Source organism: Arthrobacter sp. KNU40, from assembly GCF_051515115.1.
GTDB lineage: Bacteria > Actinomycetota > Actinomycetes > Actinomycetales > Micrococcaceae > Arthrobacter.
On sequence record NZ_CP195850.1, the window covers coordinates 505,133 to 561,225 of the forward strand.

The following is a 56,093-nucleotide window of genomic DNA, read 5'->3' on the forward strand; positions in this document are numbered from 1 at the left end:
ATCGTGAGCGCGGCGAAGAGGGCGGGCATGCTCGCCCTCTTCGCCAGCTTCCTTGCTGGGTGGGCCATAAAATCTCCGGGTCTGTGAGGACTACTCGACCGCCGATGGCTCTGCGACGAGCCTCTGCACACGGCGTTGTTGAGCAGGCGGGGGAGCTTGTGGTGGAGTCAAGGACTTTTGATTAAACGCTTAATCACGGCAAGAGTAACTGATGGTGATCCGTTGATCAAGCGTTTAAGCGGATTGTTCTAATTGGCCACGCGGGCGGCGAGGCGGCTCACGAGAGCGCGTCGGACCCGCTGGGCTGGCTGCTCGACGGCCACGCAACTCAGGAAACCGAGTGGCCAGGCCGCAACGAGAGCGAGTGCAGCAAAGCCGAGCACGGGAACGTGTGCCGGTGTGTGGGCGGCTGCGAGGAGTTGCTGGATTGGCCACCCGTAGATGTAGATCCCGTAGGAGATGTCATATCGTGACCCGATGGCGGACGCGCTGCCGATTGAACCGATCGACAGGACGAGGTAGGCAAACGGCAGTGGGGCGAGGGCTGTGCCGTAGCCCGTGGCGAGGGCGCCCAAGACGGCCAGTACGGCGAGAAGGCTTGGCACCGCACCGATGAGGACCCGGTGCCTCTGGGTGGCAAGGAGGGACCCTGCCATGAAGATTGCGAGCAGCGGGAGGGCGAATTCGGTGCGGTTCGGCCCCAAGCTGCCGGCGAGGAGCTTTCCGAAGACTGCTCCGGTGGATGCGGCAAAGAGCAGGAAAATTGCGGTGGCCGTGCCTCGCCTGCTCCCTGGAAGCCTGCGGAGCAGGAACACGACGATGGCGATGATGACGTAGCACAGCCCCTCCCAGGTGAGAGTCCATAGGGGGCCGTTCCAGTCGAAGCGGTCGTTGTTGCCCCAGAGGGACGTCCCAATGGCGGGCGTGTCCATAACGCCGACGCTGAGCGCCAGGGCGGCGCCGAGGAAGGCCAAAGCTCCGCGCAGATCGTAAGTTCCGTGGGTCAGGAGGGCGCCAAGCGGTGCTGCCACGAAGGCAACAGCAAGCGCGGCGACCACGAGGGCCGGATAGATGCGGGCGAGCCGGGCTGCGGCGTACTCCAGCACAGTGTCCGAGCGTTCGGCGCTGACGGTGATGAGATAGCCGGAGATGGCGAAGAAGCCCATGACGCCTGCCGTGCCGAGCTTGATCCCGTAAAGCGAAGGTTCCGGGCCGTAGCCGCCCAGCCACCAGGAGTGCGAGACGATCACGGCTGCTGCGAATACCAGGCGAAGGGCGTTCAGTGAGTTTCGTCCGGAGCCCAGGGCGTTACCGAGGGTGCGGGCGCCAAGTATGGACAGGCTTGGACGGTCCCCGGCTGACGTTGGGATCTTCATGGGCTGGTCATCTCTTTTCGGGCCCCGGGGGCTTTCGGTGACCTTCTTGAGTGTGACCCGGCTAACATTCTTTCTGAAGCTACACGAGTAGATCTGAGGAGGTCAAGCGTCTCCTTTCTCAACCAACCAGCCGCACCTCGCCATTGCCGAGCCGACCAGCTGGAAAGAGACGGCCGCGGCGGTAGCCGCCGGGCTCGGCAGCGCCGACCTCGAGCGGCCTGACGATGACGCGACCGTGGAGCGGCCGTAACTGTGGCCGCGGCCAAGAAGGGCGAACTCGGCGTCATCGAGCGGGGTTGCGCGACTTACGAGCGCTGGCAGCACAAGCCGACGGCGAAGGGCACCGCCCGCATCTGGTTCTACCTTAACGAGCGCACGGTCTTTTCAGCCGAAGCTCACCCGCGTCCAGCCACCCTCAATCAGCCCGTCGATAGTGCAAGGCGACCGCGCCGTTGCTAAGCGGCTCCGCCGAGATCAGGTCGAGACATCGGGTGCTAGGCAGCCCGCCTTGGTACAGCGTGGGACCGTGGCCGGCAATCCTGGGATGGACAAGGAACTTGTACTCGTCGATCAGATTCAGTTGGTCCAACCCTGTGGCAAGTTTGCCGCTGCCGACGAGCACCCCGCCGGGAGTCGCATCCTTGAGATCCTGCACCGCCGTCCGCAGGTCGCCCACGACGTGGTGGCTGTTGGTCCACGGAAAGTCACTTCGCGTCGACGACACAATGTACTTCGGCTTGGCCTCCAGCTTGAGCGCCCACTCGCGCATCGCGGGCGGCGCGTCCTCGTCGCCGCGGGCGACCGCTGGCCAGTAGCTCTCCATCATCTCGTAGGTGGTGCGGCCCCAGAGCATTGCGCCCCCCTCGTCCATAAGGCGGGTGAAGTAGGCGTGCGTCTCGTCGTCGGCGATGCCTTCCCGATGGTCGACGCAACCATCCAGGGTGACGTTGATACTGAACGTTAGGAGGCCCATACGACGATGCTAGGCCGCCACTTACCGACGCCTCAACTATCGCCGCCTTGCCACGGAGGCTATTCCGCCGGAATCGCCAGTGTCCTCTGGAGGTAGTCATTGTCTCCTCTGACGCCCTGAGATACACGAAAGCGATCAGCTCCCTGCTCGACGCGCTGCGGCAGCTTGGTCGGCGAAGCCCGCACCACCACGCCCCGAGAATGCAGAAAACCCCCGGTTTCCCGGGGGTTTTCATTGGCGGTGACGGTGGGATTTGAACCCACGTTGGCTTTTACACCAAACAACATTTCGAGTGTTGCACCTTCGGCCGCTCGGACACGTCACCAACTGAAATAGGGTACCGGAGTGAAGGCCTGTTCCCCAAAACGGCCGGTCGGTGCCCACTTAGTAAGTAGCCTTCGCTTCCCCAATCGCAGCCGCAGGACTAGATTCGCAAGCACGATGACTCTTCCACAAAACGCACCCCAGAACACGCACCCCCAATCGGCCCTGGCCTACTGGACGGTGGGCCCCTGCCAAGGTGAGCTCCGCAGCGAGGAACTTCCGGCCCTGGGCCAGGGCGAGGCGATGGTCCGAGCTTTGTACTCGGGAATCAGCCGGGGAACAGAGCTCGTGGTCCATGAAGCGCACGTCCCGCCTCGGGTTGCGAAGAAGATGCGGGCACCCCATCAAACCGGGGATTTTCCGGCGCCGGTCAAGTTTGGCTACCTGTCGGTTGGCGTCGTTGAGGAAGGCCCCGAAGATTGGATCGGCCAGAACGTCTTCTGCCTGCACCCGCACCAAGACCGCTACGTCGTGCCGCTCACTTCACTCACCCGAATTCCCGACGGCGTGCCTGCACGCCGCGCTGTGCTCACCGGCATCGCCGAGATCGCCCTCAACGCCCTCTGGGAGGCCGGACCCCGCCTTGGTGACCGGATCGCCGTCGTCGGTGCCGGACTGGTGGGCGGCATGACCGCAGCACTGCTGCGCAGTTTCCCGCTGCAGCGCTTGCAACTCGTGGAAACGGATCCGGGGAAGCACGGGTTCGTGGAATCCCTGGGCGTGGAGTTTGCGCTTCCGGACGATGCAAAACAGGACTGCGACATCGTGTTCCATTGCTCGGCCACGGACGAAGGACTGGCCCGTAGCCTGCAGCTCGCGGGTGACGAGGGCGAGATCATTGAGATGTCTTGGTACGGGGACCGGAAGGTCTCCCTGCCGCTGGGGGAGGACTTCCATGCCCGGCGCCTCTCCATCCGAGCCAGCCAGGTTGGAGTGGTTGCACGTTCCCGCCGGCACCGCCGCACCTCAAGCGAGCGGCTGGCGCTGGCGGTTTCCCTGCTGCGGGACCCCGTGTTCGACGCGTTCCTCACGGGAGAATCGCAGTTCGAGGAGCTGCCGGAGGTCTTCAACGGCCTGGAAAACGGCGAGCTGGACGATCTTTGCCGAGTCATCAACTACCCCAAAACCAAGAAGGGCTAACCATGTTCAGCCTCACCGTCCGCCGCCACTTCATGATCGCCCACAGCCTCCCGCGGGAGTCGTTCGGCCCGGCGCAGGGACTCCACGGAGCCACCTTCGTCGCCGAGATGACGTTCCGCCGGGCGGAACTGAGCGACGACGCGATCGTGCTGGACATCGGCGCCGCCGGAACCATCCTGGACGAGGTGCTGGCAGGCCTCAACTACAAGAACCTCGACGAGCACCCGGACCTCTCCGGACAGCTCACGACGACGGAAGTGCTGGCCCGCTTCATCGCTGAGGCGGTCGCGGCGAAAGTCCGCGGGAGCGACGACGGCGGTGCGCTCGCCGGCGTCGACGTGGTCCTCCGGGAACATCCCGACGCCTGGGCGGGCTTCTCGCTGGATTTCGGGCGATAGCTAGCGCGGGACTGCCCCGGATGGCGGACAAACGGTGCAGAATGGGGCCATGACGTCCGCCGTGCTTTCGACCCAAACACTCACCTCGGAACTCCTTCGCGCCTGGGCGTGGCACCGACAGGGCCTGGACGGTTCCTTCGCCGGCAAGACGTCCGAGGAAGTCCTGGACCGCGCCGGCTGGGCCCGCTCCGTGGGCGGCGCCAACCCCTACCTGACGCTTTTCGCCCGGGCCGGGATCCGGCGCGAACAGGTCGATCGCGACGTCGCCGAGTTGAGAATCCACGAGCTCCCCACGGCCCGCGGTTGCACCTACGTCCTCGGCCGAAAGGACTTTGCGTGGGGACTCCAAGTCGGCCGGGAGGCCGCGGCGGCGCCATTCAAGGTCCTGGCCCGGCTCGGCGTCGAACGCGGTGAGATCACCCTCCTCGAAGAGCAAGTGCTGCACACCCTCATGGAATCCAGCGACCCCATGGACCCGAAGCAGCTCAGGGACGAGCTTGGCGAGTCCGTCCGCAGCCTTGGCGAAGAAGGCAAGAAGAAGGGTGCGTCAACCACCCTCCCCACCGCGCTGGGCCTCCTCCAAGCCGACGGACGCATCCGTCGCGTCCCCGTCAATGGCCGCCTCGACCAGCAACGCTACGCCTACACCTCATGGGCGCTGCCGCCCAGCTCCCTCGACGACGACGCCGCCCGCGCGCTTTTGATCGAACGGTATCTGCGCTGGACCGGCGGAGCGACGTTCAAGCAGAGCCAATGGCTAACGGGTTTCACCGTCGCGCAGAGCAAGGCGGCGCTGGCCGCCGTCGGCGCCGTCGAAGTGACCACGGAGGCAGGCGAGTCGCTCTGGATGCTGCCCGACGACGTCGAGCACCTTTCCGCGTTTACGGCACCACGGGAGGAGCAGATCCAGCTTCTGGCCGGGACGGACTCTTTGGTGCTGTTGCGCAGGAACTCGGCGGACATGCTCGCCGAGCGGGATCGGGGCCGGAAGGTTATGGACACCACGCTGGCGCTTCAGGCTGACCTGTCCGACCACCCGATCCTGGACCGGGGAAGGATCATCGGGCTGTGGCAATACGATCCGGGCAAGGAGCGGATCGCCGCCTGGACGTTTGACAAGCCCAGCGCGGCCGTCACGCAGCGGATCAGTGAGGTGGAGAGCTGGATCCGCGAGGACCTGGGGGATTTCCGCTCGTTCAGCCTGGACTCACCGGCATCGCGGCAGAAGCGCATCGACGCCTTGGACAAGGCGAACGCCGCGAACGCCTGACACCGGGCTTCGCTTGGGGCAGGTTCAGTCCACCCAGAATCCGGAGAACTCCCCGGTGGCTTGCGTGAAGGTGGCATCCACGTGTTTTACGCGGCCCGGGGCATCCCGGGATTGCAGCCATTCCAGCAGGGAATCGACGGCTTCGCGATCACCTTCGGCGATCACCTGCACCGAGCCATCCAACTGGTTGGCCGCCTCCCCGGTCAGTCCGAGCATTCGGGCCTGGTGCATTGTCGAGTAGCGGAAACCGACGCCCTGGACGCGGCCGGTCACCATGGCCGTGACCCGCACCGGGGAACTCATGCGGCACCCGATCCATATGGCCGCGTGATTGCCTCCAGGAAATGCCCGTCCGGATCCGCGAAGTAGACGCCGCGTCCGCCGTCGTTGTGGTTGATCTGCTGGGCGCGGGACCGCGCAGGGTCCGCCCAATAGGGGATTCCCTCGGCCTGGATCCTCGCGAAGATCCCGTCGAAGTCGTCCTCACTGACCAGAAACGCGTAGTGCTGCGGCGAGACGGGCCGGTCCGCCGTGGCGAAATCGAGGGCTACTCCATGGGCAAAGGACACAGTCATGAAGGACCACATGGGCTGCGGACTCGGCAGGCCAAGTACCTTGGCGAGGAACTCCGCCGAACGGCGTTTGTCCGTCGCGTAGACGATGGTGTGGTTGAAAGAGACGGTCATGAGGTCCTCCTCAGATGTGCTGCCTGAGACCATCTGACGTCCAACACCTCACAATTTCAAGGGCGCCTTTTCATCGGGATTCGTAGACGTATCGGCAAGAATGGATCTCCGCCCGTGAGACGGCGTTGTGAGCGCGCTGAGGGTCAGCGTTGCCAGAAGAATGAAGAACGGAACGTACAGGTAGAGGTATCGTGGCCGCGTTTCGAAAAACAGGAGAAATAGAGTCAACGCGAGCAAAGACCAACGCATGATTGCTGCGCTGGACGTCAGAAGCCGCGGTGACCGCACGCGCATGGGCATTGCGACCAGGAAGAGCAATGCCAGCCAACCGGACTGCCAGACGCCTGTCATCAGGTCAAAGTGGGCGCCGTTTCCCCAGAGGTAGTCCTTGATCTGGTTGCTGAGCGGATCTTTGATCGGGAAGGGATCCTTCTGATTCAAAAGGAGTCCTTCTCCCCAGGTATGAAAACTCCCATCGCCAAACGTCCACACGGCCTTGCGGTCAATGAATTGCAGGTAGCCCGGATATCCCATATCCGTTACGCGCTGGGCGTACACTTCAAGGCCGTGCTGGTAGCGCTCAGTTGGATCTTGAATCGCCGCAGTGGCGTTCACATCCGATTGCGTGAACGCGCCAATCCCGGTTGCTCCCATCATGAGGAAATGCGTCCACGGAAAGGCCTTGGTGTTCTGATCGACGTTGAAACCGACATAAGACTGGGCTTTGATGTCTACCCACATTGCCGTGTTTGTGGCGGTGAACCCGATTGCCGTCGCCACCAGAACCCCTGCCAACGCACGCAACTTATGCAGGGCGCTCTTGTTGCGGAAAAGATATTCGAGTGCGTAAACACCAACTATCGCTGCGGTTGCGAATGCGGCGGTCGGTTTGAGGTTATAACCCACCGCCGTGACGGCGCCAAGCAGCGTCCAAAGGACAAGTTTGACCTGCCACCTGCCCGCCCGCACCGCCTTGAGATGGATGTATAAGAGCAACACTGGAAAGAGAATGCCCACGCTGTCGGAGTAGACAACTGAGATGTACGGGGAGAGCACGAGGTAGAGCGCAGATGGGAGAAGCGTGAAGACGGCGGCACCTTCGTTGACAAGTTGCCGTGCACACAAATAGGTGAGCAGGATTGCCGTGCACAACACCACGCAATTGAGGACGATCGCCGCGTAGAGGAGCCCGCCCGAGGGGACACCCAGGGCCACCATCACTTGGGAGTACCTCGTGAGCGCGACCGTGATCGCCAGGTTGTTCGGGTACATGTTGAAGTAGTCGTAGATGGTGGACTTGCTGCCATCGGCGACGCCGAACGCGCTCTCTGCAACCGCGCCAGCGTCCCACCCGGGCATGACCTGCAACGCGTACCCGAGCCTCAACTGCACCAAAAGGGCAAGGATCATGGCGACAGAGAGGAATGCGGGACGGACCCATCGCGGCGCGGTTTCGAGTCGGCGGCCAAAAGCCGCTGAGGCTCTATACAACGGGGGAAGAACGAAGAGCACGAACAAGGCGCCACAACCCGTAAGCGCATAGTTGTAGTTGGCGATGTGCGGGGAGGGCCAGAACAGCACCCCAAGCAGTATGAAGGCGAGCATTCCGCAAAAGATCAGGCCAGGGGCTGCGGACAGCTTATGGTGCCTAACGGGTTCTTCGCGCCATCCGCGGATCCGGCAGGCCAACTCCGAGTAGAATCCGAACGTGGTCCGGGCGCCAACCACAGCTATGAAGACGCCGAACGCGGCCAGTATCTGGAATGCCCGGGACGGCATCAGGGTCGGCGCGATGAATCCGGAAACCAGAGCCGCGAACACCGCGGAACCGAGCCAGATCCACGTCGACAACTTCACTTTGGGCGGGTTCCGCGTAACGGCCTGCTCTGGAGCCTCGAGGACGGGCCGGGCTTGGGTCTCAGGCATTGGATGCCTCCGGCTGAACTTTGCTCTCGTGGAAAACCCAAAGACGCATCAAGGTGTAGGTGAGCGTAGCTACGCAAGCGATCGCGAACAGCTGAACCAGGAGTTGGGGCATTCTGGCGACATCCACGAAGAACCACAACAGTGCGGCGTTCAGCGTAAAACCTGCGGCATTGACTACGAGGAACCTGAGGATCGCGGGTCCCGATTTGCCCTCGTGCTTAAAGGTGAAGGACCGGTTGCCAAAGTAGCTGATGACCATTCCGGTGCAGTAACTGACGGCCATAGCTGGAATAGCAGGCGTCCCAAGCAAGGACAGGACAGCGAAGATCGTGTACCCGACAATATTGTTGACAATGCCTACCACGGCAAACTTTCCCGTGGATTCGAGCAGCCTTGCACGGGGCGACTTCATTCCGCCTCCGCTTCCGAGATGGCCGGTGTTGCTCTGCGGTCGGTGGCGCCGTATATGGCCCGGACCCCGTACAACGGCCGGTTCTGAACCTCCGTGTAGATGCGCCCGATGTATCCACCCAGGATGCCGAGCATGATGAGCTGCAAGCCGCCCACAAAGAGGATCGACGTGACAATGAACGTCCATCCTTCCACCACGGTGTTCGGAGAAAACACCTTCATGAGCACGGCATACGCGATGCCAACGACGCTCAGCAACGCTGTGATCATGCCGATTCTGGAGATCAAGGTGAGGGGGAACGTGGAGAAACCGAAGACGCCATCCGCGGCCAATTTGAGCATCTTTCCCAGCGGATATCCGGACTTTCCATTGAGGCGTTCGTCGCGGTCAAATTGGACGGCGGCCTGATTGAATCCAACGTAGCTGACCATCCCGCGAATAAAGCGGTCGTGTTCGCGGAATTTCTTTATTTCATCAACTACTACGCGGTCAAGCAGCCGAAAATCACCCGTATTGGCCGGGATTTCGATTGATGCAATGCGCCTGAGCATTACGTAGAAAGCCCAAGCGGTGAACCTCTTGAACGTGGTGTCTTTGCGAGTCCGGCGTTGCGCATACACGACATCGAACCCCTCCTCCCACCGAGAGATCAGTTCCAGGCTGACTTCTGGAGGATCCTGGAGGTCGCTGTCCATGATGATCACGGCATCGCCGGTTGCTGCGTCGATGCCCGCTGTTACGGCGACCTGGTGGCCATAATTACGAGCGAAATCGATGACCAGTATGCGGCGGTCCGTCATCTGCAGGTCCCGAAGCAGCTCCAGGGAATTGTCTTTGCTGCCATCGTTGACGAAAACAAGCTCGATATCGTAGTCGAGGCCTGCTGTAGTTTCGGAGATCACGTCATAAAGGCGACGGATGTTTCCGGACTCGTTGAAGATGGGAAAGACATATGAAATGGACTTTCGCCCGCCGCTGTGCGTCATTATCGGTCGTTTCTGAAGGCCGCAGACATGGACGACTGCGTATGGAACTGTTGCCATATCAGGTTAGCGTAACGTCTGGATAATCAAACGGTAGGCGGATCCCGGATGGCTGTTACTTCCGGTGGGCTGCGAAGAAATCCCGGAGCAAGGCTGAACATTCCTCTTCGCGCACGCCCGCGTAGACCTCTACCCAGTGGTTGAGCCTGCGTTCCCGCAAAATATCGAACACGGATCCGGCGGCACCGGCCTTCTCATCCCAGGCGCCGAAGACCACCCGCGGAATCCGTGCCAGCACAATGGCTCCGGCGCACATTGCGCAGGGCTCCAGCGTCACGACGAGGGTGCAGTCCTCGAGTCTCCAGCCGTCTCCGCCTTCGCCAAGCTCCAGGGCGTGGCGTTGCAGGGCGGCGGCCGCCTCACGGATGGCGACAATCTCGGCGTGCGCGGTCGGGTCGCCGTGCGCTTCCCGTTCGTTCCGCCCGGCACCCAGCACGCCGCCGTCGGGTCCCAAAACGACAGCGCCGATCGGCACATCCTCCGTATCCAGCGCCAGCCGGGCCTCGTCCAGGGCCAGACCCATCCAGGCCGCGTGCTCTGCGTGATAAGGCTCGTTGGTGCTCATGCCTCAATGATAGTTTTGGAGTCATGCGCACACTCGTCGTGGACCACCCGCTGGTCGCTCACAAGCTCACCGTTCTGCGGGATAAGAACACTCCTTCACCGGTCTTCCGGCAACTCACCGAAGAACTCGTCACTTTGCTGGCCTACGAGGCCACCCGCGAGGTCAGGACCGAAGCGGTAGAGATCGAAACCCCGGTCACCAAGGCGATCGGTACCGCCTTCACGAAGCCGACGCCGCTTGTGGTTCCCATCCTGCGCGCAGGCCTCGGCATGCTCGAGGGCATGACCAAGCTGGTTCCCACTGCCGAGGTGGGCTTCCTGGGCATGGCCCGCGACGAAGAAACCCTGGACATCATCACCTACGCCGAGCGCCTCCCCGAGGACCTGACGGGCCGCCAGATCTTCGTGCTGGACCCCATGCTCGCCACTGGCGGCACCCTGCGCGAAGCCATCAAGTTCCTCTTCAAGCGCGGCGCTTCGGACGTCACATGCATCTGCCTGCTCGCAGCCCCGGAAGGCCTGGCCAAGCTCGAAGAAGAGCTTTCCGACGCCAACGTCAAGATCGTCCTCGCCTCGATCGACGAGAGGCTCAACGAAAAGGCCTACATCGTTCCGGGCCTGGGCGACGCCGGAGACCGCCTCTACGGCGTGGCCGGCTAGCGAGTCCGTCCGCGTGGGCCCGCAGCCCACGGTCTCGGCGGCTAGCTACTAACCCACCCGGCGCTGGGCCTTGCTTGCCTTGAGCACCATGGGAAGTTTGGACCGCAGGGTGCACTCAAGCAACTCCTCCGCGGTCTCGTCCTGCTCGTAGACTTCCGGCAGCCGGATGCCGATCAGGGTGTTCATGAGCATGCCCTGCGCAAGGAAGTCGCGGGAGGTTTCGGGGGACAGCCCCGCTTCGTCCCGCACCAGGCGATAAATGTCCAGGAATCCTTCCCGCGCCCGTGCCCCGATGGCGGGTTCATGGCCTGCCACGAAAGCCTGCATCAGCATCATGAGGATCCCGCGGTCCTCCACCAGATCCGCGTAGGCGATGGCCATGAGCTGCTTGAGCTGTTCCGGACGGCCGCTGCCGGCGGCAGGATCAAGGTGCTGCAATTCTTCGGCGAGTTCTCCGGCGTCGTAGGCCGCGATGACGTCGCGAAACGCGCGCATCAACTTGCCGTGGGCGCGGTCCAGGGCCTCCAGGAACAGGGTCTCCTTGGTGCCGAACATCCGCACGACATACGGCTGGCTGATGCCCGCAGCCTTTGCCACCTGGTCTGTGGTGGAACCGGCGTAGCCGCGCTCGGCGAAGACGCCCGTGGCGGCTTCCAGGATCAGTTCACGCCGTTGCGCCGCAGGTATGCGTTCGGCAGTTGCCTGGCTGCTTGAGTCCGTTCCAGGGGCGCCTGTGCCCATTGTTTTCTTCACCACACTTGACATGTTATCAGTCGATAACTAACTTTGGCTTTAAGTAATCATTCGATTACAACATCCCAAAAATAGCGGCATCTCAGCGACCCCGTGGAGCCATCATGAAACGCACTATTCCCGTCTGGCTGGCCATTGTGGCGGCCTCCCTGCCCGTCTTCATGGCCACCCTGGACAACCTGGTGGTCACCAACGCACTGCCCGTCATGCACAAGGCCCTCGGCGCGAGCGTCGAAGAACTGCAGTGGATCGTCAATGCGTACTCCCTGAGCTTCGCGGCGTTCATGTTGCTGGCCGTCGGCCTGGGGGACCGCTTTGGCCGCCGCCATGTGTTCATCGCGGGCCTTGCCATCTTCACCCTCGCTTCCGCAGCGGCAGCCGTCAGCACCGATCCGTGGCAGCTCATTGCTGCCCGCGCCGTCCAGGGCGTTGGTTCCGCGGCGCTCATGCCGCTATCGCTCACCCTGCTGGTGGGTTCGGTCAGCGACAAGCTGCGCCCGCTCGCCATCGGCATCTGGGGTGGAGTCTCCGGCCTGGGTGTCGCCCTGGGACCGCTCATCGGAGGCGCAGTCGTGGAAGGCTGGAGCTGGGAGGCGATCTTCTGGCTCAACGTGCCTATCGGCATCGTGTCGATTCCGCTGGCGCTCTTCGCGCTGCCGAACAGCTTCGGCGCACGCGTCCGCGCCGACGTCGTAGGCCTTCTTCTCTCCGGACTGGGCCTCCTGGCGCTCGTCTTCGGCATTGTCCGAGGGAACGACGCCGGCTGGTCCAGTGCCGAAGTCCTCGTCGGCTTGATCGGTGGCGGGGTCCTGCTGCTTGCCTTCGTTCTGTGGGAATCCCGGGTCGCCGCGCCGTTGCTTCCGCTCCGGCTGTTCCGCGACCGCAGCTTCACCGTGGCCAACCTGATCGGCCTGACCTTCAGCTTCGGGATCTTCGGGTCCGTCTTCATCCTCATCCAGTTCCTGCAGGTGGTGCAGGGCCACGGACCCCTCGCAGCCGGCGTCATGACGATGCCCTGGACGTTGGACCCCATGTTCGTCGCACCGCTGGCGGGCCTGCTGGCACCGCGGCTTGGCACCAGGACCCTGATGATCGCGGGCCTCGCGCTGCTCACAGCGGGCATGTTCTGGCTGGCCGGGGTCCTTTCCGCGACCGTCCCGTACGAAACCCTGGTGCCAGGCTTCATTGCGGCAGGAATCGGCATGGGCCTGGTTTTCGCCCCGATGTCGACGGCGGTTCTCGCCAACATGCACGCCGAGGACCACGCGAAGGCGAGCGGCACCAACTCCACGCTCCGGGAGATCGGGGTAGCACTGGGCGTAGCCGTCCTGACGGCAGTCTTCACGGGAGCCGGCGGCAAACTCACGCCCACGGGCTATGTGGACGCGGCCATTCCCGCCGTCTACGTGGGTGCATCCGTGCTGGTCCTTGCCACCGTGGTGGCGTGGCTCCTTCCATCCCGCGCCGGCGCACGCAGCCTGGCGGCTCAAGCAGAAGCCGGCGTGGGCACCTGGGGAGGCGCCGCCGTCGAACTCGTCAACGCGGGGTCACTTACGGCCCAATTCGAGCAGCAACATGGGCCGTAAGTGACCCCGCGTTGTGCTCCGCCCCCTACCGGTTTTCGGGCTCCGCCGATAGCCTTTGGCGCATGGACTGGAAACTTGAACTTGTGTTTGTCCCTGTGTCCGATGTGGACCGCGCCAAGGATTTCTACGTCAACAAAGTGGGCTTCAACGCCGACTACGACGAGCGGCCCATGGACGGCATCCGCTTCGTCCAGCTGACTCCGCCTGGCTCGGCCTGCTCCATCTGCATCGGCGAGGGCCTGAACGACGCCCCTCCAGGCACCGCCCCCAGCCTGCAGATGGTGGTGGGTGACATCCAGGAGGCCCACAGCCAACTCAAGGCCAACGGCGTGGAAGTCAGCGACATCGACATCCAGGATTGGGGCCACTTCGTGTACTTCGCCGATCCGGACGGCAACAAGTGGGCCGTCCAGTACATCCCCAACAGGCCCAACGGCTAGGACTCACACCGTAAGAGTTGGGCCGCGGACCACCTTCAACGGCAGGATGGATGGATGAACCTGCCTGCTGAAGCCGTGAAGACCCTGACCGTCCGGGCTGTCCTCTTCGATATGGACGGAACCTTGGTGGACTCCACCGCCATCGTGGAGCAAGTGTGGAGCGAATTCGCCGGCCGGTACGGACTGGACATCGAAGAGATCCTGCGGACTTCACACGGGGTCCAGGCCAAGGACACGGTGCGCCGTTTCGCCCCGGCCGGAGCTGACCTCGACGCGCTCGCGGAGGAGCTCGGCGAGATGGAACGGACCCGGACGGACGGAATCGTGGCGTTGCCCGGAGCAGCGGAACTGCTGCGGTCCTTGCCTGCCGATACCGTCGCCATGGTCACCTCGGCCGATCGGATCCTCGCCGGGGTGCGCATGCAGGCAGCCGGACTCGAGATGCCCGCAACCACTGTCACCTCCGAGGCAGTGACCCGCGGCAAACCTGACCCGGAAGGCTACCTCAGGGCAGCCGCGCTGCTGGGTGCCGAGCCTGCCGACGTCGTCGTCTTCGAAGATGCCCCGGCGGGTATCGCTTCCGCCCTTGCGGCCGGCATGCGGACCGTGGTGGTGGGCAACGCCGGCGGCGAGGCGGCGGATGGGCTGTGGCAGATCACGGACTACTCAGCGGTCACTGCCACGGCCGGTCTGGACGCTTCGGGCCGCCGGGTAATCGAGCTCCGGTTCTAGCGTCAGCGGGCTGGATGCGGGCCGGACGGGTCCTGTCGTCCCCCTGAGGACGAGGGTTCCCTCGAAGATGATCCTCGCCCCGGTCAGGCTGGTTGAGCCTGGGTTCTCGGAGAGAGCGGCGACGGCGCGTCGGGCTGCTGCACCGACGTTGACCGCGATCGTCGAAAGGGCAGGAAACGTTGTGGTTGCTAGGGTGTCGTCGCATCCGATGACGCTCAAGTCCTTCGGGACGTCCACGCCTGCGGCAGCGAATCCGCCCATTAGGCCGTGCGCGATGACGTCGTCAAAAGCGATGACTGCCGTGGCTCCGGACGCTGCCACCGAATCGCTGAGAGCCTTCGCGGCTTCGTAGGTGCCCGGATCCGCGCTGAAATGCGTCACCTCGAGGGCATGGGCCTTCGAGAAGTTGTCCACAGCCGAGCGACGCTGCTTGTTTGCCCATGATTGTGGTGGCCCGCCGACGTAGGCGATGCTGCGGTGGCCGAGCTCGGACAGGTGCGTCAGCGCGGAGCGGATGGCCGCGCTGGTGTCCAGGAGTATCCGGTAGGTCTCCTGAATATCGCGGTTGATGAAGGCCACGCGCTGGGAATCGGCGATCTGCCGGATGCGGGACGAAACGAGCCGGGAAGACACGACGATCAACCCTTCGACCTGGGGTGCCATCCGTGAGATGAGGCGGTCTTCCCGGGTGGGGTCTTCATCCGTATCCGCCAAGAACACGGATAGCCCGAGGTCGCTCGCATAGTTTTGGGCCGCCCGGACCAGAGGAGGGAAGAATGGGTTGGCGATGTCCGGCACGATGAGTCCGATGGCGCCGGCGCGTCCTGTCGAGAGGGCGCGTGCGTGATGGTTCGGTACGTACCCGGCGGCTTCGGCCGCTTTTTGAACCATTGCCACCGTCTCCGGCTTGAGCAGGTTTGGCCGGGTAAAGGCCCTCGACACGGTTGAGGGAGCGATGCCGAGTTCGGCCGCCAGCTGGGTGATGGTTGGACGTCCCGTCATTGGAGCTCACCCGCGAGTTCCAACGCGGCCTGGATCAGCGCTTCGGCACTGCCAGGCGCGAAGGGGGCCGGCATGCCGTAGTAGCGGTGCGCGTCCTCCACCTCGTATCCTCCGAAGTCATATTCATCAGCGGTTGGGAAGTATCCTGGGCACCCGTTGGTGTAGCCGGTGACGAAGACGGGCCCCTCGACGCGGGAGGCGATGGCTTCCGTTGCGGCCAGGAATGGTTCTCCGGGTAATCCTACGAGGGTCAGGCCCTGCCAGTTGAAGACGCTCAGCGGGGCGTCCCAGGACATTTCCTCTTCGGGACTGCGGTCATTGGCCCATTGCACCCACACGTTGAGAAGGGATCGCCGGCCCGGATCGGCCGAAACCGCGTCGGCCCCCCACTGCCGGCTCAACTCGGCGGGCGAAACGGCGTCGCGCGAATTCATTGCGACGCTGATGGTCCTCCGGGCTGCCGTGGTCTGCCGGGAACCGGAACCAAAGACGGGCAGCAGCGGGGTACTCAACACGGATGCGGCGACATGTTCTCCGATCTTGCGCGCCTGCCCCATCGTCCTGCCAGCTGAGCCGGATAGCGAGTACGACGCGTCAGCAGCATGGCCGGAGTTGATGTCCCCGGGGGTCCCGGGCAGGAAAAGTGCAACCGAGCCGGGGTAACGCTCCTCCAGGACGCTCCTGGTGAACGCCGGGTAATCGCCGCTGATGAGCCGGTTTTCCGGACCCAGAACTACCGGGTGGCAAGGATAGAGAACCAGCCAGGCAATCATTTGTCCGGCTGCGTCGCTGAAAGAGGCAAGCTGGACCGGCGGATCCACGGTGCGTTCAGGATGGCGGCGGTTCCTGGCAACATCCACTCCCCGCGATTCGCCGTACCGCAGGGTCGCCGGCCGCCGGGAGGCCACGGCAGCCTCCGTGGCCTCGCGGCAAGCCAGGACGATCTCCTCCAAGAGCGCCGGGTCATGGCCCCCGAGCCGGCCCGGCATGACGCACGGACCTGCGTGGGTATGCGTCGCGGTGATTGCCACACGCTCCGGCGCAACTGGCAAGTCGTGTGCGATCCGCGTGCACGTGTCTTCATGGAGGCCGCAGACATCCACAGTGATCCAGCAGGTGTCATCGACAGCCAGCGCCCGGACGGTCAGGGGATCGTGGACGCCGGTACTCGGTTCCGTCCTCGCTGCGAATCCGGCCATCGGCGTCCCAACCGGCGGCGAGATCTCGACGACGACGGCGCCCACCCGCAGGACCCCCTGCTGGGGTTGGCTGGTACTCATTCCGGTTCGCCCGATACCTTTCGACCGCCTTGGATAACCGCGGAAATGGTCCCGGCTTCGGGTAAGTCCGCGGTGATCAGGACAAAGTCTGCCGGGGAACCCACATGAAGGTGGCCGAGCCCAGGCCGGGTACCCGGGATCACCCGGGCGGGCGTGGACGTCACCATTTTGAGGGCTTCCGATAGATCCAGGCCGACGTTTCGGATCACGTTGCGGAAACCGTCCGGGAGGGTCGCGGCGGCCCCTGCGAGCAGATCCGTGCCCACGTGGGAGAGCCTCCCACCGGGAGCGAGGTCCACCAGGCCGCCCACGGAAGTGCGGTGGCGGCCAGGCTCGCTGCCGGCCAGTGCGGTGCTGTCCGAAACCAGATAAGCGCGTTCGGGGGTCTTGGCCCTGATCATGACTTTCAGCGTATCGCCGGGCAAGTGGTGGCCATCCGCTATGAGTCCCGCCGTGAGGCGGTCATCAGCGAGCTGGGTCCACAGGGCATTCGGGTGCCTGGGCAATGTAGTGGCGATTCCGTTGCCCAGATGGGTCGCCAGGCTGGCTCCCGCGGTGATGGCAGCCGTGATCTGTTCAGGACTCGCGTGCGTGTGTCCGATGGCCACTTCGACGCCGAGTTCGCGGATTTGGGCGATCTGGACCGGCGCGTCGGGGGTATGCGGAGAAACGGTGACGATGCCGACCATTCCGCTTGCGCGAAGCCAGCGCCGGACCTCCTCAACGTCCAACGGGCGAACGAAGCGGGCGTCGTGGACGCCCCGGGGACCGTCCTGGTCCGAGATGAAGGGGCCTTCGATATGGACGCAGGGGATGGCTGACCTGGTGCTTGGATCAATGTCGCAGGCCCGCTTGATCTGTTCGAGCGCGCCGGTGATTGCCTCTTCGGACGCTGTAACAATGGTCGGCACCCATGTCGTGACGCCCAGCTTCGCCAGCTCCGCGCTCAAGTTGATGATGGTTTGCGGCGTGATGTCGGGGGCATTGACATCCATTCCGCCGTAACCGTTGACCTGGCCATCGATGAATCCCGGCGCGATGACGGGCAGCCCCTGGTCAGGGTCGATCTCCCGCACCGACAGGATGGTCGTGTCGTAGGCGATTTCTATGTTGATCCCCCGGTGCGGGTCTTTGCCCACGATCTTTTTGGGGTGTGTCACAGCTTGCGTACCCGTCCTTTGAAACGTGAAATGAACTGCTGGTTGGCTTCGTCCCCGCCGGGAGCATTTCCTGATCTCCACAATGGCGGCTCAATGCCGACTTCGTTCAGCTTGCTGATGGTGGACATCATGAGCCAGTTCAGGGTGAAGGCGTTGGCGAACGTGGACACGGCGGCCGTCTTTTCGACCGCCCCGGGAACCGTCATGACAGCGTCCCCGACCGGAACCTTCGTGTCGATGTGGTGGTCGACGACGTCGTGCAGGTTCAGTTTTTGCGGATGCCGTGCGGGATGGTCACTGGCTGTTTCCTCTGCGTGCTCCCGCGAGGAAACTCCGATGGTCTTGACCGATCTTCCACGCGCTGTCAGGGCCGCGTCGATGAGCGCACTATTGATGCCGTACGCGTTGACCAGGATCAAGAGGTCCCCTGGTCCGAGGCCCGCGTCCTCAATGACGATCCGGCCGTAACCCGGCGTCCGTTCCATGGCCATTGAGCGGAGGGCGCCGCTGGAGAGCAAGGTGCCTTCGTCCAAAATGGCGGAGACGTGCATCAGTCCGCCTGCCCGGAAGAACACTTCCTGGCTTGCCAGGTTCGAATGACCGCCGGGACCGTAGATGTGGACCAGTTCGTCCTTGGCCACCTGGGCCGCGAGAGTGCCCGCCGCGACGCTGATGTTTTCGGCTTCTTCCAGACGGATTCGCCCGAGGAGCTCGGTGATTTTTCCGAGGTAGTCCTGCGAGAGCTGCTCACTTGCGTTCATCGCGGATCGGATTCGGCGTCGAGGTAGATGGTGACGTTTGGGTGCGTGCGCAGGGCAGTACCGGGGTGGTCGCCGCTGACCGACTGGTTCAGCGTGTTGTGCACGGCTGTCCTTTTGGCACGGCCGGGCACGGAGGCGATGATTTCGGAGGCGTGCAGCAATCGTGGGATGGAGACCGTGATCGCGCGCTGCGGAACGTCGTCGAAACTGGCGAAATGACCTTCGTCCACTTGTTGCTGGCGACTGACGTGGTCCAGGTTGATGACGCGGGCTGGCAGCAGGTCGGCGAGGTCTGCCGGGGGATCGTTGAAGGCTAGATGGCCGTTGACTCCCAGTCCGAGCAGCACGAGGTCAAAGGGATCGTGGCCCATCAGCGTGCCATAGCGCTGTGCCTCGGCTTCGGCGGGGTTCCCCGGGTTGATGCGGTGAAAGGTGGTCGGGGGAAGGTGGCTGAAGAACTTTCGTTGCAGCCAGTTTCCGAACCCTTGGGGTGCGTCGGCCTCGAGCGCGAGGTAGTCGTCCATATGGAAGCACGTTATGCGGTTCCAATCGATACCGGGTTCCTGGACGAGCGCCTGAAGCGTTGCCTCCTGGCTGGGAGCTGCTGCAAGCATCAGCCGGACCTCCCGCTGGTTCCGGAGCGCCCTGCGTAGCGTTTCCGCCGCATGCTGGCCGGCATGTTTCCCCAAGGCTGCCCGGTCCGGGTGCGTGGAAACGGCGGGGCTGTAAGTGGTCTGTGCTGTCACGTGTGTGTCCTTCGGGTTTCTAGTTCAGTGGTCAGGAGGAGTGATCGGGCGATGTGGAAGGGGTCCTTGACGGGCAGCGCCACGATCTTGTCGAGGGGTTTCCCCTCGCGGTCGCGTATCTGCAGCCACTCCTGGCCGGAGGGGTCCGGAAATGTGTCGAGAGTGTAGGTCCAGATCCGCTCATGCCAGTCCAGGAGGTCTGGACGCCCGAAACGTTCGGCGAGCAGCCTGGTTGCGTAAAGGGCCTCCACCTGGACCCACCAGAGCTTGGTGTCCCACGTTTGGGTCACGAGGGTCTCGTAGGGGTCGTTGCTGAAGAGCCTGCCCCGCGGTTCTGCCCCGGTGCTGTCGACGTATCGGAAAACACCGCCCTTCTGCTCGTCCCAGCCCACTTCCAGGGCCTGGACGGCAAGGTCCGGTAGCCAGTCCGGAATATGAGGTGCAAGTTCAGGCATGATCTCGACGGCTTCCATGACCATCCAGAGCATCTCCAGCAGGTGACCGGGGGTTCGGTGCCGGGCCAGGAGCGTGTCCAGGTCATCGCTGCTGTCAGGCCGGTATTCCCACCAGGAGCCGGCCTTCCACATGCCTTCGGAGTTCGCGTCGCCGAGGAGCTGGGAAAGTGCGGCGCCGGCTGTTTGAGCGCTTTCGGCCGAGCCGCTGGCCAAATGCAGTTGGGCGCCCACGTTCAGCAGTAGCATCAACCCTGCCGCGTCCTTGAACCCCGCCCGGACGGGGTAAGGCTCGGACGGAGCGCTCCGCGCCTCGATCCTTTCTTCGGCGTGGGCGAGAAGTGCATGGGCTGATTGCAGCCACTCATCACGTTCCCGGCCTGCGGCTTGGGGAAGCCGGGCCGCGCCCGCCAGGCCCAAGGCGGCAAAGAGGTCGGCCAGGACGCTGACCGCGACCTCCCCTTGCGGACCGGACGGCAGCGCCTGCCCCTCAGCCGATGTGCGGTATGCCGTCATGCTGCCGTCCAGGATGGCGTGGGCTTGGATGAACCTGGCGGTCTCAATTGACAGAGCGGCCCACGGCCGGGGATTTTCCCCGATGATTCCGGCCTCGCTGTCCAGCGCAATCCTTGAGCAGAGCCAAGCCCAGCGGCCTTGGGACCACGTATATTTTTCGTTCGAAAGCAATCGCCCTGAGTTGGAAAAGCACGTGAAAACCCCGCCGTTCTCCCTGTCGACTGCGTTCTCAAGCCACCAGGGGAGGACGTCCTTAAGCAGCTGATCACGTATTTCGGACCCGATGGCGCTCATGCGACGGCGCTTTCAACTGGGAACGATGTGGCCGGCTCAAGGTCGCGGTCAAGGGACTCGACAAGGGCGTCGGAAGCCTCGTTGTGCCAAGGGCGCAGCCAGCCGAAGACGCAATAGACGATCGCGGAGGCAAGCACCGGGGCGGCCACGTTGATTGTCTGCGCACTGGCCGTACCCAGGCTCGCGATGGGAGCGGCCAAAACGTACTTTGCGAGTGCGAAAACGATCAAACCGGTGGCCCAGGAGAACAAGGCTGCCGAGGGACCGCAGCGCCGGAATGGCCGCAGCATCCCCAGCAGCATGGGAACGGCGATCGGCCCCACCAAGGCCCCGAACCAGAGGATTATCAGGCCCAGGACGCCGCCGAATGAATCCGCGCTAAGGGCAATGACCATGGACAAACCGATGAACAGGAACGTGGAAATCCGGCCACCCAGGAGTTCCGCACGCGAAGTCAGCGGCTGCCGGGAACCGCGCAATGCAGGGATGATGTCCCTGATAACGACGGCGGAAATCGCGTTGGCGTCCGAAGAGGTCATGGCCATGGTGTGTGAGAACATTCCTGCGACGACCAAGCCGACCAGGCCGGCTGGCAGCAGTTGCTGGGTCAGGAGCGCGTAAGCCTGATCGGGGTGCGTCAGATTTGGCAGGATCAGTGGCGCGGCCCACATGGGGAAGAAAAGGACCAGCGGCCACACGAGATAAAGGGCGCCCGAAAGCAGGACCGATTTGCGGGCCGCTGAGCCGGACGGAGCGGCAATGAAGCGTTGAGCGAGATTCCACGTACCTCCGTTGTAGGAAATCGTGCTGATGAGGCAGTAGGCGAGGAAGAACCCGATGGTGTAATCACCTGCGAATGGCTGCGAGTGGGAGGCGGGCAGACGGGACCAGATTCCCGCGATCGAGGAAACGCCCCCAAGCTTGGCCACGGCGAAGATGAGCATCGCAACGCCGGCTACGGACTGGATGATGAATTGGCCCATATCCGTCAATGCGTCGGCCCACAAGCCGCCGATGGTCGAATAGATGAGCGTGACCCCGCCGACGATCAGGATGCCAACGGCGATCGGAACCCCGGCGAACACGTTCAGGAGGATCGCACTGGCTGCCCACTTGGCCGCAACGTCGAAGATTTTCAATGCGGCACCGGACCAAGCCAGTACTTGCTGCGCGGGCAGGTTGTAGCGCGTGGCCAGGTATTCGAGCGGGGAGATGATCCCCAAGCGCTGCCTGAGACGCGGCCAGCGCGGGGCGAAGAAGAAAGCGCCAACAAGGCAGGCGATGGTGATGGTGAGCGCCCACCAGACATATAGCGCGAAACCGGTGGTGTAGGCGATGGCGGCGTACGCCACGAAGACAGCAGCCGAATATCCGGACATGTGGTGGGAAATCCCTGCCAGCCACCACGGCATCTTCCCGCCCGCTGTGAAGAAGTCGGCAGCGTTTTTCACTCTGCTCTTGGCCCACCAGCCGATCCCTATCATGACCACGAAATAGGCCCCTAAAACGAGCCAGTCAGCGAAATACATACATCCTCCTTGATGCAACGAAAGCTTGGAAATGGGATCTGCAGTGGCGTCCACTTTTCTCTGCAAACGTTTGCAAAACAAGGGTCTTTTTGAAAGTCTTCTTCCGGGCCCCCGCCGCCGCACCAAGGACTTCGACGGTGACAAGGTTGGCCCGGAGGACAGCAACAGACGGGCTATGGCAGATCGCCGATATTCCTCGATCGTTGCCACAGCCCGTCTGGAGGTTTCAGGGCGTCGGTCACCCAGCCCCCGGACCTAACCAGCCAGTGCGTACACCGTGGTCCCGCCGATGCTCTGTGCCTGGAAGTTCGCAGCCACCCACTGCGCGATCTGTGCAGGAGCTTCCGATCCGCTGTTCGCCTGCATGGTCCCGCCTGCGATGAAGTAGTGGATCTTGCCCTGTGCCACGAGTTGCTGAAACTGTGCAAGCGTGGGGGACGGGTCCGTACCGTTGAAGCCCCCAACCGCCATGACGGGCAGTTCGGTGGCCAGCTGGTAGCCGGCGGCGTTGTTGGAACCCACGACGGCGGCCGCCCACGTGTAGTTCGAGGCGCCGGATTTGAGCGCGGCAACCATTCCCGACGACGGCGTCGTGGCACCGAGCAGGCCGCCCATGCCACCGCCTTGCCGGTTCCCGCCGAAGCCACCGCCCAGGGCGCCCGGCTGCTGGAGGGTCTGGGGCGGGTTGTTCTGGGCTGCGTTGTTTTGGCCGGCTTGTCCGAAGCCGCCCCGGCCGCCGAAACCACCTGCTCCGAAGCCGCCGAACGTAATCGTTGGAACTGCGCTGGGGATCGCGCCGCTGTGCGTCACGGAGGCGGTGGAGATCGAGTACGCCAGGGGGCCGGCGAGGGAGGCCACGAGCGCGAGTACCGCCGTCGTGCGCTGAAGGATGCGGGAGGCGAGGCGTCCCGAGAGCAGCAGCCCGGCCGCGGCTGCCAAGGCGCCAAAGAGCACCGCCCAGCGCAGCCACGGACCATACACGGTGGTGCTGCCCAAGAGGCCGAAGGCCGTGAATCCCGCTGCGGCCACTGCTGCGGCGAGCATGACCGCGGCGACGAGCTGCGCGCGGTGCTGCCACAAAAGCGCACCGCCCAGGCCCGCGAGCCCGGCGATGCCCGGAGCCAGGGCTACTCCGTAATAGGGATGGATGATGCCCGCCATGAAGCTGAATACCAGTCCGGTGACAAGGACCCACGAGCCCCACACGATCACCGAAGCCCGGACGGAATCCGTACGCGGGGCACGGCGGCCCAGCCACAGCAGCCCGGCCCCGAGGACCAACACGGAGGGCAGGAGCCACGCGATCTGGCCGCCGAACTCGCTGTTGAACATGCGGAACAGCCCGGGAACTCCCCAGCCGTTGCCGCCTCCCACGCTGCCGGTCTCCTGGCCGCTGAGCCTGCCCAGGCCGTTGTAACCGAGCGTCAGTTCCAGGATCGAGTTGTTCTGGGAGCCGCCGATGTACGGCCGCATGTTCGCGGGAATGAGTTCGACGACGGCGAGCCACCAGCCGGCCGAGACCACCATGGCCGCCCCCGCCCCAAGCAGTCGAAGCAGGCGGCGCCCCACTCCGCCCGGCGCCGCAACCACATACGCCACCGCAAATCCAGGAACCACCAGAAGGACCTGGAGTTGCTTGGTCAGGAAACCGAAGCCCAGGAACACTCCCGCCAGCAGGAGCCAACGCAACTTGTTGTCCTGGACGGACCGAAGCGTGGCGTAGCCGGCGGCCGTCATGAGCAGCACCAGCAGGGCGTCCGGGTTGTTGAACCTGAACATGAGGGTGGCAACCGGCGTGATGGCCATGACGACGGCGGCCAGCAGCCCGGCCCGGTGGGCGAGCCGCCGATCGCCGGTGGCGGGGGCCGCGGCCCGCCGGACTGCCAGATAAAGCAGCCATGCCGTCGCAACACCCATGAGTGCCTCGGGAACCAGGATGCTCCAGGAGCTTAGCCCGAAGATCCTTACCGAGAGGCCCATGATCCAGAGCGACGCAGGAGGCTTGTCCACCGTGATGGAGTTGGCCGCGTCGGAGGATCCGAAGAACCACGCGGCCCAATTCTGCGAACCGGCCTGGGCCGCGGCCGAATAGAACGGGTTGGCCCAGCCGGAAGCGCCGAGGTTCCAGAGATACAGGACCGCAGTTGCAAGGAGGACAATGCCGAGCTCCACGCCGTGACGCAGGGCATGCGGGCCATGGTTGGGGCGGGACTCTCGGGTCAGGCCCGGCCGAGCGCGGCCGTCCCCTCCCCGGGGAGCGGCCGTTTCCGTAGGATCCACCAACCGCGACGGCGGAGACGACTGCCCTGCCTTGGAGTCCGTGTCTGTGGAATAGGAAGTGGTCATCGGAATCTACTTTGTCAGCTTGTAGACGGTGGAGCCGCCCACAGTCTGGGCTTGGAAGTTGGCCTGTACCCAGGAGGCTACCTCGGAATTGCCGCCCTGGCCTCCGAATCCGCCGCCGCCACCCATGCCTCCTCCTGCGATGTAGTAGCCGATCTGTCCCTTCGCCACCATGTCCTGGAATTGTGCCAGCGTGGGGTAGGGATCTCCGCCGTTCCAGCCACCGAGTGCGATCACATTGGTGTTCGTCGCGAGCTCAAGGCTCGCGGCTTGGGTGGCACCGGAGACGATCGCCGACCACTTCGTGTTGGTGGATGTCAGCAGCGCGGTCAGTCCGGCGTCGGCCGTTCCCTCGGAACCGGGTCCTCCCGCCTGACCCGCGCCGCCGGTTGCGCCGAACCCTCCAGCACGGTTTCCGAAGCCGCCCATCGCGGAACCGCTGGGTCCCGACGTCGGGATGGAACCGGAGTGCGCGGTAGCCGCCGTCGCGAGCGTCCACGCCGCGGTTCCGAGGCCGCCTGCCAGAAGGGAAACGACGACGACGGCCGCAGCCGCTGCGTTCCGGAACCGGCCCGCCGGCCGCAGTGAGTCGAGGCGAAGCAGGATTGCCGCGGCCGCCACGACGCCCAGGACGACGATCACGATGCGCAACCACGGAAGCCATGAGGCGTCGCGGCCCAGGAGCACCGCGGACCAGGCCGAACTACCGAGGATTACCGCGGCCAGGACGATCCTGGCCGGCCAATACCCGCGGCCGCGCCACAGCTCAACGCTGCCAATGCCCACCAAGGCTGCGATTGCCGGTGCGAGAGCTACCGCGTAGTAGGGGTGGACGATGCCGCTCATGAAGCTGAAGACGCCAGCCGTGACCAGAAGCCAGCCGCCCCAGAGAATGAGCGCGGCACGGGTGCGGGAGGCCCGCGCTTCCCGGCGGGTGAACCACAGGCCGGCTGCCAGCAGAATCAGCGCAGCAGGGAGAAGCCAGGAGACCTCGGCGCCGAAGCTCGTGCCAAACATGCGGGCGATCCCGGCAGCTCCACCGAAACCGCTGTTGCCGCCACCGCCGCCGAACCCGCCGAGGCCGCCCCCTGCAGGGGCGCCGCCTCCGCCGGGCGTCCCTTCGCCCGAGCCGGTGATGCGGGACAGCCCGTTGTAGCCGAACGTCAGCTCAAGGAAACTGTTGGTTTGCGAACCTGCCATGTAAGGACGTGCTGAAGCAGGGGTCAGCTGGAACAGAGCGACATAACTGCCGGCCACTACTGCGATACCGGCCAATGCGCCGAGCAGGTGCAGCAACCTCCGCCGCAACGGGGTGGGTGCGGCCCAGAGGTACGCGAGTCCCAGTCCTGGAACGATCAGGAAACCCTGCAGCATTTTGCTCAGGAACGCGAGGCCCACCACGGCGCCGGCTGCGGCTAGCCACTTCCAGCCTGCCCGTTCGATGGCACGGGTAGTGAAATAGGCCGCGAGTACCAGGCACAGGGTCAGCATGGCGTCGGGATTGTTGAAGCGGAACATGAGCGCCGCCACCGGGGTCAGTGCCAAAGCGCCGCCGGCAAACAAGCCAGCGCCTGGTCCGGAGACCCGCTTGACTGTCAAATAGAGGAAGCCGACGGCGGCGGCGCCCATCAACGCCTCGGGAACCAGCATGCTCAGGGGCGAGAAGCCGAAGATCCGGCCCGCCAAAGCAGGGATCCACAATGAAGCCGGGGGCTTGTCGACGGTGATGGCATTGCCGGCGTCGAGGGAACCGAACAGAAACGCGGTCCAGTCCTTGGTGCCGGCCTGGATGGCCGCGGCGTAGAAGGAGTTTCCGTAGCCGGTGGCCGCGAGGTTCCAGAGATACAGGAAGGCGGTGGCTACGAGGAGCCCGGCAGCGGATGGCCGCACCCAGCGGGGCTGCCGGCCAAAGGCGTATCGCGTCCAGCGGGGCGTGGCATCGGGGGTTGCGGGGCCGGTCGAGTGACGGCCCGGCGGTGCCGGGGCGGTCCCGACGGCGGCAGGAAGCTCGGCACCTGCCGGGCCCGTGCTTGCAGGAGTGATCGTGGAGGTCATGATGCTGCCGTTTCTGTGCGAGGTTTGGCTTGTGTGGTGGGTGCAGTTGCCTGCGCAGCAGGCTGCCGAAAGACCCAAAGTCGGAACAACAGGAAGCGGACCGCAGTGGCGGCGAGGTTCGCTGCGACCACGGTGAGGAGCTCGCCCCAGCGGTCCGGCGTCGTCGTGCTGTGCACCAAGGCGAGTGCCCCGGAGGTGAGTGCGAGGCCGATCCCGAACACAATCAGCCCCTCGAAGTGGTGCCGAACGGGATTGCCGCCCTGGATGCCGAAGGTGAAGCGCCGGTTGGCGCCGGTATTTGCGATGGCCGTGACGAGCAGCGCCAGGAAGTTGGCCAGCTGCGGGTCCATGAATCCGCGGCAGAACAGGAAGATGAGCACATAGGCGAGGGTGGACGCAGCGCCGATCGCGGTGAACCGGACCAGCTGTCCGAAAAGACTGCTGCGCGGGTTCTGCTCGGCGGTGCGGGACGACGCCGGGAGCGGCCCGCGTGCAAGCGCTGCTCGCAATTCCGGAATGGGGATGCGGCCCGAGACGAGATCCCGGGTGAGCCGGACCATGCCGCGGACGTCGGCCAGGGCGGTGCGTACCACGTCGACGCTAGAATTGGGATCGTCGATCCAGTCAACGGGAACTTCGTGGACCCGGAGGCCGCAGCGTTCGGCGAGGACCAGGAGCTCAGTGTCGAAGAACCACGAGTTGTCCATGGTGTGGGGGAGGATCTGCTGTGCGACGTCTGCCCGGATCGCTTTGAAGCCGCACTGGGCATCGCTGAAGCGGGCGCCCATGAACGAGTGCAGCATCAGGTTGTAGCTGCGCGAAATGAACTCGCGCTTGGGGCCGCGGACAACCCGCGAGTTGCGTGTGAGACGTGTGCCAATCGCGAGGTCCGAATGGCCGGAGATGAGCGGCGCCAAAAGGGGCGCCAGTGCGGCGAGGTCCGTGGAAAGATCCACGTCCATGTACGCCAGAACCGGCGACGGCGATGCGAGCCACACCTTGCGAAGGGCGTTGCCGCGTCCCTTCTCCTCAAGATGGACAACCGCGAGCTCAGGCAGTTCCCTGGCCACGCGCTCCGCGATTTTCAAGGTGCTGTCCGTGCTCGCGTTGTCCGCCACTGTGATGCGGAAGCCATGCGGGAAGGATTCGCGCAAATGGCCGTGTAGCCTGCGCAGGCACTCTTCGAGGTCGCGCTCCTCGTTGAAGACGGGGATGGTGACATCGAGGACGGGGACGGCGGTGTGGGTGTCCACCGGGGCACGCCGTCCGCTGCGTTGGACGGGGGTCTTAGCCTTGATGGGAAGGCCCGGCGGCACCACCGCGGGGTCCTTCAGGGTTCCGGAGGTGGATTCGATGAGCGTCATGTATCCACAGTGCCGTTGCAGAATATGAAGGCTTTAGGCGGAACCTGTGACGTGGCTGTGGATGCGCCACCCGCGTGGCAATTCACATGCCTGGCCAAAGAACGCAAAGGGCCGCCCCCGAAGGGACGGACCTCGATGTATTTTGCGCGTGGCTCTTGGTTTAGTACCAGTTATGGGCCAAGTGGAAGGACCATGCCGCGGACGGCGATCCGTAGCGTTCCTTGATGTAGTTCAGGCCCCAGCGGATCTGCGTCTGGTAGTTGGTCTGCCAGTCGGCGCCTTCGGACGCCATCTTTTCGGCCGGCAGCGACTGCCCAATGCCGTAAGCGCCACTGGAGGAGTTGGTGGCAGTGGTGCGCCAATCCGATTCCTTGTTCCACAAGGTGATCAGGGCTGACATCTCGCCCTGTCCCCAACCGTAGGAGGGAAGGATGCTTGCGGCATAAGCCTGGGCGCCGGAGGGATCATCGACGGCGACGGGTGCGGCCGGGGCTGCCGGAGCTGCGGGTGCAACGGGGGCAGGGGGTGCCACGGGCGCGGCCGGTGCGGCAGCCTGGGCCGCGACGGCGGCCGGAGCGGGGGCGGGTGCCTGGCTCGGCGTCGGCGTGGCGCTGGCCTTGGGGCTCGCGCTCGCCGACGGCGTGGCTGAGTGGTCTGCCGTGCGGGATTCGGACGTGCGGGTCATGTCCTGGGTATTGATGGCTTGACCGGCGGCCTGGGTGGCGGCACCTGCACCGAGGAACACGGCAACGACGCCGGCAACAACTGCCATGCGCTGGCCGGTGCCGAGGTTCGACGCGGCACGCCTCAAAGTGGAGCGTGACTTGTTATTCCGGGCAGGTTCGCCGCGGTGGCGCGCAACAGGGCGCGACTGATTCCTTGAATCAGACATGGTGATTGCCTCTCGACGCCTGCGGAGTTAGCTGTCGGATTCGGATGAGGTCATCCGGCCGTGGCCACAGCGGAACGTGGCGGTACGGCTTCACCCCTAGGGCTGGCTCAACATGAGCGCTTGCCCGGAGACCTGGGTCCCCCGTCTCTGCCTGGACTGATGGGCACCGGGGAGTGGCAGAGCTCGGCGCCTACCCGGCGGTGGCCGGAATGATCCAGCGCACCCATTCGACGGTACAGGAGGATCTTACTTAAGTCACATTTAGGTAACGGAGATCACGACGTCGGTGCGTCGACTTGCGCTCGCCGCGCACCGGCGTCGCGCCCGCCAGAGCGGCCTTTCAGGCCGTGGCGGTCCTGAGCGCCGGAAGACGCACGGCGAACTCCGTCCGTCCGGGCCGCGAGGCCACTTCGACCGTGCCGCCATGCGCCTGGACAATGGATTCCACGATCGACAAGCCGAGCCCGGACGTGCCCTCGGAACCGGAGCGGGCGGCGTCGGCACGGGCAAAGCGCGAGAAGATCCTGCCTTGGAATTCAGGCGGGATGCCCGGCCCGTTGTCAGTCACGGTCACCACTGCGCTGCCGTCGGCAGAGCGCATGACGCCGGTGACCACGGTGGTTCCCGCCTCCGTGTGTTTACGGGCGTTGGAGAGCAGATTCGCCAAAACCTGGTGGAGTTGAGTGGTGTCGCCGCGGACCGTGAGAGGCTCGTCCGGGAGCTTGAGCTGCCAGATGTGCTCGGGGGCCATGACTTTCTCGTCGCTGACGGTTTCGATCACCAACTGCGTGAGATCCACATCGGTGAACTCGGGGGCCTTCCCTTCGTCCAGCCGGGCCAACAAGAGGAGGTCCTCCACGAGGGTGGTCATGCGTTCCGACTGACTCTGCACCCGGCCCAGCGACTTGCGCCCGTCCTCGGTGAACGTCTCCGTCATGCGCAAGAGCTCGGTGTAGCCGCGGATGGCGGTCAGCGGAGTGCGCAGCTCGTGTGAAGCGTCGGCCACGAACTGGCGCACCTTTGTTTCGCTTTGCTGGCGCGCCTCTAGGGCGCTGGACACGTTGTCCAACATCAAGTTCAAAGCGTGGCCGACGCTTCCCACTTCCGTGCTCGGGTGGGCCGCCGACGCCGGAACGCGCACAGCGAGTGCCACCTCACCGGCGTCGAGCGGAAGCTTCGACACCTTCGTGGCGACGTCGGAGAGCTGCTCCAAGGGGCGCATGGTCCGGCGGATCAGCACGGTTCCGGCCAGCCCGATCAGGACCAGTCCGCCCAAGGAAACCAGCACCATGGTCCAGACGAGTGAGGCCTCGGTGTCCTCTTTCGAGGCGAGCGGCAGCCCCGTGATGACAACATCGCCGTAGGGAGTTTCGGTGGCCACCAGCCGGTAGCCGCCATTGGACAGGGTGCGATCAACCGGGCGGCCATCGGAGGGGAGCGCCGACAGGATTCGAGCGTCGCTGGGCGACAACGGCGCACGGGTGGCATCAGAGGACAGGAATCCAGCATCGGTGCTCACCTGACCTGCGAGAATACGCGCATTCAGGGTGCCGATGCTTTGGCCCCGGGGGTCCAAGGGGTCCGGTCGGCCGCCAGGGTTGCCTTGCGGCGGGCGGCCATGGGAGGCCTGCGCCAATTGCTGGTCCAGCTGTTTCGTGAGGAACACATCCATGGAGGCGTAGCTGACCACACCGACGGCACCGCAAATGGCCACGAGGAGTGCCATGGAGAGAAGGATCAAGCGCGTGCGCAAGTGCCAGGTTGAAGGATTGAACCAGCTGTGGTCGGTCTGACGGGGGATACCCGAGAGTGCGGACATTCGGAGCCCCGGCTATTCGGCGGGCTTGATGACGTAGCCTGCTCCGCGCACCGTGTGGATCATGGGCGGGTGGTTGGCCTCGATCTTCTTGCGCAGGTATGAGATGTAAAGCTCCACGATGTTGGCTTGCCCGCCGAAATCGTAGTCCCACACGCGGTCAAGGATCTGGGCCTTGCTGACCACGCGCTTGGGATTCTCCATGAGGTAGCGGAGGAGCTCGAACTGTGTCGCCGTGAGAGGAATGTCTTCGCCTCCGCGAGTAACTTCTCGTGTGTCTACGTTCAGGGTCAAGTCACCTACAACCAGTTCGGCCGTGTCCATCGCCGCCACTCCCGAGCGTTGGACCAGGCGGTGCAGGCGCAGCAGGACTTCCTCCATGCTGAACGGCTTGGTGACATAGTCGTCGCCGCCGGCGGCCAACCCGACGATGCGGTCCTGCACGTCATCCTTCGCCGTGAGGAAGAGCGCAGGCACCTCAGGCGCAAAGGCGCGGATCCTGCCCAGCAGCTCAACGCCGTCGAACCCCGGAAGCATCACATCCAGCACCAGGACATCCGGGCGGAAATCCTTGGCGAGCTTTACCGCAGCGGGACCGTCGCCCGCCACGGCCACCGACCAACCCGCCATGCGCAAGCCCATACTCATGAGCTCGGCGAGGCTGGGTTCGTCGTCCACCACAAGGGCGCGGATTGGAGAACCGTCCGGGTGGCTGAGCTGCGGTAGGTTATTGGTCATGGAGTGCGAGGATGCCATGGGACAACTCTCCAATCTGCCGGTTTGCCAGTGCTTTGCCGTTGCTGTGAGCACCCTGTGAGTCCCAGCCTAGCCACCTGTCGGGAGGTTGTTCCGGTTCCAGCAGAATCCGACACCATACCGAGCGGCAGGTCACAGGCAAGCCTGCAGTTCGACACAGCCAATGCACAGCAAAGAGACTGACGCTGTTTGGGACAAGAACACGCACGACCAAACAGCCTCGATTTCGATGGAGAAGACCATGGATCAGCAAAACAACCCCTCCGTACTTGGTTCCGAGCCGGAGAGCGGGCACCCGCAGCCGGTGATCCGCCCCCTTGACGATTCTGCGCAGCCTGGTGCTGGGCAGCCTGCCGCCGGGTGGGGTGCTCCGCAGCCGCCGGTGAACCAGCAGCCTGGGCAGCCTGCCGCCGGGTGGGGTGCTCCGCAGCCGCCGGTGAACCAGCAGCCTGGGCAGCCAGCCGCCGGGTGGGGTGCTCCGCAACCGCCGGTGAACCAGCAGCCTGGGCAGCCAGCCGCCGGGTGGGGTGCTCCGCAGCAATACAACTCCGGACAGTCCCGGCCTTCGTTTTTCAAGAATTGGAGCCTGAAGAAGGGGCTCATTGTTGGCGGCGTCGCGGTCGTGGTGGCTGCGGCGGCAGGGGCCGGTGCTTACGCCGCCGGAAACGGGACCGCGGCAGCAGATACCACCAACGCGCAGGGACCGGGGGCCGGGCAGAACGGCCAGGGCGGGTTCGGCGGCCCAGGTGGGACGAACGCAGGCCCGGGAGGGCTCGGCGTTGGCATGGGCGGCCTGAACGCTGCGGTCCACTCCGAGTATGTGGTCCTCCAGAACGGCAGCTACGTCACCATGGCGGGCCAGCTGGGTACAGTCACTGACATCTCGGCGAGTTCCATGACCGTGAAGAGCGACGACGGATTCACCCGCAGCTATGCGCTGGGAACTGACGTCGTGGTAGCTGAGGGCATGCGGCAACGCGGAAGCGGAACCACTGGCACCACCCTGACCCTCGCCGATGTGAAATCCGGATCCAGCGTGAGGGTCACCGCGCTCAAGGAATCGGACAAGTACACGGCGCAGTCCATCCAGATCGTCACTGCCACCACTTCGAGCACCCAAGGAACCGGCACCACGAACTAGTCCCCACGGCCACCCTCGCCTTCGCAAGTCCCCACCGGCTCCCAGCCTTCGCAAGTCCCCACCGGCTCCCAGCCTTCGCAAGTCCCCACCGGCTCCCAGCCTTCGCAAGCTCAGGCAGGGACCCTCGCCGGCGTGGCCCCACAGGCAGGGACCCTCGCCGGCGTGGCCCCACAGGCAGGGACCCTCGCCGTCGTGGCCCCACAGGCAGGGACCCTCGCCGGCGTGGCCCCACAGGCAGGGACCCTCGCCGGCGTGGCCCCACAGGCAGGGACCCTCGCCGGCGTGGCCCCACGGCCAGGGAACCCTGGCGGCGTGGGCCCACGGAGCTGATGTCGTTACGGGCTTTCAAAACGACATCCAATGCGAGCACGGCGTGTCTCCGGGGCGATTGCAAGGGACCTAGCAGACGATTTGCCAAAGAATTTTCACAGGACGCAGACCCACGATTGGACAAGGGTTGTTTCATATCTCGAGATTCAAAGGCAAGCGCATGACGTGACTTAAGATTCAAGGAATGATCTTTCCATCAAATTTTATTCGAATATTTCGTGCACAAAGGCCAGTATGACGAACGAGAACGAGTCACATTTGGACATGTCTGAATTGTGATGTGCGGCACAATAGTCCGATTCGTCTCAAAATGTGGACGGTTCGGTCCTTTGTTACTTGCAAGTTCCCTTTGTTACGTTGCACACTTCAAATGTGAACAAGAACTCAACAGCATCTGCAGCCGCAGCGATCGAGCCCAGCGCACCCGCTGGTTTTTCGATGAGCTGTTGTCGAATGCATGCCTAACTTCAGACCCAAAGAGGTTTCAGGCATTCGCCCCCTGCCCAGCGTCGGGCGCCCCTCCCCATCTCATTGCGGGGACCAGACCAGCATTCGAAGCCGCGATGACGGCTATTCACTTTGAGGTAAGCAATCCATGTCAGTTGCATCCGGATACGTCCACATCTCCGTCCGTAACGCCAATAAGGCCGCGTCGAACGCCGGCCTGCGTCCCGGCTTCGGCAACCGCCCGGCCTACGCCCAGCCCGCACCGCAGGGTGGCAGCCAGGCGCCCGGCTACGTCCCCCAGGGCTATAACCCCAACTCCTATGGCCAGCTCCGCGCTGTTCCCGCCAACGAGGCCTCGCCGATGACTGCACCCACGCCCGTCCTGGCGCCAGCGGACCGTTCCATCCGTCCCGTTGCAAATGACAATGTGGCCCGCGGGTTCGTGCTCTACATGGGCATCGACGAAGACACCGCTGCGGCCGCCGGAACGTCCATCGCCAAGCTTGCCCAGGAAATCCGGGCCTACGCGCAGTCCCTCGTTTCCGGCGCCGAGAGCTATGCCGCCGTCGCGGTAGCCCCAGCCAGTGCGCCCGGTTCCGCGCTCGACGTCGTCCGCTCGACTTTCGGTGACCCGACCGTTGGCAACCGCCAGCGCGCCGAGGCGCTCCGCCCGCAGCCTGCCCAGGAAGCCCGCCCGTCCGGCGTCCTGATCGACCTCGCCCGTCGTGAAGTGCACCTCGACGGCGAATCGCTGAACCTCACGTTCAAGGAATTCGAGCTCCTCAACTACCTCGTCGAGAACGGCACCCGCACCGTGGGCCGCGATGAACTCCTCGAGGGCCTGTGGCGCAACGCCGAAGAGGTCCCCAACGAGCGCACCATCGACGTCCACATCCGGCGCCTCCGCTCCAAGCTCGGGCGCCTCGCAAACACGGTCCGCACGGTGCGCGGCCAGGGCTACCGCTTCTACGAGCACCCCGAGGTCATCGTCTGGGCCGCTCCGGAATACTCGATCTAGTCTCAACCAGCTCAAAGCGCCCGCTCCCTGTCTAGGGGGCGGGCGCTTTCGCTTCCCCGCGGCCCACCCAACTGACTCGCATTTGTTGTCGTTTACAGGCGTCAAAACGACAACAAATGCGAGTCAGTTGGGATAGTAGGGTGGGGGGATGAGCGAGCATCACATTAAGCGGCTGGTGATCATGCGGCATGCGAAGTCGGACTGGCCTCTCGGGGTGCCGGACCATGAGCGCCCCCTTGCCGAGCGTGGCCACCGGGAGGCTCCCCTTGCCGGGAAATGGCTCCTCAAGCACCACGTGATTCCGGACTTCATCCTGTGTTCGTCCTCGCTGCGGACCCGGCAGACCTGCACTTGGGTGTGCAGCGAGCTGGGGGACAAGGCCCCGACGCCGAAACTCGAGGACGGCCTGTACGCCGCCTCCGCGCAGCGCATGTTGACCGTCATCAACCATGTGCCGGAAACCGTCACCACGCTCATGATCTTCTCCCATATGCCCGGTGTTCAGGACCTCGCGATGCACTTGGCTTCCCGCGACTCGGACCACGACGCCTACATGGACGCCGCAACTCGTTACCCCACGAGCGCCATGACCGTGATGGAACTCGAAAAGCCGTGGGCTGAACTCGATGGCCAGGATGCACGGCTGACGCACTTCGCAGTTCCGCGCCCAAAGAAGTAGTCCGGGCTAGCCCGCCCCGAGGCCCGCGGCCACATCCTGCAGCAAGCGCACGACGTGGCGGATGCTGGGGCTTGCCGTCATGGTCTTCCGGTACACGATTCCCACCTGGCGCTGCTGCATCGGGTTGACCACGGGCACCGCCACCACTCCAGAGGGGAGCTCGGGCCTGCCGAGCCGGGGCACGAGCGCCACCGCAACACCCTGCTGGACCATTGCGATGTGCGTGGAAAAGTCGGGGTCGTAGATGCGGATATCCGGCACCCGCCCCAGGCCTGCGAGGATCGCCAGCAACGCCTCATTGCAGATGGCGCCGGCCGGCGTGCTGATCCAGCGTTCGTCTACCAGGTCGGAGGGCTCGACGGCGGTCCGGCCGGCCAGCCGGTGGGCTGAGTTCAGCAGGACGTCGGCGGTGTCGAGGCAGAGGTCCTCGTGGACCATGTTCTCCGGAATCACCAAGGGCACTGAGTGCCAGTTGTGCACGACGCCGAGATCGGCTTCACCGGTTGCGACCCTTTGGACGGCCTCGCGCGGGTCCTCGGCCACCACCCGGATTTCAAGCCCGGAGCCGCCAAGCCCGGAGCTCCCCGCTGCCGAAGCGATGGCAACAGCCTGATCTGCGCCAAGTTTCCGCAGCATCGGCCCCACCAGCCCGCGGCAGGCCGTCGAGAACCCGACGAGCCGAAGCACTCCGCTCGGCTTCGCTGGGTCGGCGAGCAAGGTGGCCTGTAGCTCCTCCAACTCGCCCAGGATCCGGCGTCCGTACTCGGCCAATGCCATGCCGCGGTCGGTCAGCAGTACGCCGCGGCCATGCCGCTCCAGGACCGTGACACCGCTCTGCTTCTCGAGCTTCTTGATCTGCTGGGAGACCGCCGAGGGGCTGAAGCCCATGGCTTCCGAGGCCGCCACTACCGAGCCTTGCTGTTCAACTGCTACGAGGGCCCGTAGCGCCGCAATCTCAATCATGAAGCAAACGTACATGATTGAATGCAGAATTCAACGCTGGTGCTTCATCCTCTTGACTGTCAGAGTTGAATCGTGAATATCCGACACTCAGCACTCGCCGTCCTTGTCGCCGTCCTTTGGGGCCTGAATTTCGTCGCGATCGACTTTGGCCTACACCCCGCAAGCGGGAATGGCGGCAACGGGAGCGGCGGCTCGGCCGACGTGCCCCCGCTGCTGTTCGTCGCCATCCGTTTCCTGCTGGTGGTGTTCCCCTGTATCTTCTTCGTCCGCAAACCGGACGTCAGCTGGAAGGCGATCATCGGCGTCGGGCTCTTTATGAGCGCCGGGCAGTTCGGCCTTCTCTATCTGGGCATGGCGCTCGGGATGCCTGCCGGGCTCGCCTCGCTTGTGCTCCAGGCGCAAGTGCTCCTGACAGTGCTTTTGGCGGCCCGGTTCCTCGGTGAGCGGCCGAGCAAGCGCCAACTGACCGGAGTGGTTCTGGGTGTCGCAGGGCTTGCCCTCGTAGCGGTGGGTCGTAGCTTGGTGGCCCCGGTGGTGCCGCTCATGATCGTGCTCGCAGCGGCGTTGTCCTGGGCCGCGGGAAACATCATCGCACGCAGGGCCAAGGCGGCCTCGGGACTGGGGCTGGTGGTCTGGTCCGGGGCGGTTGTCCCGTTGCCGCTTGCGGGCTTGTCGCTGATCGTGGACGGGCCGGCCGCCGTCGTCGGGACCCTCACCAACCTTCAGCCGGCGACCATCTTGAGCGCCCTGTACACCGCCATTTTCGCGTCGCTGGTGGGCTATGGGATCTGGAACCGGCTGCTTAGCCTCTACCCGAGCTCGGCCGTGGTGCCCTTCACGTTGTTGGTCCCGGTGGTGGGAATGACCGCGGCGTGGCTGCTCATCTCAGAGGTCCCGACGACGGCGGAACTGGCTGGCGGCCTCCTCCTGCTGGGCGGCGTGGCGACTGCCGTGCTGCAGCGACGCGCGAAGCCCGGGGATCTGGCGGCGCCCGAAGTACGTCAGCGCTTGGGTGCCGGCCTGCGCTGAGCCGGCGATCGCGGAGGAAGGGACCCCGACGTCGGGCGCTTGGCAGGGGTTGCCGGCTTCCTCTGGACCGGGCGCTTCACAGCCCCCGACGCCGGACGGGCCGCCGGCCGCTGGGCGGGCCTGGCGGGTGCCGGGGAAGGACGCGAAGCAGGCCGGGACGCCGGCCGGCGGGCAACAGGCCGGGCCGCCGCCTTCGCACGGCGGGATGGCCATACCGCCCCCAGGAACAAACTCAGCAGGGAGCTGCAGCCGGCAAGCGCGGCGAGGTAGAAGTAGATGTCCGAATCTTTGGTGCTCACTGCGCTGCCCAGGGCGTTCTCGTCCTGGTTGAAGGCGAGGCCCCACATGCGCAGAAATGCGATTCCGAACGCGATGAAGAAGATCGTCGAGATGGCTCCGAGAACCAGCATGAAGTACCTGCGGCGGGTGAAAACCTCGGCGACGCACGCCAGATAGCCGATCGCCAGGACCCCAAGGAAGATGTACATCACAGTTTCGTCAAGGGTGATGGCGAGGAGTACCAGCAAACCAGCGGACACCACGGCAGAGATGATCGCTAGCTTTCCACTGTTCCCCATGTGACGCATGGGATTAATCATCCCTGACGGGCAGGCAGCGCCACGCCCCAAGACGCGCCAGTTGCCATACCGTTACCGCAGTACGTAGCCGCGCATGATAGTCATGATGGCCGCAATGCTCTGCTCGCGGGTGCGCTCGGGGTTGTACGTCTGCCGGTCAAGGCCCACCACGAAGATCGCTCCGAACATCGCCGCCTCGAGGCTGCCCCGGGCAATGCCCGTATCCACGGTGTACGTGGTGGCGACCTTTTCGATGGCTGAGCCAATCACGGCCAGCAACTCGGTGCGGAGTTCGACGAAGAGCTTGCCCCATTCGCTGGGCGTCCGCCAGTTCTCGCTGATCCAGAGCCGCGCGAAGGACGGGTAGTCGTCCATGAAGTCCATGGCCTGGCCGAGCATGGCCTCCATGGCCTCGAGCGGATCGGCGTGCAGGCCTTCGATGGTCTGGAGCCTGCCGAGCATGATGTCGACGCCGTGGCGCAGCAACTGGGCGATCAGATCGGACTTGCTGCCGAAGTTGTAGTAGACCGTTCCCTTGGACACTCCGGCTGCGGCCGCGATCTCGTCCACTGTGACCCCCGCTGCGCCGCGCTCGCCGATCAGCTCCATGGAAGCGTCGAAGAGGCGCTGCTTGGTCGCGTTCGTGCGGGCCGGGCGGAGCTTCTTCTCCGGGAACCCGAGGGCCTCCGGCTCTTGCATGCTCATACGGCGATCTCCGGCTTCAGGGTCTTGAGGGTCCAGAACTTGTGCTTACGGACGGCCAGCGTGGAAAGCGCGGCTCCCAGCACAGTGTAGCCAAGCAGGCCCAGGACAATCGGCCAGATCATGGACAAATCGCCGCCATAGATCAAATGCCGCATCCCGGTCACAACGTAGCCCATTGGCATGATCTCGTGCACCACGTGCAGCGGCATGGGGGTGGTTTGCCACGGGAACGTTCCGCCGGAAGACACCAACTGCAGGACCAGCAGGATCAACACCACGAACTTTCCGGGAGTCCCCAGCAAAGCCACGATGCCCTGGATCAGGGCCGTGAATGCCATGACCGCGGCCAGCATGAACAACCACATCCACACCGGGTGCGCCGCGTTGAGGCCCAGCCCCAGGTCCACCACGAGGGTGAGGATGCTTGCTTGCAGCACGGACACCACGAAGAACGGCAGCCAACCGCCGACGGCGATTTTCCACGACGGAGCGTTCGAGGCCAAGGCCCGCTGCGTGATGGGACGCATCGCCTGGACCAGCATGAACACACCGATCCAAAGGGACAGCGTCAGGAAGAACGGGGCCAGGCCCGCACCGTAGGACCCTGCCTTGGCCTGCGAGACGTTGCTGACCGCCACAGGATCCGCGATCACTTTGGACACCTCGCTCTTTTGGGCGTCGTTCGGGTTCGGGACCTTGCCTGCGCCCTTCGCCAACTCGCTCGCCAAGGTGCGGGATCCGTCCGCGGCCGTCGCGGCACCGCTGGCAAGCTGCGCCGCGCCGTCGTCGAGCTTTGCCGCACCGTCGGCGAGGGCCGCCGTGCCGTTGACGGCAGACTGTTCACCCGCGGCCAGCGTCGCGGCGCCGGAGCTGAGCTGGTCCGCGCCTGCCGAGGCCTGGCCGATGGCGCCCGTCAGTGCCGGCGTGGCACCGGCAAGTTTGGCGGCGCCCGCACTGACCGCAGCCGATCCGTCGGAAAGCTGCTGGATCTGGGCGGCATCGGCCGAGATCTTGGCTTTGGCGTCGGTGACCGGGCCGGACGCGGCGGCGGTGTCGAAGTCTGCCAGGATCTTGTTCGCCTGGTCCTGCGTGATGACCCCGGAGGACACGAGCCGCGCGTTGGAGGCGACAACGCGGTCCCGCGCCCCGGCGTCGAACGCTGAAAGCTGCCCGACGACGTCCTGGACTTTCGCGTTCAACTGCGCGTTTCCGGCGGCTACTTGGGCGGCGCCGTCGGCGAGCTTCTGTGAGTCGGCCGGAAGGGATGCGGTCTTGTTCTTCAGTTCGGTGAGCCCTGCGCTGAGCTGCCCGGCGCCGCCGTTCAGCTGATTGGCGCCGTCGCGCAGCTTATTTTGGCCCGCCAGTAGCTCGGACGCGCCGCTGCTGAGCTTGCTCGTGCCGTTCTGGAGGGTGGCCGCGCCGTCGCTGAGCTTGCCGACGCCATCGGCGAGCTGGGAGGCGCCGTCGGACGCCTTGACGATGGAAGCGTGGATGGTGCCGAAGCCCGTGAGGAGTTGGTTGGCGGTTTCCTCGCCCACTTCCTTGGCCACGGTGGAGTGCACCGCGGTGGTGAGCTTGTCGACGATGGTGCTGAGGAGATAGTTGTTCGCGTCGTTGGTGGTGACGTTGAGCATCGCCTGGTTGGCGGCGTCGAAGCTGCCCGGCGAGACCAGGTTGGCGGAAAAGTCCTTTGGAATCTTCAGGGCGAAGGCGTATTTGCCGGATTCCACGCCGGCGTCGGCTTCGGCCGCGGTGGTCACTCGCTGCCAGTTGAAAACGTGGCTCTGCACGAGGCTGTCGGCAACCTTCTGGCCCGCCTGCAGTTCGGGACCGTTGGCCGGCTGGGCTCCCGCGTCTTCGACGACCAAGGCTGCGTCGATCTGGTTGAGATTGCCGTAAGGATCCCAGTTCGCGTAAAGGTACACGGCTCCGTAGAGCAGGGGCACCATGGTCAGGGCGAGGATGGTCAGCTTAGGCAGGAGCCCGCCGGTCATGCGCTTGAGTTCGGAGCGGGCCAGCCGCAGAACAGTCACTTTGCGGTCCTTTGCAGGGTTTCGGGTACTTCTTCGGGATCTTCTTGCGGGTCGTCGGCGGGTTCGGCGGGCGGTTCGGCCGGTGCAGTATGCGCGACCGAGTTGCCGATCACCGCGGCCGGTCCGTCCCAGCTGTCCGGGAGGGCAGAAACGACCGCGACGACGGCGAGCGGCCGCCCGGCGTCGTACGCCAACTGCTCAAGGCGGGGGAGCCAGTCTGCGGTGTTTGCGCTGTGCCGGTCCGGGGAGTCGAGCACCAGGAGGTCAAGGGCAGGGTCCGCGAGGGCCAGGGCAGTCAGCAGCTCGAGGCGCCGGTCGGCAGGGAGCTGCTCAATCCAGAGCCCGGCGATGTCCTCGAAGCGGTTGACCTTGAGCCACGGCTTGCTGAGGAGGGCGCCACGGTAGCGGCGGGGGATGAGGGAAAGGTCTTCGGTGACGAGGTCGCGGACGCTCAAATGCTGTTCCGGCTCGTTGACGCCGGGAGCGTCAATCAGGGCGCTCGCGGCCCGGACTTTCTTGGTCTTCGTCGAGTTGTCCCAGCTCAGGAGGCCTTTGCTGGGTTTCATCCGGCCGCTCAGCGCAAGCGCCAACGCGGTGCGCTGGTCCTGACCGTCGCCGCTGACCAGGAGGAGTTCCCCGCGCCTGGCTTCGAGGGAAGTGGGAGGCAGGAGATCGTCCCGGCGGCCGTCGATCTGGAGTTGCTGTGCAGACAGCACAATTGGACCTTTCGCAGAACCTGTTATCTGCTCCAATCGTAACTGAACTGACCAGTCAGTTCAAATAGAGTTTGGGCGGCTACTCGGCCCGCGTGAAGGTTCCCAGTCCTGTCCTGTCGTAAAAGTCGAGCGTGACACTGGGTGCGCGGCTGCTGCCCCCGGCAAAAACTGCCCCGGCCAGGCCATTGCCGTTCTCTCCGATAGATTCAAAGCTGAAAGTGTCGGCGTCAAAGTGGACGAGCGGGAAGGTGGTCGGGCTGCCGGCCGGTCCCATCCTGAGGGCCAGCTTTCCGTCCTGGTCGAGGACCTCGAGCGGGCCGTAGTAGGGGTTGGCATACGTGCCTGTGTACGCAATGTTTGCTCGGGCCGGAGCAGGGTTGGAGGGAACTTTGGTGTAGTCGACCTTCGGTTTCTCGGAGTCATCGATCTGCTTGAACACACCAGCGGTAAATGCCAGCCAATCGACTGTGGGTGCGCCGTGCTGCGCTGCGTCCAGGAAACCTGCGGTGATTGCTTCGGGAATGCCCTGCGGACGTCCGTTAGTCAGGGCCACGATGGCTAGCTGCTCCCCAGGGAGCATGGCAACAGCGGTGGCGGTGCCAAGATTGAACGCTCCGGAGTGCCCTAGCTGGACACGTGCCTGGTCGTCATAGGTGACGTTCCATCCCAGGCCGTAGAAGCGGGAGCGCGCGGCGGGAGAGGATGCTGGGCCCGAAACCGCATGCGGAACATGGGTCGTTTGGAGTGCAGCCGGATCGATAACCGGCTTGCCGCCGAAGCTGCCGTTGCCGAGTTGCAGCCGGAGCCACTGGGCGAGGTCCCGGACCGAGGAACTCGCACCCCCGGCCGGGGCCTCGGAGTCGGCGTCGCGGTGGTACTTCGCTGCCCATTGCTTGTTCCCTAGGGGCACATGGATGGCGGCTTTGTCCGACGCTTTCTCATAGTCCGAGTTGCGGTAACTGCTTGCGGACATGCCGAGCGGCCGGAAAAGGATCTCGTCCGCCAGATCCTCCCAAGACATTTTCATTGCTTTGGCAGCTGCCTCACCGCCTGCCGTGTAGCCGAAGTTGCTGTAGTTGTAGCTGGACCGGAAGGTATCAAGCGGCTCCTGGTTGAGGTGGCTGAGGATGTATGCCCGGTCGAATCCGAGGTCTTCCAGCAGATCACCTGACGCTGTTTTCAGGCCGCTCTGGTGCGACATGAGGTCGGCAAAGGTGGCATTTCGCGTGACGTAGTCATCCTTGAGCGAGAAGTCCTTATCGGATTCAATGACGGAGTCGGTCCATTTGATGAGTTGCCGCCCCACCACGCCCGCCACCACGGTTGACGCCAAGGGTTTGGATACCGAAGCGAGCTTGAAGACCGTGTCAGAACCGATCCGTTCCGGCTTCCCGACCTCCCGGATGCCGAAGCCCTTGGAGTACACCACCTCGTCCCGGTACACCACGGCCACCGCCATCCCGGGCAATCCGGTCTTCTCCATGGCGTCTTGGATCAAACCGTCGAGCTTGCTCAAGGCGCCGTTGACCTTCGCCCTGTCCAGAAGCGGTTCGATCTGCCCCGGCGGGGCCGGGAGCAGTGCGGCCGACGCTTGTGACGCGGGCTGTGCGGATTCACCAGTGCAAGCCGACAGTACCGAAATACTGGCTACGCCGGCCGCTCCAAGCCCGATCGTCTTGAGCAGCGCGCGCCTATCGGGAGAAATGTCCATGAGTCCTCACAGTCCGTACTTCTCCAAGAGGCGCAGCCACACCTCGCTGATGGTCGGGAACGACGGCACCGCATGCCACAGCCGGTCCAACGGCACTTCGCCCACAATCGCGATGGTTGCGCCGTGCAAAAGCTCGGCTACTCCGGGCCCGGCGAACGTCGCGCCCACCACCACCTTCCGGTCCTCGTCCACCACGAGTTGCGCCCAGCCTTCGTAATTTTCCGAATGCAGCTGGGAGCCGGACACGTTGATGGGGAGTTCCACCGAGCTTGCGTTGATGCCCTTTTGCAGCGCCTGCTTGAGGCTCGGGCCCACGGATGCCACTTCCGGATCCGTGAAGACCACGCTGGGTATCGCGTATTCGTCGGCCGTCTTTGCGAGGGCGCTCCAGGGCTTAGGGTCGCCGTGGAGGGTTCCCTTGGCGCGGGCCACGATGGCGTCGCCGGTTGCCCGGGCCTCGTACTTCCCCTGATGGGTGAGGAAGACCGATCCCGCAGCATCGCCGGCCGCGTAAAGCCACAGCCCGCTGGTGCCGTCGCTCGCGGCACCCTCAACCAAGCCGCTCGAGTCCGTGGTGAGGCGCAGAGGCTTGCCCTCCTCGGCGTCGAGCCCTACGTTTTCGAGTCCCAAATTGTCCAGGGAGGGCCGCCGACCGGTCGCCACCAGCAACTGGTCGGAGTTCAAGACTGTCCCGTCGCCCAGGGTGACGCTGAAGGCATGGTCCGCGTTGTGTTCGACGAGCGTGGTGTCTGTCCCAAGGTGGAGATCGACGCCGTCGGCCCGAAGCCCCGCGGCAACCAGATTGGCGGCTTCCTCCGGGAACGCGCTCAACAGCCGGCCTCGGGCAACGATCGAAACCGACGAGCCCAAACGGGCAAACGCTTGGGCAAGCTCCACACTGGCGACACCGCCGCCAAGGACGATGAACCGCTTGGGGATTTGCTGCACCGAGGTGGCGCCGCGGGTTGTCCAGTAGGGGACGTTGCGCAAGCCGTCGATTTTCGGGATGAGTGGTGTGGATCCGGTGGCCACCACTACGGCGTGATGGGCCTTGAGCGAGTAGCTGTTGCCGTCCTTGCCGTCCACTTGGACTTCGCGCGGGCCCGTGATGCGCGCCCGGCCCCGGATGAGTTCGATGCCGGAGTCCACGAGCCACTGCACCGCGCCGTCGTCCTGCCACTTGTTGGTGAAGTAGTCCCGGTACTTCAGGACCGGCGCGGGATCCAGGACCTTCGTGACGGAGTCCGATGCTCCGGGCACTGATTGTGCTGTGTGCAGCGCGGTTCCAGGCCGAAGGAGTGCTTTGGACGGTATGCAGGCCCAGTAGGAGCATTCCCCTCCGACGAGTTCAGCCTCAACGATGGCCGCGGTAAGGCCGCCCCGGACCACTCGGTCTGCAACGTTCTCACCCACCGTCCCGGCGCCGATCACGATGACATCGAATTCCCGGATATTCTCGTCAGCCATGGGAGAAGCCTACGCCCGGACACCGGCGGGGATCAGGGATGCGGCGACGGATTCTGCTTGATCAGGCGTGCATTGCGCCCTTAAACCAGCCGGTGATGCTCGCCGGATGCGTGATGGCGGTGCCGACGACGACGGCGAACGCACCGGCGTCGAGGGCCTGGCGGGCTTGTGCGGGGGTGTGGATGCGGCCCTCGGCGATGAGCGGCTTGCCTAGTCCGGCGCCGGCGATCTCCGCGAGAAGCTCGAGATCGGGGCCGTCTGTCTTGGCACGTTCCCCGGTGTACCCGGCCAGCGTGGTGCCGATCAGGTCAACACCGGCTTCGACGGCGGCCACAGCATCAGCGTAGGAACCGCAGTCAGCCATGACCAAGGTATGCGATTCAGCATGGATTCCATCGACGGTTTGCTTGAGGGTCAAGCCATCGGGACGCGGGCGTCGGGTGCCGTCGATCGCCACGACGTGTGCGCCGGCATTCGCGACGGCGAGGGCGTGCCGGAGCGTCGGGGTGATGAACACGCCGTCGTGCCCGTCCTTCCAGAGCCCGATCACCGGAACCTCCACAGCTGTGCGGGTGAACTGGACATCCGCGAGGCCCTGGACCCGGACCGCGGCGGCACCACCGATAACCGCCGACGCGGCAACCTGGCCGGTCGTCCGCGGATCGCGCATGGGTTCGCCCGGGTAGGCCTGGCAGGAGACGATCAACTGCGAGCGGAGGGCTTCGAGGTCATCGGGGGTCAGGATCATGAGGTGTCTCCTTGCGAGGGTGTTCGGGTGGTTTGGTGTCAGTTCAGGACGAGTTTGGCTGCGCCCACAATCGCCGCGGTATTGCCTAGCGCCGCGCGAAGCACGGGAATGTCAGCAAGCGGGCCCATAAGCTCTTTGCGCAGGGCGCGTTCCATGGGTTTCCACCAGAAATCTCCCGCATCTGCGAGACCGCCGGAAACCACTACCGTCTCCGGGTCGAGGATGTTGACGAGCCCGCCGATCGCCTGCCCGGCAGCACCCGCGCCCGCCCCGATGGCTTTGATGGCGGCAGCACTGTCAGCCGCGGCTGCACTATCGCCGTCGCGAGCCACTGCAAATACGGCACGGGTGTCCGCGACCTCGGAGGAACCGCCGAAACGGATGAACGACTCATGGATGGCCGGCCCCGAGGCGATCGCCTCGACGTGGCCCGAGCCGCCGCACACGCAGGGGAGGGCTTTGCCCTCGTGATAGGCGTACGGCGAAGCAAAATGCCCCACGTGCCCACCCACATAGTGGTGCCCCAAAACAGGAGAGCCGTCCAGCACAAAGCTGCCGCCCACACCTGTCCCGAAAGCCACCATCAACGAACTCGAAGACCCCGCAGCCGCCCCACGCCATGCCTCACCCAAAGCATGCGCATGCACATCGTTGACTGCACTGACCGATCCCCGCGGCAAGCCGAGGAGTTGCGCCAGCCCGGCCGTCAACCTTGTCCCGGCCCACCCCAGAATCGCATCAGTCGCCGAAACCACCTCACCATTCACGGCATCGATGACCCCGGCAGAACCCACACCAACACGCCCGACGTCGATTCCCTCGCCCGCCGCCCGCCGCATGAGCCGCCCCACGAGCGCCGCAGTCGCCCGCAAAATAGCGTCGCCCCCATCCCGATTCAGCGTAGGAATCTGCTCCGAAAACAACACCTCCCCATCGGCCCCCACAACCCCAGCGGCAGTCTTCGTCCCACCAAGATCAACCCCGACCACGTACATCATGTTTGTCCTCCGGATCGTTCGATTGCTGGGTTTCATTGTTGCTCGGTCACGTGTTTGCTGCGGTTGAGTCAGCGCGGACCGTACGTTTTGTCTGTGCTCAGGTTAGGTGTGGTTGCGGCGGCGCCAAACCGCTGCCTTGCCGGCGCTTAGACACCTCCCGACGTCGTCTTCCGGTCGCTGGGCGACCTTCAGACGACTCTGGTCGGCGATGCGCGCCTACGCAAGACCCCGGCCCGGCACCTCAGGCGATCGACTCACCTGACGCTGCGAACTGTCGACTCACCGATCGGGACCTGCCGCCGACTGCCGCCTGCGGCGGCACAGTGCGGACCCAAAGTGGACCGCCCGAAAAGGTTCCGCAATCGCCCGAGTGCCGGAGGGACGGTTTTGTGTAGTCCCGCATCGCCGACCAGAATGCTGCGCAGGTCGCTTAGCGACCGGAGCTGCATGGCGGGAGGTGTCTAAGGGACGGCAAAACTGGTCCGCCGGCAGGACCCGACCACTGCAACCCACGAAAGGTGACGCTCGGCAACCCACAAAGGTGAAGACCGGCAGCACAATGATGCGAGGCAACCCCGCTCAGGCGAGGCGAGCCTGCGAACCTTAGACCAGGCCGTTGCGCTCGAGGATCGTGCGGATTGCGGAGGCTTCTTCGGCGTTCAGGGAGAGCATGGGGGCGCTCATGGTGTTGGATTCGATGATGCCCATGATTTGGAGGGCCGTCTTGAAGGCACCTAGTCCTGCTGCCCCGCCGGAGACGCGGCCGTTGGGGGTGTAGACGATGTCGAAGAGGTCGGCCAGGCGGTCTTGTTCGGCGGCGGCTGCGGTCCAGTCTCCGTCTTGGGTGGCGTCGAACAGGCGGCGGTAACCGGCGGGGTCGACGTTGCCGAGGCCGGGGACTACGCCTTGGGCGCCGGCGAGGAGGGCGCCGTCCACTACTATTTCGTGGCCCGTGAAGATGTCGAAGTTGGGGATGTCCTTGGCTGCGAGGACGAGTTGGCGGAAGGAGACGTCGTCGCCGGAGGAGTCTTTGACGCCCGCGATGACGCCGTCGCGGCCCAGGCGGACCAGGAGGTCGGTCGGAAGTTTGAAGTGCGTGCGGACGGGGACGTCGTAGGCGAAGATCGGCTTGTCCACGACAGCGTGGATGCTGCGGAAGTGGGTTTCGGTCTCCTGGGCGTTGCCGATGGCGTAGTACATGGAGGTGACCACGATTGCGTCGGCGCCGAGGTCCACAACCTTGCGTGCTTCTTCGATGACGCGGTTGGTGGTTTGTTCGTTGGCGCCCACGATGAGGGGTACGGCGCCGGCGTTCGCGTCGGCGATTGTGGAGACAACGAGTTCGCGCTCTTCGTTGGTCATGTAGGGGACCTCGCCCGAGGAGCCCAACACGAAGAGGCCGGACACGCCGCCGTCGAGCAGGTGCTTGGTGACGTTCTTCAGGGACGCGGTGTCAACGCGGCCGTCTGCGTGGCGGGGGGTGATGACCGGGGGAATGACGCCCTGGAACTGAGTAGACATAGAAATCTCCGTTGCTTGGATCTTGATGGGAAAAACTTAGGTGTGGAGCAGGCTGGGCGCGGCGCCGAGCAGCTTCTTGGTGTAGTCGTTGCTCGGGTTGTCGAAGACCTGGGCGGCCGGGCCTTCCTCGACGATCTGTCCGAAGTACATGACGCAGATGCGGTCGGAGACGTAGCGGACGGTCTGGATATCGTGCGAAATGAACACCATGCCAAGGTTCAGCTGGGTTTTCAGGTCGGACAGCAGGTTCAGGACCTGGGCACGGACCGAAACGTCGAGGGCCGACGTCGGCTCGTCCGCCACGATGATGTCCGGGTCCAAGGCGAGGGCGCGGGCGATGGCCACGCGCTGGCGCTGGCCGCCGGAAACCTGCGACGGCGTGACCTCGGCAGCCGATTGCGGCAAACCGACGAGGGCCAGCAGTTCCTTGACCTTGGCCGAGCGGGACGCGGCGTTGCCGATGCCGTGCACCTGCAGGGGATCGGTGAGGATGTCTTGGATGGTCATGCGCGGATTGAGGGCCGTGGCCGGGTCCTGGAAGACGACCGATACGGCGCGTCCGAATTCCTTGCGCATCCGGGCGTTTCGTTTGATAGCCGGCTTGCCGTGGAACAGGACCTCGCCCGACGTCGGGGCTTGGAGTCCCACGAGCACCGACGCGAGCGTGGACTTGCCGCAGCCGGACTCGCCGACGATGCCCACCGTTTCGCCGCGGCTAATGCTGAAGTCCACGCCGTTGACGGCTTTGACGATGTTGGGCCGGAAGAGGCCGCCGGTGCGGGCCCGGTGATGGACCTTGACGTCTTTGAGCTCGATGACCGGCTTGCCGGTTGAAACACTCACTTTGCATCCTCCTTGAGGTGGCTAGCCCAGTAGTGGTCCCGGTCCGCTCCGCCACTGGCTGATTCAATAGCCGTGAGGACCAATGGCTGGTTTGGATCGGCGTCGGGCCTCAACGAACGGGCCGCAAAGCGGTCGCCCGACGCGAAATCGCGCGGGGAGGGAACGGTGCCGGGGATCTGGTGGAGGCGGACGGCGTCGGCCTCGATCGAAAGAACAGCGCCCAGCAAACCGCGCGTGTATTCGTGCCGCGGGTTCTGCAGGAGCTCGGAAGCCTGTGCCGATTCCACTACCTGTCCTGCGTACATGACCGTGATCCGGTGTGCGAGGGAGGCAACGAGGGCGAGGTCGTGGCTGACGAAGATCATGGCGAAGCCGAGCTGTTCGCGCAGTTCGTTGAGCAGTTCCACTACCTGCTTCTGGACGGTGACGTCCAGCGCGGTGGTGGGTTCGTCTGCCACCACGATCTTCGGCGAGCGGGAGAGCGCCATGGCGATCAGTACGCGTTGGCGCTGCCCGCCGGAGAGCTCGTGCGGGTAGCTGGCAAGCGTGCGGACGGGATCGAGCTTCACCATTTCCAGCAACTCGGCGGGGGTCTTGCGGCCGCCGCGCCTTGTCAGCTGGGTCATCTGCTCCTTGATCTTCATGGACGGGTTGAGCGAGCTCAGAGCATCCTGGTAGACCATTGCGATCTGTTCGCCGCGTAGGCCTTGGTAGGCCTTGGCATTGCTGTGCTTCGAGCCGGAATCAAGGAGTTCCTTGCCATCGAAGGTGATGGACCCGGTGATCTCGGCGGTCTTTGGCAGGAGGCCCATGATCGCGAGGGACGTGATGGACTTGCCGCAACCGGATTCGCCCACCAAGCCCATGGTTTCCCCTTCGCGGACGGTGAAGGAGACGTTGTCCACGATCGCGGTTTCGCCGAAGCGGCCGGGGAAGCGGATGGACAGGTTCTTGACCTCCAGAACGTTCCGGGCATCGGCGGGGACCTGGGCGAGCCGGTCCGTGCGCTTGGCCTCGATGGATGCGAGGAGCTCAAGTTCCTTGTCGAGTAGCGCGTGGGGATTCTCTGCTGCGAGTTTCGGATCATTCAGAACGGACGCCGCGTAGTCCTCTTCCGAGAGCGGATCGCCGTTGGCGGCGCGAACGCCGTCGAGCTCGTGCTGCTCGACCACGGAAGACTGGGCTACCGACGTCGCGATCTCGGTATCGACGGCGGCGCCCGTCACTGCCGCGCCCGCAAAGGCAGCGCCAGCACCGTCGTCGTCCTTCACAACAGGTGCCTTGCGCAGCTTCGGGTTCACCATGGCATCGGTGAGGCCCTCGGCGAGGATGTTCAACGCAAGCACGGTGAGCAGGATGGTGAGGCCGGCGAAGGTGGTTGCCCACCAGCCGCCGGACAGGACCAGGTTGCGGCCGTAGGAGATCACGTTGCCCCAGGACGGCGCGGGATCCTGAACACCGGCGCCGAGGAAGGACAGCGAGGCTTCGAGGATGATGGCGTCGGCCACCATGACCGTGGCGAAAACCAGCACCGGGGCCGCGGTGTTGCGGACAATGTGCTTGAGGAGGATGTAGGGGCGGCTTGCACCCATCACTCGTTCGGCGCGGACGTAGTCTTCGCCGTATTGGGAGAGCACGTTGGCGCGGACCACGCGGGCGAGCTGCGGGGTGTAGATGATCGCGATCGCGACGATGATGGTGGGGACCGAGTTGCCGAACGCGGCCAGGAGTACGGCTGCAAGGGCGATGCCCGGGAACGCCATGAGGATGTCCATGAGGCGCATGATGATCTCGCTGACGGCCTTGCCGGACGTCGCGGCGAGCGAACCAAGCACGGCGCCGACGGCGATCGCGAGGGCCACTGCGCCGAGGCCGATCATGAGCGAGGACTGTGAGCCGTAAAGGAGCCGGGAGAAGACGTCACGGCCGAGGCGGTCGGTGCCGAAGAAGTGGTCGCCGTCCGGAGCTTGCGCCGGAATGAACGTTTCCAGGGGATCGTGTGGCGCGATGACCGGCGCGAAGATCGCCGCGAGGGCGATGACCACGAGGAACAAGAGGGCAAAACGCGATCCCCAAGGGAGGGACTTGAAGCGGACGCCCGGGGCGCTGAGCCGTTCAGCAAGTTTGCTGCGCATGGCTATACCGTCCTGATTCGGGGGTTGATGAGCAGGTACAGGAGGTCCACCACGATGTTCACTAGAACGAAGGTGACCGAGATGGTGAGGACCACGCCCTGGACCAGGTTGACGTCCAGGTTGGTGATGCCGTTGAGGATCAGCTGGCCCATGCCCGGAAGGGCGAAGATCATTTCAATGACGACGGCGCCGCCCAGGAGGTAGCCGATCCTGAGTCCCAGCACGGTCACCGGAGTCACGAGCGCGTTGCGCAGGACGTTCCGGGAAACCACCTCGCGGTAGGGGACTCCGTTGCCGATGGCTGTGCGGACGTAGTCACGGTCCAGTTCCTCCACCATGGACGTGCGGACCACGCGGATCAGGGAAGCGGAGACCGGAATGCCGAGCGCGAGGGCCGGGAGCGCCATCGAGTTGAGCCAGCCGCCGAAGCCGGACTCCGGCGTCGCGATTCCACCCGAGGGGAACAGCGGGTTGTCACCGAGCGCGAACCACTGGATGAGCAGGATGCCAAGCCAGAAGGACGGGGTGGCGATGGCTGCGATGGAGAAGATCCGGACCAGCTGGTCCTGCCATTTGTCGCGGTAAAGGGCGCCGATGATGCCGAAAACCAAAGACAGGACGACGGCGATGATCACGCCGAGGAAGGTCAGCTGGAGGGTCAGCGGGAAGGCTGAGGCGATCATGCTTGCCACCGACTTGGACGGCGGTGTAGTCACGCCAAGGTCGAGCTGCAGGAGTCGGCCGAGGAAACGGAAGTATTGGACGAACAGGGGATCGTTCAGGCCGTTGTCCTGGCGGTACTGCTGTTTGGCGGCCTCGCTGGCGCCTTCGCCGAGGGCCGAGCTGGCCTGGTCGCCTGGGGCTGCTTGAAGGACGAGGAAGACCAGCAGTGTGATGCCCAGGATCATCAGGGGCAACGCTGCGAGCCTGCGTCCAAGCAGACGCAATATCATGACCAATTTGTTCTCCGGTTGCTTTGGTGCGGGGACCCAGTGGCGGTCTCGCGGGGTAGTGCTTCTAAGGGGTGCGCCTCGCCCAACTAGCTCGCAGTAGTTGTCGTTTTGAGCCGTCTAAACGACAACAAATGCGAGCTAGTTGGGGTGGGTGTGTCTAGGAGGTGCGGCCGACGCCGATGAAGGACAGTCCCGTGGTGGGCAGCGGCTTGAAGCCTGAGAGCTTCTTTTCGTCCCAAGCGCTGGGGAGCTGGCGGTGGAACAGCGGGTACAGCGGGACTTCATCGGAGACGAGATCCACGATTTGGCCGGTGATCTTTTTCGCATCGGCGGCTGCGGCCTGCGAGCCCTTATCCATCAGGCCCTGGAGGGTGGCGCTTTCCGGAGTGGTCCAGTAGGCGCGCTTGGCCATCCAGGTGGCGCCCGAGTAGAACCAGCTCAAGAGCAGGTCTGCGTCGTTGCCGAAGACGGAGGGGTCGCCCGGGGCCGCGACCACGGAGAAGTCGGCTTTGCCGACCCTGTCCGAGTACAAGGCGCCGGACTGGAGGTTCTTTGCGGTCACCTTGACGCCCGGGATCTTGTTCCAGGATTCCAGCATCAGCGGAGCAACGTCCTTGACCCAAGCGGTATCCGTGGTGAGCAGCTCGAATTCGAGGTTGCTCACGCCGGCCTGCTTGAGGAGGTCCGCGGCCTTCTGGGGATCGTAGGAGTAGACGTTCTTGGCTTTGACGTAGTCCGGGTGGCCCTCCTGGAAGTACGACGACGCAGCCTTCGCATTGCCGAACAAGGCCTTCTTGATGATGGCGTCCTTGTCCAGTCCGTAGTGGAGTGCCTGGCGCACCAGCTTGTTGTCGAACGGGGCCTTGGCGCAGTTGAACATCAGGAACAGCATGCCGAAGGACTGCACGGACTCAACGCGGGTCTTGGACTTGAGCCCGTCCATGTCCAGGTAGGGGACGTCTTCGATTGCCTGGACGCGGCCCGACTGCACTGCCGTGACACGGGCTGCCGCGTCCGAGAGCAGCAGCCACGTCATGCCCTTGGCGAGTGCCGGCTTGGGGCCGTTGTAGTCAGCGAATGCTTCGAAGACGATCTTGTCGTCCTTGACTGCCGAGATCAGCTTGTAAGGGCCGGAGCCGACGGGCTTGGCATCGAATCCCTTCTGGTCGGCTGATGCCAACGCCTTCGGAACCACCTTCACCACGGAGATTCGCGGTCCGAAGCCCGGGAAGGGGTATTTCAGCGAGAACTCGACCGTCTTGGCATCGAGGGCCTTGACGTCCTTGATGAATGGAATGAACTGGGAGAACAAGGACTTGTTGGCCGGGTCCATCACGCGGGTGAAGGAGTAGACAACATCGTCGGTGGTGACAGGGGTGCCGTTGTGGAACTTGGCACCGTCGCGGATGGTCACCTGATATGTGGTGTCGTTGACCTTCTTGGGGTCGCTCGCTGCCAGCGCGTTGTAGGGCTCGCGGGTGGCGGGGTGGAGTTCCACGAGGCCTTCGAAGACGTGCAGGTTGGCGGCCTGCGGCGTGGCGCCGGAGGACGTCATCGGGTCGAAACCCGTGGACAAGGCATAGGAGATGCCTGCCTCGATGGTGAGGTCCTTGTTGACGGTCGCAGTGTTGTTTGCTGCGCCCGTGGTGGTGGAGGCAGGACCGCCACATGCGGACAGGCTGGCCGTGAACGCTGCCGCGGCTCCAATCGCCCCGGTCAGCTTGAGGAAGTTGCGTCGGCTGGCGTCGCTGACCAGCGGCAGGTTGTTAATCGTGTTGCTCATAAGATGCCTCACCATTCAAGTTTTCTGGTTATCGGATGTAGGACATCCGATGCTCGTAAAGAAACTGTAAGGGTGGTCACATGAAGTCGTCAAGCGAGATCTGGATCACTAGCGGCCCGGCGAGCGGCCGCGACGCTCCTCGCGGGGTGCTCCCGACGGGCGCGGCGCCGGGTTTCGCCTTGCGAGGTTCAGCCTGGGGCTCGGTCAAAAATAAAGGCGAACATCTATCAAGGAGATGGGACATCCGATATTGTATGTTGCGAAGCACTATATCCACGGTGGGCGCTAGGCTCACCTCAACATTAACACTGCACTGATTCCTTGTCCCCGGTCCTGAAAGGGTCCGGCCGAGGATGAGTACTTTTGCAAGGAGAGCCATGACCACTTCCGGTGTCGTTCCGCAGGCGCGGTTCAGCGCACAGGCCCGGCTCAGGGCCCTCCAGTCGGACATTATGGAGTTGATCCTCGAGCGCGAGCTCGAGGCGGGCGATCCTTTGCCCACGGAAAATGAACTCTCCGTGGCTCTGGGGGTAGGGCGCAACACCCTGCGCGAATCCCTGAAAGTGCTGCAGGCCCTGGGGGTCATCGAGATCCGCCACGGCTTTGGCATGTTCGTCGCCCCCAGCAACTTCGAGGCGCTCGCCGACGGCCTGACGTTCCGGGGCCGCTTGTCGCTGCGCCACCAAGGGCTCGAGGCCCTGCAACTCGTGGACGTGCGCCAGGCCCTCGAATCGGGACTGATCGGCTCTTCCATGGACGTGATGACCGCCGAACAGCTCGCCCTGATCGAAGAAGCCGTCAAGCAGATGGAGGAGCTCGCGCACGCTGGCGAGAACTTCGTAGCCGCCGACGCCGAGTTCCACCGCCGGCTGTTCGAGCCGCTCAACAACGAGCTCCTCATCAACCTCATGGGCGTTTTCTGGAAGGTCTACCGGAAGATCCATGTGGAGATCGGCTCCGCCAACGAAGATCTTGTAGCAACCGCGGCCATGCACCGAAGCATCTACACCGCCGTCGCTACCGGGGACAAGACCGCGGCTGCCGAACTCCTCAACCGTCATTTCGACGGAATCCGCCGTCGAATCAGCGAGGCCGTCGCAGTCTAAGGCCTGGCACCCAAGCTCAAGGGCCGCCGTCGTACTTTTTCATGAAGTACGACGGCGGCCCTTGGCTTTTGTGCGGTCGGGTGACGGCGCCCTGTGCCTTCCTGACCTTGTTTGGTTTGGGAAAGCACTTGCGACACCGCCGGTCTCGTCATTTGGTGGCCGTGGCGCGCCAAAGAGGGTCAGGAAGGCGCGGGCAACGCGGAGCACAGGGGAGGGCGCTGCGGCAAACCAAACCCGGGCCCGGAATTTAACGAAAAAAGACCCGCACCGGGCCCGGTGCGGGTCTTCATTTGTGCGCCCAGAGGTGTGTAGTTTCACGACATAGTTCACACATGAGTCGGGTCATCGTTCCCGGTTGACGCTTCACCGGTGAGTCGGGACATCGTTCACGCCCCGGGCGCGGCGAGCATGTTTCATGTCGAAGCAGAAAGTGATCGTCCTTGCAGTCCGTGACCAGGGCCTGAGCGTCGCGGATGCGGCCCGCCGCTAGAGGGTGTCAGATTGTTTGTGTGGGAGGGCTGTAGTCGCTAGGTGATTGGAGAATCATTGTGGCCATGACTGAACCCCGTGAAGTGACTCCGGAGGAATTGGCTGTGCGGGCCGCGGCTGCCGGCAGCATGGATGCGTTCAAGGCATCTGGTGCCTTTGATGAGCTGATGGCGCAGATTGATTTCGGTCAGCTGGAGCTCGATGGCAAGGATGGCTTCATCCAGCAGCTGATCAAAGCCTCCCTGGAACGCGGGCTGCAGGCCGAGTTGTCGGGACACCTGGGATATGACAAGGGTGACCCGGTCGGGCGTTTCCTTCCGAACTCGCGCAACGGGTCCTATCCCAAAACCCTGGGTACCTCGGCCGGTGACGTGGATCTGGCCATCCCACGGGACCGTGATGGCTCGTTCACTCCGCGCTTGGTTCCCAAGGGTTCCCGCCGCACCGGAGGCCTGGATGACATGATCGTGAGTCTGTACGCCGGCGGCATGACGATCCGGGACATCGCCCACCATCTGGAATCGACCTTGGGCACCGAACTCTCACGAGAGACCATCTCCAAGATCACCGATGAGGTCCTCGAAGAGGTGCTGGAATGGCAGAAGCGTTCGCTGGACCCACTGTACCCGATTCTCTATCTGGATGCAATCATCATCAAGGTCCGGGACGGCCATCAGGTCCAGAACCGCGCCGCGCACATCGCCGTCGGCGTGGACATGGACGGCATCAAGCACGTCCTGGGCATCCGGGTCGAGGCCGCCGAGGGAGCGAAGTTCTGGGCCGGGGTCTGCGCTGAACTGGCCAACCGCGGCGTCAGGGACGTCCTCATCGTTTGCTGCGACGGGCTCACCGGCTTCCCCGAAGCCGTCGCGGCAACGTGGCCAGAAGCCACCGTGCAAACCTGCGTCGTGCATCTGATCCGGGCCTCGATGCGCTTCATCGGCTACCAGGACCGCAAAAAGGTCGCCGCCGCGTTGCGCCCGGTTTACACCGCCCCGACGGCCGACGCCGCCCAAGACGCCTTGGACGAGTTCGAGGCCTCCGATCTGGGACGGAAATACCCGGCAACGGTCCGAACCTGGCGCAACAGCTGGGAGAAATTCACACCGTTCCTGGCGTTCCCGCCACCACTCAGACGCATCATCTATACGACCAACGCGATCGAGTCGCTGAACTACCAACTGCGCAAGATCATCAAGAACCGCGGGCACTTCCCCAACGACCAGGCAGCGGTAAAGCTACTCTGGCTCGCCATCTGCAACATCGAGGACAAACGCGCCAGCGAACGGGCCAAGATGGACAGCAAGACCCGCGACAACCGCTCCAAAACCGTCCACAAGCTCATCGAAGGCACCTTCACCCCAGGATGGAACGAAGCCCTGGGGATCCTTATCCTGAACTACCCCGACCGGCTTAGGCCCTACCTGAACAACTAAGACAACGGTCCTCCT

General features: G+C 64.3%; 51 protein-coding genes, 1 tRNA gene and 1 riboswitch (1 of these 53 cut by a window edge). Of the genes, 14 read left to right on the forward strand and 38 right to left on the reverse strand.

All coding sequences use genetic code 11. The features are described 5' to 3' along the window. From ACSKT0_RS02460 to ACSKT0_RS02475, 4 genes are all read right to left on the reverse strand, one after another. A protein-coding gene (locus ACSKT0_RS02460) for a glycoside hydrolase family 32 protein (protein ID WP_437772354.1) crosses the window boundary here: on the reverse strand, positions 1-29 show its beginning. 2,425 nt of this gene lie to the left of the window's left edge; the window shows 29 of its 2,454 coding nt (coding positions 1-29); its start codon is at positions 27-29; the stop codon falls past the left edge of the window. A gap of 219 nt (positions 30-248) precedes the next feature. Next, the gene (locus ACSKT0_RS02465) at positions 249-1,376 is read right to left on the reverse strand and encodes an acyltransferase family protein (RefSeq protein ID WP_437772355.1); all 1,128 of its coding nucleotides are present in this window, start codon (positions 1,374-1,376) and stop codon (positions 249-251) included. 415 nt (positions 1,377-1,791) lie between these two features. Beyond that, positions 1,792-2,349, reverse strand: a complete 558-nt coding sequence (locus ACSKT0_RS02470) for a dihydrofolate reductase family protein (RefSeq protein WP_437772356.1) — start codon at positions 2,347-2,349, stop codon at positions 1,792-1,794. 235 nt (positions 2,350-2,584) lie between these two features. After that, positions 2,585-2,674, reverse strand: a tRNA-Ser gene (locus ACSKT0_RS02475). A gap of 116 nt (positions 2,675-2,790) precedes the next feature. Here ACSKT0_RS02475 and ACSKT0_RS02480 point away from each other — a divergent pair. Genes ACSKT0_RS02480 through ACSKT0_RS02490 form a run of 3 tightly spaced genes read left to right on the forward strand, consistent with a single transcriptional unit; the run spans position 2,791 to position 5,481 of the window. Next, positions 2,791-3,813, forward strand: coding sequence for a zinc-dependent alcohol dehydrogenase (locus tag ACSKT0_RS02480; RefSeq protein ID WP_437772357.1), 1,023 nt, complete (start codon positions 2,791-2,793; stop codon positions 3,811-3,813). A gap of 2 nt (positions 3,814-3,815) precedes the next feature. Continuing rightward, positions 3,816-4,211, forward strand: a complete 396-nt coding sequence (locus ACSKT0_RS02485; RefSeq protein WP_437772358.1) for a 6-pyruvoyl trahydropterin synthase family protein — start codon at positions 3,816-3,818, stop codon at positions 4,209-4,211. A 49-nt stretch (positions 4,212-4,260) separates the two neighbouring features. After that, positions 4,261-5,481, forward strand: coding sequence for a DNA glycosylase AlkZ-like family protein (locus ACSKT0_RS02490; protein ID WP_437772359.1), 1,221 nt, complete (start codon positions 4,261-4,263; stop codon positions 5,479-5,481). Positions 5,482-5,505: 24 nt separating this feature from the next. Here ACSKT0_RS02490 and ACSKT0_RS02495 read toward each other — a convergent pair whose 3' ends face one another. The 6 genes from ACSKT0_RS02495 to ACSKT0_RS02520 all read right to left on the reverse strand — a co-directional run bounded on the left by ACSKT0_RS02495 (position 5,506) and on the right by ACSKT0_RS02520 (position 10,113). Next, positions 5,506-5,784, reverse strand: coding sequence for an acylphosphatase (locus ACSKT0_RS02495; protein WP_437772360.1), 279 nt, complete (start codon positions 5,782-5,784; stop codon positions 5,506-5,508). Beyond that, positions 5,781-6,167: a VOC family protein gene (locus ACSKT0_RS02500; protein ID WP_437772361.1), complete on the reverse strand. Its 387-nt coding sequence runs from the start codon at positions 6,165-6,167 to the stop codon at positions 5,781-5,783. The genes ACSKT0_RS02495 and ACSKT0_RS02500 overlap by 4 nt, the downstream gene beginning before the upstream one ends. Before the next feature lie 48 nt (positions 6,168-6,215). Then, a complete protein-coding gene (locus ACSKT0_RS02505) occupies positions 6,216-8,093 on the reverse strand; it encodes a glycosyltransferase family 39 protein (protein ID WP_437772362.1) in 1,878 nt (625 codons plus the stop codon). Beyond that, positions 8,086-8,505: a GtrA family protein gene (locus ACSKT0_RS02510; RefSeq protein WP_437772363.1), complete on the reverse strand. Its 420-nt coding sequence runs from the start codon at positions 8,503-8,505 to the stop codon at positions 8,086-8,088. Before ACSKT0_RS02510 ends, ACSKT0_RS02505 begins: the two co-directional genes overlap by 8 nt. Further along, positions 8,502-9,491: a glycosyltransferase family 2 protein gene (locus ACSKT0_RS02515; RefSeq protein ID WP_437772364.1), complete on the reverse strand. Its 990-nt coding sequence runs from the start codon at positions 9,489-9,491 to the stop codon at positions 8,502-8,504. The genes ACSKT0_RS02510 and ACSKT0_RS02515 overlap by 4 nt, the downstream gene beginning before the upstream one ends. 112 nt (positions 9,492-9,603) lie before the next feature. After that, on the reverse strand, positions 9,604-10,113 hold the full coding sequence (locus ACSKT0_RS02520; protein WP_345451423.1) for a nucleoside deaminase: 510 nt from the start codon (positions 10,111-10,113) through the stop codon (positions 9,604-9,606). Between the two features lie 23 nt (positions 10,114-10,136). On the opposite strand from ACSKT0_RS02520, the gene upp reads away from it, so the two are divergent. Continuing rightward, a complete protein-coding gene (gene upp / locus ACSKT0_RS02525) occupies positions 10,137-10,772 on the forward strand; it encodes a uracil phosphoribosyltransferase (protein WP_236815028.1) in 636 nt (211 codons plus the stop codon). 48 nt (positions 10,773-10,820) lie between these two features. Here upp and ACSKT0_RS02530 read toward each other — a convergent pair whose 3' ends face one another. After that, the gene (locus tag ACSKT0_RS02530) at positions 10,821-11,528 is read right to left on the reverse strand and encodes a TetR/AcrR family transcriptional regulator (RefSeq protein WP_437772365.1); all 708 of its coding nucleotides are present in this window, start codon (positions 11,526-11,528) and stop codon (positions 10,821-10,823) included. A 101-nt stretch (positions 11,529-11,629) separates the two neighbouring features. Here ACSKT0_RS02530 and ACSKT0_RS02535 point away from each other — a divergent pair, with 101 nt between their 5' ends. The 3 genes from ACSKT0_RS02535 to ACSKT0_RS02545 all read left to right on the forward strand — a co-directional run bounded on the left by ACSKT0_RS02535 (position 11,630) and on the right by ACSKT0_RS02545 (position 14,283). After that, complete coding sequence (locus tag ACSKT0_RS02535) at positions 11,630-13,111, forward strand: MFS transporter (protein ID WP_437772366.1); 1,482 nt, start codon at positions 11,630-11,632, stop codon at positions 13,109-13,111. 62 nt (positions 13,112-13,173) lie between these two features. Next, the gene (locus tag ACSKT0_RS02540) at positions 13,174-13,551 is read left to right on the forward strand and encodes a VOC family protein (RefSeq protein ID WP_234752415.1); all 378 of its coding nucleotides are present in this window, start codon (positions 13,174-13,176) and stop codon (positions 13,549-13,551) included. A gap of 54 nt (positions 13,552-13,605) precedes the next feature. Beyond that, complete coding sequence (locus ACSKT0_RS02545) at positions 13,606-14,283, forward strand: HAD-IA family hydrolase (RefSeq protein WP_437772367.1); 678 nt, start codon at positions 13,606-13,608, stop codon at positions 14,281-14,283. On the opposite strand, the gene ACSKT0_RS02550 is transcribed toward ACSKT0_RS02545, so the two are convergent. From ACSKT0_RS02550 to ACSKT0_RS02610, 13 genes are all read right to left on the reverse strand, one after another. Next, entirely contained in the window at positions 14,218-15,285 is a 1,068-nt protein-coding gene (locus ACSKT0_RS02550; protein ID WP_437772368.1) for a LacI family DNA-binding transcriptional regulator, read from the reverse strand. The two genes, ACSKT0_RS02545 and ACSKT0_RS02550, sit on opposite strands and share 66 nt — an antisense overlap. Continuing rightward, positions 15,282-16,565, reverse strand: coding sequence for a neutral/alkaline non-lysosomal ceramidase N-terminal domain-containing protein (locus ACSKT0_RS02555; RefSeq protein ID WP_437772369.1), 1,284 nt, complete (start codon positions 16,563-16,565; stop codon positions 15,282-15,284). Before ACSKT0_RS02555 ends, ACSKT0_RS02550 begins: the two co-directional genes overlap by 4 nt. Beyond that, positions 16,562-17,725 (reverse strand): N-acetylglucosamine-6-phosphate deacetylase, encoded by a 1,164-nt coding sequence (locus tag ACSKT0_RS02560; RefSeq protein ID WP_437772370.1) that lies wholly within the window; start codon positions 17,723-17,725, stop codon positions 16,562-16,564. Before ACSKT0_RS02560 ends, ACSKT0_RS02555 begins: the two co-directional genes overlap by 4 nt. Further along, positions 17,722-18,486: a sugar isomerase domain-containing protein gene (locus ACSKT0_RS02565; protein WP_437772371.1), complete on the reverse strand. Its 765-nt coding sequence runs from the start codon at positions 18,484-18,486 to the stop codon at positions 17,722-17,724. Before ACSKT0_RS02565 ends, ACSKT0_RS02560 begins: the two co-directional genes overlap by 4 nt. After that, entirely contained in the window at positions 18,483-19,232 is a 750-nt protein-coding gene (locus tag ACSKT0_RS02570; protein ID WP_437772372.1) for a 6-phosphogluconolactonase, read from the reverse strand. The genes ACSKT0_RS02565 and ACSKT0_RS02570 overlap by 4 nt, the downstream gene beginning before the upstream one ends. Continuing rightward, entirely contained in the window at positions 19,229-20,494 is a 1,266-nt protein-coding gene (locus ACSKT0_RS02575; RefSeq protein ID WP_437772373.1) for an AGE family epimerase/isomerase, read from the reverse strand. The genes ACSKT0_RS02570 and ACSKT0_RS02575 overlap by 4 nt, the downstream gene beginning before the upstream one ends. Then, a complete protein-coding gene (locus ACSKT0_RS02580; RefSeq protein ID WP_437772374.1) occupies positions 20,491-22,023 on the reverse strand; it encodes a sodium:solute symporter family protein in 1,533 nt (510 codons plus the stop codon). Before ACSKT0_RS02580 ends, ACSKT0_RS02575 begins: the two co-directional genes overlap by 4 nt. A gap of 255 nt (positions 22,024-22,278) precedes the next feature. Continuing rightward, on the reverse strand, positions 22,279-24,369 hold the full coding sequence (locus ACSKT0_RS02585) for an ArnT family glycosyltransferase (protein WP_437772375.1): 2,091 nt from the start codon (positions 24,367-24,369) through the stop codon (positions 22,279-22,281). A gap of 6 nt (positions 24,370-24,375) precedes the next feature. After that, a complete protein-coding gene (locus ACSKT0_RS02590; protein ID WP_437772376.1) occupies positions 24,376-26,421 on the reverse strand; it encodes an ArnT family glycosyltransferase in 2,046 nt (681 codons plus the stop codon). Continuing rightward, complete coding sequence (locus tag ACSKT0_RS02595; RefSeq protein WP_437772377.1) at positions 26,418-27,785, reverse strand: glycosyltransferase; 1,368 nt, start codon at positions 27,783-27,785, stop codon at positions 26,418-26,420. The genes ACSKT0_RS02590 and ACSKT0_RS02595 overlap by 4 nt, the downstream gene beginning before the upstream one ends. A gap of 160 nt (positions 27,786-27,945) precedes the next feature. Beyond that, positions 27,946-28,677, reverse strand: coding sequence for a hypothetical protein (locus ACSKT0_RS02600; RefSeq protein WP_437772378.1), 732 nt, complete (start codon positions 28,675-28,677; stop codon positions 27,946-27,948). A 2-nt stretch (positions 28,678-28,679) separates the two neighbouring features. Beyond that, positions 28,680-28,853, reverse strand: a riboswitch (cyclic di-AMP (ydaO/yuaA leader). Between the two features lie 164 nt (positions 28,854-29,017). Continuing rightward, complete coding sequence (locus ACSKT0_RS02605) at positions 29,018-30,496, reverse strand: ATP-binding protein (protein ID WP_437772379.1); 1,479 nt, start codon at positions 30,494-30,496, stop codon at positions 29,018-29,020. Between the two features lie 12 nt (positions 30,497-30,508). Beyond that, positions 30,509-31,249 carry a response regulator transcription factor gene (locus tag ACSKT0_RS02610; RefSeq protein ID WP_078106594.1) on the reverse strand — a complete coding sequence of 247 codons (741 nt, stop codon included), beginning with the start codon at positions 31,247-31,249 and terminating at the stop codon, positions 30,509-30,511. Between the two features lie 241 nt (positions 31,250-31,490). Between ACSKT0_RS02610 and ACSKT0_RS02615 the strand changes: the two genes are divergently transcribed. From ACSKT0_RS02615 to ACSKT0_RS02630, 4 genes are all read left to right on the forward strand, one after another. Next, positions 31,491-32,390 carry a hypothetical protein gene (locus ACSKT0_RS02615; RefSeq protein WP_437772380.1) on the forward strand — a complete coding sequence of 300 codons (900 nt, stop codon included), beginning with the start codon at positions 31,491-31,493 and terminating at the stop codon, positions 32,388-32,390. Positions 32,391-32,522: 132 nt separating this feature from the next. After that, on the forward strand, positions 32,523-32,720 hold the full coding sequence (locus tag ACSKT0_RS02620) for a hypothetical protein (RefSeq protein ID WP_437772381.1): 198 nt from the start codon (positions 32,523-32,525) through the stop codon (positions 32,718-32,720). A gap of 595 nt (positions 32,721-33,315) precedes the next feature. After that, entirely contained in the window at positions 33,316-34,185 is an 870-nt protein-coding gene (locus ACSKT0_RS02625; protein WP_234752433.1) for a winged helix-turn-helix domain-containing protein, read from the forward strand. Between the two features lie 148 nt (positions 34,186-34,333). Then, positions 34,334-34,864, forward strand: a complete 531-nt coding sequence (locus tag ACSKT0_RS02630) for a SixA phosphatase family protein (protein ID WP_437772382.1) — start codon at positions 34,334-34,336, stop codon at positions 34,862-34,864. Between the two features lie 6 nt (positions 34,865-34,870). On the opposite strand, the gene ACSKT0_RS02635 is transcribed toward ACSKT0_RS02630, so the two are convergent. Continuing rightward, on the reverse strand, positions 34,871-35,827 hold the full coding sequence (locus ACSKT0_RS02635; protein WP_437772383.1) for a LysR family transcriptional regulator: 957 nt from the start codon (positions 35,825-35,827) through the stop codon (positions 34,871-34,873). Positions 35,828-35,899: 72 nt separating this feature from the next. On the opposite strand from ACSKT0_RS02635, the gene ACSKT0_RS02640 reads away from it, so the two are divergent. Continuing rightward, positions 35,900-36,856, forward strand: coding sequence for an EamA family transporter (locus tag ACSKT0_RS02640; RefSeq protein WP_437772384.1), 957 nt, complete (start codon positions 35,900-35,902; stop codon positions 36,854-36,856). On the opposite strand, the gene ACSKT0_RS02645 is transcribed toward ACSKT0_RS02640, so the two are convergent. The 13 genes from ACSKT0_RS02645 to ACSKT0_RS02705 form a co-directional block, all read right to left on the reverse strand. Further along, positions 36,829-37,443 carry a hypothetical protein gene (locus ACSKT0_RS02645; protein ID WP_437772385.1) on the reverse strand — a complete coding sequence of 205 codons (615 nt, stop codon included), beginning with the start codon at positions 37,441-37,443 and terminating at the stop codon, positions 36,829-36,831. The two genes, ACSKT0_RS02640 and ACSKT0_RS02645, sit on opposite strands and share 28 nt — an antisense overlap. A gap of 63 nt (positions 37,444-37,506) precedes the next feature. After that, on the reverse strand, positions 37,507-38,139 hold the full coding sequence (locus tag ACSKT0_RS02650; protein WP_437772386.1) for a TetR/AcrR family transcriptional regulator: 633 nt from the start codon (positions 38,137-38,139) through the stop codon (positions 37,507-37,509). After that, a complete protein-coding gene (locus tag ACSKT0_RS02655; protein ID WP_437772387.1) occupies positions 38,136-40,172 on the reverse strand; it encodes a YhgE/Pip family protein in 2,037 nt (678 codons plus the stop codon). Before ACSKT0_RS02655 ends, ACSKT0_RS02650 begins: the two co-directional genes overlap by 4 nt. Continuing rightward, on the reverse strand, positions 40,169-40,888 hold the full coding sequence (locus ACSKT0_RS02660; RefSeq protein ID WP_437772388.1) for an ABC transporter ATP-binding protein: 720 nt from the start codon (positions 40,886-40,888) through the stop codon (positions 40,169-40,171). Before ACSKT0_RS02660 ends, ACSKT0_RS02655 begins: the two co-directional genes overlap by 4 nt. Before the next feature lie 79 nt (positions 40,889-40,967). Continuing rightward, on the reverse strand, positions 40,968-42,599 hold the full coding sequence (locus ACSKT0_RS02665) for a serine hydrolase (RefSeq protein WP_437772389.1): 1,632 nt from the start codon (positions 42,597-42,599) through the stop codon (positions 40,968-40,970). Between the two features lie 6 nt (positions 42,600-42,605). Further along, a complete protein-coding gene (locus tag ACSKT0_RS02670; protein WP_437772390.1) occupies positions 42,606-44,066 on the reverse strand; it encodes a dihydrolipoyl dehydrogenase family protein in 1,461 nt (486 codons plus the stop codon). A 61-nt stretch (positions 44,067-44,127) separates the two neighbouring features. Further along, positions 44,128-44,814, reverse strand: coding sequence for an N-acetylmannosamine-6-phosphate 2-epimerase (locus ACSKT0_RS02675; RefSeq protein WP_437772391.1), 687 nt, complete (start codon positions 44,812-44,814; stop codon positions 44,128-44,130). A gap of 38 nt (positions 44,815-44,852) precedes the next feature. Next, positions 44,853-45,812: an ROK family protein gene (locus tag ACSKT0_RS02680; protein ID WP_437772392.1), complete on the reverse strand. Its 960-nt coding sequence runs from the start codon at positions 45,810-45,812 to the stop codon at positions 44,853-44,855. Positions 45,813-46,415: 603 nt separating this feature from the next. Continuing rightward, on the reverse strand, positions 46,416-47,333 hold the full coding sequence (locus ACSKT0_RS02685; protein ID WP_437772393.1) for a dihydrodipicolinate synthase family protein: 918 nt from the start codon (positions 47,331-47,333) through the stop codon (positions 46,416-46,418). A gap of 36 nt (positions 47,334-47,369) precedes the next feature. After that, positions 47,370-48,176, reverse strand: a complete 807-nt coding sequence (locus tag ACSKT0_RS02690; protein ID WP_437772394.1) for an ATP-binding cassette domain-containing protein — start codon at positions 48,174-48,176, stop codon at positions 47,370-47,372. Further along, entirely contained in the window at positions 48,173-50,311 is a 2,139-nt protein-coding gene (locus tag ACSKT0_RS02695; protein WP_437772395.1) for a dipeptide/oligopeptide/nickel ABC transporter permease/ATP-binding protein, read from the reverse strand. Before ACSKT0_RS02695 ends, ACSKT0_RS02690 begins: the two co-directional genes overlap by 4 nt. Before the next feature lie 2 nt (positions 50,312-50,313). Further along, on the reverse strand, positions 50,314-51,219 hold the full coding sequence (locus tag ACSKT0_RS02700; protein ID WP_437773952.1) for an ABC transporter permease: 906 nt from the start codon (positions 51,217-51,219) through the stop codon (positions 50,314-50,316). Between the two features lie 202 nt (positions 51,220-51,421). After that, positions 51,422-53,062 (reverse strand): ABC transporter substrate-binding protein, encoded by a 1,641-nt coding sequence (locus ACSKT0_RS02705; RefSeq protein WP_437772396.1) that lies wholly within the window; start codon positions 53,060-53,062, stop codon positions 51,422-51,424. A gap of 362 nt (positions 53,063-53,424) precedes the next feature. Here ACSKT0_RS02705 and ACSKT0_RS02710 point away from each other — a divergent pair, with 362 nt between their 5' ends. Continuing rightward, on the forward strand, positions 53,425-54,153 hold the full coding sequence (locus ACSKT0_RS02710) for a FadR/GntR family transcriptional regulator (RefSeq protein ID WP_437772397.1): 729 nt from the start codon (positions 53,425-53,427) through the stop codon (positions 54,151-54,153). 617 nt (positions 54,154-54,770) lie between these two features. Continuing rightward, the gene (locus ACSKT0_RS02715; protein ID WP_437773953.1) at positions 54,771-56,078 is read left to right on the forward strand and encodes an IS256 family transposase; all 1,308 of its coding nucleotides are present in this window, start codon (positions 54,771-54,773) and stop codon (positions 56,076-56,078) included. The last annotated feature ends 15 nt before the right edge of the window (positions 56,079-56,093 follow it).

What these genes read in the sequence shown, in the direction of transcription:
- ACSKT0_RS02710 (WP_437772397.1), top strand. Translation starts at nt 53,425, where the DNA reads ATGACCACTTCCGGTGTCGTTCCGCAGGCGCGGTTCAGCGCACAGGCC.
- ACSKT0_RS02565 (WP_437772371.1), bottom strand. Translation starts at nt 18,486, where the DNA reads ATGAACGCAAGTGAGCAGCTCTCGCAGGACTACCTCGGAAAAATCACC.
- ACSKT0_RS02505 (WP_437772362.1), bottom strand. Translation starts at nt 8,093, where the DNA reads ATGCCTGAGACCCAAGCCCGGCCCGTCCTCGAGGCTCCAGAGCAGGCC.
- ACSKT0_RS02585 (WP_437772375.1), bottom strand. Translation starts at nt 24,369, where the DNA reads ATGACCACTTCCTATTCCACAGACACGGACTCCAAGGCAGGGCAGTCG.
- ACSKT0_RS02535 (WP_437772366.1), top strand. Translation starts at nt 11,630, where the DNA reads ATGAAACGCACTATTCCCGTCTGGCTGGCCATTGTGGCGGCCTCCCTG.
- ACSKT0_RS02635 (WP_437772383.1), bottom strand. Translation starts at nt 35,827, where the DNA reads ATGATTGAGATTGCGGCGCTACGGGCCCTCGTAGCAGTTGAACAGCAA.
- ACSKT0_RS02645 (WP_437772385.1), bottom strand. Translation starts at nt 37,443, where the DNA reads ATGCGTCACATGGGGAACAGTGGAAAGCTAGCGATCATCTCTGCCGTG.
- ACSKT0_RS02495 (WP_437772360.1), bottom strand. Translation starts at nt 5,784, where the DNA reads ATGAGTTCCCCGGTGCGGGTCACGGCCATGGTGACCGGCCGCGTCCAG.
- ACSKT0_RS02500 (WP_437772361.1), bottom strand. Translation starts at nt 6,167, where the DNA reads ATGACCGTCTCTTTCAACCACACCATCGTCTACGCGACGGACAAACGC.
- ACSKT0_RS02665 (WP_437772389.1), bottom strand. Translation starts at nt 42,599, where the DNA reads ATGGACATTTCTCCCGATAGGCGCGCGCTGCTCAAGACGATCGGGCTT.
- ACSKT0_RS02625 (WP_234752433.1), top strand. Translation starts at nt 33,316, where the DNA reads ATGTCAGTTGCATCCGGATACGTCCACATCTCCGTCCGTAACGCCAAT.
- ACSKT0_RS02705 (WP_437772396.1), bottom strand. Translation starts at nt 53,062, where the DNA reads ATGGTGAGGCATCTTATGAGCAACACGATTAACAACCTGCCGCTGGTC.
- ACSKT0_RS02540 (WP_234752415.1), top strand. Translation starts at nt 13,174, where the DNA reads ATGGACTGGAAACTTGAACTTGTGTTTGTCCCTGTGTCCGATGTGGAC.
- ACSKT0_RS02580 (WP_437772374.1), bottom strand. Translation starts at nt 22,023, where the DNA reads ATGTATTTCGCTGACTGGCTCGTTTTAGGGGCCTATTTCGTGGTCATG.
- ACSKT0_RS02650 (WP_437772386.1), bottom strand. Translation starts at nt 38,139, where the DNA reads ATGAGCATGCAAGAGCCGGAGGCCCTCGGGTTCCCGGAGAAGAAGCTC.
- ACSKT0_RS02575 (WP_437772373.1), bottom strand. Translation starts at nt 20,494, where the DNA reads ATGAGCGCCATCGGGTCCGAAATACGTGATCAGCTGCTTAAGGACGTC.
- ACSKT0_RS02605 (WP_437772379.1), bottom strand. Translation starts at nt 30,496, where the DNA reads ATGTCCGCACTCTCGGGTATCCCCCGTCAGACCGACCACAGCTGGTTC.
- ACSKT0_RS02675 (WP_437772391.1), bottom strand. Translation starts at nt 44,814, where the DNA reads ATGATCCTGACCCCCGATGACCTCGAAGCCCTCCGCTCGCAGTTGATC.
- ACSKT0_RS02520 (WP_345451423.1), bottom strand. Translation starts at nt 10,113, where the DNA reads ATGAGCACCAACGAGCCTTATCACGCAGAGCACGCGGCCTGGATGGGT.
- ACSKT0_RS02715 (WP_437773953.1), top strand. Translation starts at nt 54,771, where the DNA reads ATGGATGCGTTCAAGGCATCTGGTGCCTTTGATGAGCTGATGGCGCAG.
- ACSKT0_RS02515 (WP_437772364.1), bottom strand. Translation starts at nt 9,491, where the DNA reads ATGACGCACAGCGGCGGGCGAAAGTCCATTTCATATGTCTTTCCCATC.
- ACSKT0_RS02555 (WP_437772369.1), bottom strand. Translation starts at nt 16,565, where the DNA reads ATGAGTACCAGCCAACCCCAGCAGGGGGTCCTGCGGGTGGGCGCCGTC.
- ACSKT0_RS02480 (WP_437772357.1), top strand. Translation starts at nt 2,791, where the DNA reads ATGACTCTTCCACAAAACGCACCCCAGAACACGCACCCCCAATCGGCC.
- ACSKT0_RS02510 (WP_437772363.1), bottom strand. Translation starts at nt 8,505, where the DNA reads ATGAAGTCGCCCCGTGCAAGGCTGCTCGAATCCACGGGAAAGTTTGCC.
- ACSKT0_RS02550 (WP_437772368.1), bottom strand. Translation starts at nt 15,285, where the DNA reads ATGACGGGACGTCCAACCATCACCCAGCTGGCGGCCGAACTCGGCATC.
- ACSKT0_RS02545 (WP_437772367.1), top strand. Translation starts at nt 13,606, where the DNA reads ATGAACCTGCCTGCTGAAGCCGTGAAGACCCTGACCGTCCGGGCTGTC.
- ACSKT0_RS02700 (WP_437773952.1), bottom strand. Translation starts at nt 51,219, where the DNA reads ATGATCCTGGGCATCACACTGCTGGTCTTCCTCGTCCTTCAAGCAGCC.
- ACSKT0_RS02470 (WP_437772356.1), bottom strand. Translation starts at nt 2,349, where the DNA reads ATGGGCCTCCTAACGTTCAGTATCAACGTCACCCTGGATGGTTGCGTC.
- ACSKT0_RS02590 (WP_437772376.1), bottom strand. Translation starts at nt 26,421, where the DNA reads ATGACCTCCACGATCACTCCTGCAAGCACGGGCCCGGCAGGTGCCGAG.
- ACSKT0_RS02595 (WP_437772377.1), bottom strand. Translation starts at nt 27,785, where the DNA reads ATGACGCTCATCGAATCCACCTCCGGAACCCTGAAGGACCCCGCGGTG.
- ACSKT0_RS02485 (WP_437772358.1), top strand. Translation starts at nt 3,816, where the DNA reads ATGTTCAGCCTCACCGTCCGCCGCCACTTCATGATCGCCCACAGCCTC.
- ACSKT0_RS02695 (WP_437772395.1), bottom strand. Translation starts at nt 50,311, where the DNA reads ATGCGCAGCAAACTTGCTGAACGGCTCAGCGCCCCGGGCGTCCGCTTC.
- ACSKT0_RS02615 (WP_437772380.1), top strand. Translation starts at nt 31,491, where the DNA reads ATGGATCAGCAAAACAACCCCTCCGTACTTGGTTCCGAGCCGGAGAGC.
- ACSKT0_RS02670 (WP_437772390.1), bottom strand. Translation starts at nt 44,066, where the DNA reads ATGGCTGACGAGAATATCCGGGAATTCGATGTCATCGTGATCGGCGCC.
- ACSKT0_RS02685 (WP_437772393.1), bottom strand. Translation starts at nt 47,333, where the DNA reads ATGTCTACTCAGTTCCAGGGCGTCATTCCCCCGGTCATCACCCCCCGC.
- ACSKT0_RS02600 (WP_437772378.1), bottom strand. Translation starts at nt 28,677, where the DNA reads ATGTCTGATTCAAGGAATCAGTCGCGCCCTGTTGCGCGCCACCGCGGC.
- ACSKT0_RS02490 (WP_437772359.1), top strand. Translation starts at nt 4,261, where the DNA reads ATGACGTCCGCCGTGCTTTCGACCCAAACACTCACCTCGGAACTCCTT.
- ACSKT0_RS02630 (WP_437772382.1), top strand. Translation starts at nt 34,334, where the DNA reads ATGAGCGAGCATCACATTAAGCGGCTGGTGATCATGCGGCATGCGAAG.
- ACSKT0_RS02465 (WP_437772355.1), bottom strand. Translation starts at nt 1,376, where the DNA reads ATGAAGATCCCAACGTCAGCCGGGGACCGTCCAAGCCTGTCCATACTT.
- upp (WP_236815028.1), top strand. Translation starts at nt 10,137, where the DNA reads ATGCGCACACTCGTCGTGGACCACCCGCTGGTCGCTCACAAGCTCACC.
- ACSKT0_RS02610 (WP_078106594.1), bottom strand. Translation starts at nt 31,249, where the DNA reads ATGGCATCCTCGCACTCCATGACCAATAACCTACCGCAGCTCAGCCAC.
- ACSKT0_RS02680 (WP_437772392.1), bottom strand. Translation starts at nt 45,812, where the DNA reads ATGATGTACGTGGTCGGGGTTGATCTTGGTGGGACGAAGACTGCCGCT.